The following is a 57,671-nucleotide window of genomic DNA, read 5'->3' as shown; positions in this document are numbered from 1 at the left end:
CGTTCTCCACGGGAAGCAGGCCCGCGACGGCCTTGAGCAGCGTGGACTTGCCGGAGCCGTTGGTGCCGATCAGGCCGATGGCCTCGCCCCGGTAGGCGGTGAAGGACACGGACTTGACGGCGTGCACCTTGCGGACGCCCGTCGCCTTCTCGGTCTGCTTGCGGCGCAGCATGCGGTTGAGGGCGGCGGTGGCGCTGCCGCGTCCCCCGCCGGTGCCGTTGACGCGGTAGACGATGTCGACGCTCTCGGCGATGACGGTGGGGATGCGCTCGGAGCCCGTTCCGGACGCCGCCTCGGCGCCCTGTGGCGGGGCGTCCCGCGTCGCCTGCGTCTGGTGCGTGATGGTGTCAGCCACGGCCGTAGGTCTCCTCTGCCTTCCAGAAGTAGATGAAGCCGCCGACGCCGGCGACGAGCGCCCAGCCCACCGCGAGGGCCCAGACGTGGTGCGGCAGCTGGTGCGCGTGGAAGCTGTCGATCAGCGCGAAGCGCATGAGGTCGATGTAGACGGCCGCCGGGTTGCTCTCCAGCAGGACCATCGCCCAGTGCGGCAGCTTGTTGTTGCTGAGCACCTTGTCGATGCTCCACATGACACCGGAGACGTACATCCAGGTGCGCAGCAGGAACGGCATGAGCTGGGCGATGTCCGGAGTGCGGGCGCCCATCCGGGCCATGACCATCGCGACGCCGGCGTTGAAGGTGAACTGGAGCACCAGCACGGGCACCGCGAGCAGCCACGAGGCGCTGACCGGCACCCCGAAGCACAGCAGGATCACGACGAGCGCGGCCATCGAGAACAGCAGCTGCTGGAGCTGCTGGAGGGCGTACGACACCGGGAGCGCGGCGCGCGGGAAGTGCAGGGCGCGAACCAGGCCGAGGCTGCCGGAGATCGCCCGGGTGCCCGCCATGATCGAGCTCTGCGTGAAGGTCCAGATGAAGACGCCGGTGACCAGGAACGGGATGTAGTCCGGGACGCCGTGCTTGGTGCCGAGCAGGATGCCGAAGATGAAGTAGTAGACCGCCGCGTTCAGCAACGGGGTCATCACCTGCCACACCTGGCCGAGCTTGGCCTGGCTGTACTGCGAGGTGAGCTTGGCGGTGGCGAACGCGGTGATGAAGTGGCGCCGCGCCCACAGCTGGCGGACGTACGCGGGCAGGCTCGGGCGGGCGCCGCTGACGGTGAGGCCGTACCGGGCGGCGGAGGCCGCGGCGTCGTCGGCGGGGGAGGCCGTCGTCGCCGTCGCGGGCGGGGTGTGGAGGACCTGGCTCACATCCGTTGCTTTCGCTCGGGGGTGGGGTGCGTGGGCGTCCTGACCGTTTCGAGGACTGTTCTTTGCCGTTCTCTTACGTCGGGACGGGACCGTATCGTCGCAACGTGAGCGTAGGGCTGTCTACGTCGGAACGCAACCGTTTCGACGTAACGGCCTATGCTGGTCCGTATGACCACGAACGCCGACACAGCCGCGAGTGCCGCCACGCCCGCGCCTGCCGACGGGAAGGCTCCGCGTCGCCGGGCCCCCGCCGGTGCGGCCGTCCTGAGGGAGGATGTGACCGAAGCAATCCGTGCCGCCGTCTTCGAGGAGCTCGCGGCCGTCGGATACGCCCGGATGTCCATCGAGGGCATCGCCCGCCGTGCCGGGGTCGGCAAGACCGCGGTGTACCGGCGCTGGCGCTCCAAGCGCCATCTCGTGCTCGACCTGGTCTCGGCGATCGCCGTCCAGGGGCTGCCCGCCCCCGACACCGGCTCCCTGGAGGGCGACCTCCGCCTGCTCTACGAGGTCACCTCGCGCGCTCTGCGGCACCCGGTCGCCGGCCAGATCATCCCCGACCTCCAGGCCGAGGCGGCCCGCAACCCCGAGATCGCCGACGCCCTCCAGAAGGCGCTGCGGGAGGGTCAGCAGGGCGTCGCGAGCGGCATCGTCGCGGCGGCCACCGCTCGCGGCGAGGTCCGCGAGGGCGCCGACCTCGAACTGGCCCTGGACCTGATGTCCGGCCCCCTGTACTGGCGGGCGGTCGTCGTCCGCGGCCCCAAGCTCCCGAAGCCCTACCTGGCCAACCTGGCCCGCACGACGGCGGCCGCGCTCAAGGCGTTGTGACGTTCGGTTCCGCCGGCGGGGTACGCCTCGCCGCGGTCCCGTCTCGGCGATGTTCAACCGACGTGCTCTTTGGGGCCGTCCGGCGTGCCGACGCCGGGCGGCCCCCGAGCCTCTTCACACGGACGCCGGTCAGCCCCGTTCCGCCCCCGGATGGTGTCGGGTCCAGCCCGTCCAGGCCGAGGTGATCATGTCCTCGACGTCGTAGCGGGCCTTCCAGTCGAGTTCGGTGGCGATGCGGGCGGCGGAGGCGACGACGCGGGCCGGGTCGCCGGGGCGGCGGGGGGTGGTGACCGGGGGGCGGTCGTGGCCGGTGATCGCGTTGATGCGGTCGATCATCTCGCGGACCGAAACGCCCTCGCCACGGCCGATGTTGAGGGTCAGGTCGGCGCCGGGGGAGGCCTGCAGCGCGCGGGCCGCCGCGACGTGGGCCTCGGCCAGGTCGACCACGTGGATGTAGTCGCGGACGCAGGTGCCGTCGGGAGTCGGATAGTCGTCGCCGAAGATGCGCGGCGGCGCGTTCTCCGTCAGCTTCTCGAAGACCATCGGGACGAGGTTGAAGACGCCCACGTCGGCCAGTTCGGGGCTCGCCGCACCGGCCACGTTGAAGTAGCGCAGGGACGCCGTGGACAGGCCGTTGGCGCGGCCCGTCGCGCGGACCAGCCACTCGCCCGCGAGCTTCGTCTCGCCGTACGGGCTCATCGGCACGCACGGCGTCTCCTCCGTCACCAGCTCCACGTCCGGCATGCCGTACACCGCGGCCGAGGACGAGAAGACGAAGGCGGTCACGGACGCGGCGGTCACGGCGTCCAGCAGGACGCGCAGTCCCTCGACGTTCTCCCGGTAGTAGTGCAGGGGCCGGTCCACGGACTCGCCGACCTGCTTCTTCGCCGCCAGGTGGACGACCCCGGTGATCGAGTGCTCCGCGAGTGCCCGGGCCACCAGCTCGCCGTCCAGGGTCGAGCCGACCACCAGCGGGACGTCCGACGGCACCCGCTCGGCGATCCCCGTGGACAGGTCGTCGTAGACCACGGCGCGCTCGCCCGCCTCCCGCAGCGCGCGGACGACGTGCGCCCCGATGTAGCCGGCGCCGCCGGTGATCAGCCAGGTCATGTGGGCCGTCCCCTCGTCAGTGAGCCCGTGGTGCTCCGTCGCGCATCCCCGCGTGTCCGCGCGTATCAGTGAAGCAGGCGGCCGACCCTGCGGCGCAGCACGTCGGTCATTCCTCGCCAACCGGACGCGGTGCGCAGGGCGAGCGCGCCCGCGTGGGTCCGGTACGGCTGCAGGAAGGAGACGCTGCGGACGCCGTGGTGGACGTCCGGGACGGCGCGGCGCCGCAGCAGGCCGGGACCGCCCAGTGCGTGCGCCGTCACCTCCCGGCTCGTGCCGTCGCGGAAGCGGAGGGTCAGCCGCAGGTCCCAGGTGCCCGGCTCCAGCTCGGACAACTCCACCGGTGTCTCCGTCATCCACACGTCGCCGTACCGGTCGGCCAGCAGCCGGCCCTCACCGCGCGGGCCCGCCCGGCCGTCCTCGCGGCGCGTGAACACCACGTCCACCGAGGCCGGCCCGGCCTCGGCCATCCGGCCGTACATCTCGTGCAGGCGCAACCGCAGCCGGGTGCCCCGCGCGCGGACCCGCAGCTCCGCGTCGACGGCGGCCGGCAGCAGATGGGCCGGACGCTCCAGGAAGTGCTCCAGGGTGACCTGCGGGAGGTCGGAGGACCAGACCGGAGTGCCGTCGGAGGCGCGGGCGTACGGGGGGAGCAGCCGGGCCGGGCGGGCGGCCAGTTCCCGCAGGCGGGGCAGGTCGCGCGGTCGGTGCGAGGCCAGCAGCACGCGGGCGAGGAGACGGCCGGGGGCGCTCGGGTTGAGGGTGAGGTCGGCCGCGTCGAACGTCGACAGGTACGCGCGCGTGTGGTCCCACCAGGCGCGGCGGTAGGCGGCGGTGCGCTGTTCCAGCTCGCGGGTGTACATCCGCAGGTCGTGGTCGAGGAACTTGGCGTGCACGGCCCGCGCGAGCCGCTTCTCGCCGGCGTCGAGGAGGATCTCGTAGGCCGCCCGGTTCGCCTCGGTGCGCGCACGCCAGTTGGAGATGTCCGCGCGGTCGAGCGAGATGGACAGGCGCTCGGCGTCGCGCCGGACGTGCCACACGTAGACCGTGTCCGGGATCAGTGCGACGCGTGGCGCGGCGGCCAGCACGCGCGCGGTGAACACGCAGTCCTCGTAGGGGTAGCGGCCGTCGGGGAAGCGGATGCCGTGTTCACGCAGGAAGTCGGTGCGGTACAGCTTGTTGACGCAGAGCGTGTCGTGCGCGAGACGCGGGCGGCGGGACGGGTTGGGGAGCACGGCGGGTCCCGCGTAGAGCGCGCGCTCCCAGGGGACCTCGCGGCCCGACGGCAGCTCGCGTCGCACGCACAGCCCGGCCGCGACCTGGACGCCGTGCGCCTCGGCCGTGCCGAGCAGCGCGTCGACCGCGCCGGCCGGCAGGACGTCGTCGCTGTCGAGGAACATCACGTACGGGGCGGTCGCCGCGTCGATGCCGTCGTTGCGCGGGCTGCCGCAGCCGCCGCTGTTGACGGCCCGGTGGATCACCGTCAGGCGCGGCTCCCCGGCCGCGAGTGTGTCGAGGAGGGCGGCGCTGCCGTCGGTCGAGCAGTCGTCGACGGCGATCACCTCGCGCACGGCGTCGCCCTGGGCGAGGGCGGAGCGCACGGCGTCCGCCACGTGGTCGGCGTCGTCGTAGCCGATGACGACGACGGTGACCTTCGCGCGATGAGGGGTCATGAGTGCGGTCCACGGTCCGGATTCGGATGAGTTGCCGCAATTCTCCTTTAAGGAACCCTCAGTGTCCTGTCCGCGTTCCGGCGGGGACGCGGCGCGGGCCGCGTGTCCGGCGCCGCGGGATGCGGCCCGCCGTGGTCGGGGGCAGTCCTGACCGCCACAGCCGTACGAGTGACAGGCCCGCCGCGGCGGCCAGCAGGCCGTTGCGCAGGAGCATCAGCAGGCAGCCCGTCCAGGTGCTGTGGATCACCTCGCCGTACATCGCCGGGTACACGACCGTGCTGACGGCCGTCGCCGCCACGATCAGCGCGGCGACCGGGCGTTGGGTGGTGTGCCGCGAGGTCAGGCAGACGGCGGCCAGGCCGAGCAGCCACACCATGTACTGGGGGCTGATCACCCGGCTCGTCACCGTGAACAGCAGGACGGCGGCGAGCGCCGCGTCGTACGGCGTGGCCGCCGTCCAGTGCCGGGCCCGCACCCGCCACAACAGCAGGATCCCGAACGCCGCGACGGTCAGTGCGAGCGAGCCGGCCGCGACCGAGCTGACGTACGGGCCCACGAACTCCATGGCGCCGTACTGGTAGCGGGCCGTTCCCGGCCAGCCGGCGTGGCGCGCGAACCCCAGCACCGTGCCGCCGAGCGATTCGATCTGCACGCCCCGGCCACCCTGCTGGCGCAGGAAGTCGAAGGGGTTGCTGAACGCGGCGGCGAGGACGGCGAGCAGTGCGGCGGCCGCGACCGCGGCCGACGTCCAGGCCTCCCGGGTGGTCCGGCCCCGCGGCGTGCCGATCAGCGCCAGCGCGGGCCACACCTTCACCAGGGCGCCCAGTGCGGCGAACACCCCGCCCGCGCGTGGGGAGCGCGACAGTGCCAGCAGGGAGAGCACGGCGAAGGCGGTGACCTGCACGTCGTACCGGGCGAGCGGGATGTGCAGCAGCAGTGGCAGGCCCAGCACCCAGAGCAGGGCGCCGCGCAGGCTGCGGCCGGGCCGCCGTCCCGCGCGCGTGAGCGCGACGGCGATCACCAGGTCGGCCACGAGGGTGAGCGCCACGAACGCCGTGACGTAGGTCAGCCACGGCAGCAGCGCGGGCGCCAGCAGGACGGGACCCGCGCCGGGCGGGTACTGCCACAGCCGGTCGCCCGCCGGGAACGCGCCCTGCGACAGGACGCCGTACCAGCGGAAGTAGAGATCTCCGACCTCGCGGGACACCCCGCCCCGGCCGAGGAGACGGAGGTCGTCGTGGGCGAGGAGCCACAGCATCAGGGCGCGGGTGGCGAGCCAGGCGGCGGCGAGGGCAAGCGGGCGGTGGTTCCTGAGGGCGCTCATCAAGGCCGGATCGTAAGCCGCATGGATGGGCTATTGCGGTCGATACGCCGTCAATACCGGCCAAAGGTTGTTTAATAGCAAAAAATTTGGCCCATGGTGTATGCGTGGGTCAGACGGTCGGCAGTGGGGCGTCCGGAGACAGTGGCCGTTCTCCTGCCCGTGCTCGTGATGCTCGTGATCGGGCTCTGGGGGCTCGACCGCGGCGGCATGTGGCGCGACGAGGCGGTGACCTTCCAGGTCGCCCGGCGCTCGGTGCCCCAGATCTGGCACCTGCTGCACACTGTGGACGCCGTGCACGGCCTGTACTACCTCGGCATGCACGCCGTCCTCGCCCCGTACCCCGGCGAGATCGCCCTGCGCCTGCCCTCCGTGTGCGGCGCCGCCGCGACCGCCGGCCTGGTCGCCGCCCTCGGCGTCCGCCTGTGCCGGCCACGGGTCGGCCTGTGGGCGGGGCTCCTGTACGCCGTCACGCCCATGGCCGGTCACTTCGCCCAGGAAGGCCGTTCCTACGCCCTCGTTGCGGCCGGAGCGGCGGGAGCCACCCTGCTCCTGGTGCGGGCCGTGCCGTCCCCGAGGCGGGGGCCCTGGTGGGCGTACGGCACGACGCTCGCCGTCACCTGCCTGCTGCACGAGATGGCCCTGCTCCTGCTGCTCGCACACGCCTGCACGCTGGCCCTCGCGCGTCCACCCGCGCGGGTGTGGCGACGCTGGCTCACCGCCGCCGCGGGCGTGGCCCTCGTGCTGCTGCCGCTCCTGATCGTCTCGCAGGGACAGTCCGAGCAGGTCTCCTGGCTGTCACGGACCGGGCTCGGCAGCGCGGAGCGTCTGCTCGCGACGTTCACCGGTCCGGCGCGGCTCGTGGTCCTGCCCTATCTCCTGCTCGCCGCCCTCGCGTTCGTGCCCGGCCCGGCCCGCCGCGGCGCGCTCACCCTCCCGGCCGTCGCCCTGCCGCTCGCCGCGGTGCCGCCGCTGGTGCTGCTGACCGTGTCGCGCTGGTGGCCCCTCTACGACGATCGGTACGTCCTGTACGCGCTCGCCGGGGCACCGCTCCTCGCGGCGGCCGGAGCCGAACGGCTCACCGGGCTGCTGCCCAGGCTGCTGCCGCACGCGGTCCTCAGCGGCGTCCTCGGCGTCACCCTCGCCTTCGCCGTCCAGCTCCCGATCCTGCGCCAGGACCGCAGCCCCGACCGGCGCCCCGACAACCTCGCCGCGGTCTCGGCCGTCGCCCACCGCGAACTGCGCCCGGGCGACCCCGTGCTGTTCCTGCCCTCCCTGGCCCGGCGCGCGGCCCTGGCCTATCCGAGGGGGTTCCTGGGGATCCGCGACATCGCGCTGAGTGTTCCGGCGCCGGCCTCGGGCACCCTGTACGGCCGTGAGGCGGGCGCCGCCGAACTGCGCCGCCGGCTGAAGGGGCTCGACCGGGTGTGGCTGGTCGCCGAGCCGTTCGCGACGGTGCCCTCCTGGTATCCGGGCACTCCCACCGAACGCGTCAAACTCGCCGTGGTCGACGAGCAGTTCGTGCCCCGCGAGCAGGTCGTCCGCCGCGGGGTGACGATGCGTCTCTACGTGCGCAGGCCTACGTGGAGCCCGGTGTCTGCGACCGAGCCGCCCGGTCGAGAGCGGCCGTCAGTCGGTCGAGCCGGTCCCGGAGCTCTCGGATCTCCTCCAGGTCCGCCCCGGTAGCCGCCCCGATCCGGCGCGGCACGGACGCCGCGCGTTCCCGCAGGGCGCTGCCCTCCTCGGTGAGGCGCACCTGCACGGACCGCTCGTCGCGCGTGCTGCGCTCCCGCAGCACGAGGCCCGCCGCCTCCAGCCGTTTCAGCAGCGGCGACAGCGTCCCCGAGTCGAGCCGCAGATGTTCGCCGAGCTTCTTCACGGGCAGCTCGCCGTGCTCCCACAGCACCAGCATCACCAGGTACTGCGGGTAGGTGAGCCCGAGGTCCTTCAGGACCACCCGGTACACACCGCCGAAGGCGCGCGAGGCGGCGTTCAGCGAGAAGCAGATCTGCTGGTCGAGGCGGAGGAAGTCCCCGTCGGAGGGGGCCGGGGAGGCCGGCGCGGGTGTCGCGGTCATGGATCCAGGATAGCTCGTGCGAGCCATTAAGTTGTGCACAACTGAATTGCGTGCTCTAATTCTGGTCGTTGGGCCGCCGGACCGGCGGCCCCGCCAAGGAACCGACTTGAGAGGGATGGTCCTCATGGACACGCTCTACACCGCAGTCGCCACCGCCACCCACGGCCGCGACGGCCGTGCCGTGAGCTCGGACGGCAAGCTCGACCTCCAGCTGGCGATCCCGGTGGAGATGGGCGGCAGCGGACAGGGCACCAACCCCGAGCAGCTCTTCGCCGCCGGTTACGCCGCCTGTTTCGCGAGCGCCCTCGGCGTCGTCGGCCGCGCGGCGAAGGTCGACGTCTCCGAGGCCGCGGTGACCGGTGAGGTCGGCATCGGCAAGCAGGGCGAGGGCTTCGGCCTGGCCGTCACGCTCCGCGTCGAGCTGCCCGACACCGTGGACGAGGCCACCGGCCGCAAGCTGGTCGAGCAGGCCCACCAGGTCTGCCCCTACTCCAACGCCACCCGCGGCAACATCCCGGTCGAGCTCGTCATCGAGTAGCCGTCATCCGCGGCGGCGCGTCACCGGGCGGGACGAACCCCGGGACCGGCCGCCGCGCCGGCGGCCCCGCCACCTGCCGTGCCCGTGTCCCCTGCCGGACCGGCCCCCGTGCCGACCCGGGCCAGCACCTCCCCGGTCTCGCGGCTCCACGCCACCACCGTCGCCTCCTCGGGAACCCGCCGCCAGCGCGTCAGCAGCAGCCAGCGGACGTGGTACCGGCGGGCGACGGCGGTGCGTTCGGCCCGTGTCGAGGCCGGGTCGAGATAGGCGTGGACGGCCGCGACCCGCCGGCGCCGCTCACCCTCGTCGAGGGCGGGGTCGGGCCAGGCGGGCGCGGCGAGGTCCGGGCCGTAGCCCGCGATCAGGTGCACGGCGTAGTACCCGTCGGTGATGACCGCCTCGCCCGGTGCGATGTGCCGGGCCGCCCAGTCGTACGTCGGCCAGTGCGGCGGCTGGTCGAAGCCGAGCGGGTCGAGCGCGCGCGGCACGACCGCCCCGGCCTGCACGGTGAGGAACCCGGCCAGCGCGGCGCAGGCCGCCACCCACCCCAGCAGCCGCCGCCCCCGGCCCCACGGCCGCGGCGCCGCCAGCTCCACCCCGAGCGCGAACTGGAGCGGCACCAGCGTGAGCCCCAGGATCCTGCCGTACGTGTAGTGCCCGCTCACCCAGCCGTAGGCGACCACCGCGCAGTCCAGCGCGAACAGCAGCACCAGCGGATCGCGCCACCCGTGCCCCCCGGGCCTGCGGGCGCTCCGGGCCCGCAGCCACAGAGCCGGCAGCCCGGCCAGGGCCAGCCAGAAGTGCCCGGGCATCCCGTCGTACAGCCGCTCGTGCATGGCGTCCACGCTGCGGTCCCCGGTCAGCGCGAGGACGTCGAAGTACGGCCAGGTGTACGCGACGAGGAGTGCCAGCGCGCCCGTCAGCAGCCACCGGCCGACGACGGCCGGACGCGGGCCGCGCCGGGAGCCCGCCACCAACGCCACGGCTCCGAGCGCCGCCGCGATCGCGGTGATCGGGTGGACGAGCAGGATCAGCCCGTACAGCCCGCCGAGCGCCGCGTACCCCCACCAGCTGCTGAGACCGGCCGGGCCCACGAAGCGCACGGCGCCGCCGGTCGTGCCCGCCGCGCGCGTGGCCGTCAACGCCCAGGCCCAGAAGGTCAGTCCGATGGCGAACGTCGACGGATAGCCCAGATTGCCCGTCATCGACATCAGCCCGAGATAGCCGCTCCACCAGGCCCGCTCCGTGCCCCAGAGCAGCACCATCGCGAACAGGCAGAGGACCGGCGCCCACGGCCGGGGCGTCAGCGTCCGCACGAAACGGCCGATGCCGGTCAGCAGCACCAGCAGGTTCACCGGTCCGGACAGCCGCACGACCGCCCAGCCGCCGAGCCCGGTCAGCCGCGCGAACGCGCCCTGCGCCACCGCGTACGGCGAGTAGTACGGGCTTCCCGCGCCCGGCAGGTCCGCCATCGGGTGCAGCGGATGGAGCAGATGCGCCCGCAGGCGCTCGACGACCGCCGCGTGCTGGCCCGCGTCGCAGCACAGCGGGACACGCCAGTAGGCGAGCGTCACCACCAGCCAGAACAGGCCGCCGAACAGCTGGTAAGGCGTCGGACGCCAGGTGCCGCCGCCGCGCAGTGCGGTCGCGCCCCGGACGGCCCCCCGCCGGGCGAGGACATCGGCGCTCATCGGGCGGCAGGGGAGGCGGGCTCAGCGGTTTCCGGCATTTGCCGTATATGCCCGCAGGGGTCGGGCCGCTAGCCCAAGATCACCTCATCGGGCGACCTCGGCGTCCCGCCGCGAGGGCCCCGGCACCGCGCCGGTGAGCGCCCGTACGTCCGGACCGACGACCGCGTCCAGGAGCAGCGGCAGGCCGACCACCGGGAGCAGCCACAGCAGCACGATCAGCCGGTCGCCCCAGATGTTGATGTCCGGATGCCCGGCCTGGTTGAGCACCCCGGTGAACGCCGCCGCCAGCAGGAAGGGCGCGAAGGCGCGGTGCCGGCGCAGCGCCCCCCATCCGGCCGCCGTCACGGCCGCCAGGAACAGCGGCTCCCACAGCTGCCGGCGCAGCCACTCGATCCAGAACGCGGTCTCCAGATGGAAGAACTCCGGCCACGGGCCGGGCCGGTCGGGACGGGCGAAGTGCCCGGTCAGCAGGTCCTGGAGGCTCTCCGACTCGGAGGGGTAGCGCAGCGCCTTCGCGAGCAGCACGGTGCACAGCGCAGCGCACCCCGCGACCACCCCGAGCGTCCGCAGCGGCCCGTCCCACCGGCGCCGGCGCACCAGGCGCAGGGCGCAGACGGCGGCCAGACACAGGCCGAGGAAGAGCGCCTGCGAGTGCTTGACCGTGAAGAGGACGGCCAGTGAGGCGCCGGCCAGCCAGGTCCCGGCCCGCACGCGGCCCTCCAGGATCAGGGCGCAGCCCCACAGGGCCGCCAGGGTCACCGTCAGCATCAGACCCTCGGTCATCGGGCGCATCGCGGTGGTCCCGCACGGCAGGACGTAGAAGAGCGCCTGACCGGTGAGGGCCGCGCCGGCTGAGGTGCGCAGGGTCCGCAGCACGTGGAAGACGAGGACACCCCCGGCCACGGTCACGAGGACGCTCGACGCCCACAGGCCCCACGTCACCCCGAACACCGTGATGAACGGGACCAGCAGCACCGGATAGCCGGGCCGCACCTCGAAGATCCGCATGAAGCGCGGCGGCATGAACGGCACCGTGTGGCCGACGGTCTGCCCGGCCGCGAGGCGCGCGGACACCACCCGCCACTCCGCGCGACGGCACTCCTCGACCACCCGTCGCGTCGGACTGGCGCGGTGGAAGCGCACCACGTCGACGGCCTGGTTGCGGCGCGCGACGGACGCCTTGCTCGCACACGCGTAGTCGATCGTCCGGGCGGCGGCCTCGTGCTTGCTGTCGCCGCTCAGACTCAGCGCGTACGACAGGTAGTTCTTGGAGTCGGGGGTGTCCCGGCCGGTGATGTTGGCGAGCTGGAGCACGGCGAAGACCGCGGCGATCACCACCACCCAGCCGCGCGCCGACCGCGGCCGGCGCAGTGCCCGCGCCCAGGGGCGCGGGGTGCGCGCGGCCGTCGGCGTGCTCACGAGGACGCGAGGACGTCGTGTCCCGCCTGCGCGGGGACCGCGACGGCCGGTGCGGGGGCCTCGGGCCGCTCGCCGAGCATCAGCGTCCGCACCACCCGCTCGGCGGCCCTCCCGTCGTCGAACTCACAGAACCGCGCACGGAATCCGGCCCGCAGTCGCGCCGACTCCGCGTCCCGCCAGGACCCCGACGCGAAAAGCCAGGCCAACTCCCTTTGCGTGCCCGCCACATGACCCGGCGCGTCGGAGGTGATGTCGAAGTAGACGCCCCGGCTCGCCGCGTACGCGCCCCAGTCGTCGGCGAGGAGCACGATCGGCCGGTCGAGGTTGGCGTAGTCGAACATCAGGGCCGAGTAGTCGGTGACCAGCGCGTCGGAGGCGAGCATCAGGTCCTCGACGGACGGCTCGTCCGTCGCGTCGACCAGCACCCCCCGCCGGTGCAGCTCGGCCAGGCCCATCCCGCGCGCCGGACCGTCCGCGAGCGAGGGATGCAGCCGTACGACGAGGGTGTGGTCGTCCCCGAGATCGTCCGCGAACCGGGCGAGGTCGAGCCGGTCGGCGTGCCCGCCGCGCACGTAGTCGCGGCGCGTCGGCGCGTACAGCACCACCCGGTTCCCCGCCGGGATGCCGAGGCGTTCGCGGACCGCCGCCCCGTCCTCGGGGCGGGCCCGCACGAGGACGTCGTTGCGCGGACTGCCGGTCCGTTGCGACGTGAAGTGGCAGGGGTAGGCGCGGTCCCAGACCAGCTCGGAGTGGCGGTTGGCGACCAGGCTGAAGTCCCAGCGGTCGGCGCGGCGCAGCATCTGCGGCACGTCGAAGCCGTGCCGGGCGCCCGGCTTGTGCAGCAGGTCCGCGGCCATGAACTTCAGCGGGGTGCCCTGATGGGTGTGGATGTGGACGCTGCCGGGACGCTTCACCAGGGAGCCCGGCCAGTTGACGTTGTTCACGAAGTACGTGGCCCGCGCGGTCACCCGGCGGTAGCGGGACGAGTCGAGCAGCACGTGCTCGGTGTCCGGCGGCAGCAGCGCCGCCTGCTCCTCGTCGCGGACCACCCACACGCCCCGGATGTGCGGGGCGAGTTCACGCGCCGCCGTGTACACGGCCGCCGGGTCGCCGAGGACTCCGCGGTGCGAGAAGGCCGAGTACACCGCGAGGTTCGGGTCCAGCGGGCGGTGTTCGTGCAGCGAGGACCAGCCGCGCTCGATCCGCACCGTGGCGGCCCTGCGCACCTGCTGTCCGCGCCGGCTCAGCTCCCGTCCCGCCCGCGCGGCCTGCCGCCGCAGCCGATAGCGCGTGAACCCGCCTTCCAGTACCCGTAGTTCGGACGGCACGGGACCGCTCCGGTGCTTACGGAACAGCGCGGCCGTCAACCGGAAGAACTCGGCCTTGTCGCCCTCCGGCAGCCGGTCCGGCTTGGAGAGGATGTCGAGACAGTGCTCGCCCATCTTGTGGTGCAGGTAGGGGCGCCAGCTCGACAGCTCGGGCCGGGCGTCGACGAACGCGAAGACCCGCTCGTACTGGTCGTGGATGTCGAAGTGCTTGCGGCTGGTGGTGGACAGGATGTTGCCCTGGCGGCGCTGCCGGTAGGCGAGGCAGATCCGGTCCAGGGCGGCGATCCGCCGGGCGCTGAGCATCACCGGGAACGTCCACGGGGTGTCCTCGTAGTAGCCGGGCGGGAAGGCGAAGCCGTCCTGCTCGACGAACCCGCGCCGGTAGACCTTGTTCCACACCACCATCAACAGGTCGAGGATCTCGGGGTGTTCGGACGCCGAGAAGGTTCCGGCGCCGGCTTCCGCGAGCACCCGGGCGAGCACGTTCCTGCGGGTGCCGCCCCACCAGTAGGTGCGGGCGTAGTCGAAGACCAGCACGTCCGGGTCCGCGGTCTCCTCCAGCCGGTCGGCGACGGCGCGCAGCGCGCCCGGCGTGAGGGTGTCGTCGCTGTCGAGGAAGAACAGGTAGTCCCCGGTGGCCAGGGGCATGCCCGCGTTGCGGGCACGGCCGAGCCCCACGTTCTCCGGCAGGTGCAGCACCCGCACGCGCGGGTCGCGGTCCGCGTACTCGTCGAGGATCGCTCCGCAGCCGTCCGGGGAGCAGTCGTCGACGGCGATCACCTCGAGGTCCGTGTACGACTGCTCCAGGACCGAGTCGAGACACTCGCGCAGAAAGCCCTGCACCTTGAAGACGGGGACGATGATGCTGAAGCGGGGCACGTCAGCTCCTTACGAGGGTGGACGCGGCGGGAGCCGGGCGGCGTTCGGCGAGCGGCAGGACGGGCGGGATCGCCTCGGGGGGTTCCCCCAGCAGCACCCTGCGGACGACCCGCTCGGCGGCCCGCCCGTCGTCGAACTGGCAGAACCGCTCGCGGAACCGGGCCCGCAGAGCCGTCGCCTCCGGGTCGGCGTACGAGCCGTCGGTGAAGAGCGCGGCCAGCTCGCCCGGGGTGCGCGCGACCCGGCCCGGCGGCTCCTCCATCACGTCGAAGTAGACGCCCCGCGTCTCCCGGTAGACCTCCCAGTCGTCCGCGTACACGACGACCGGACGGTCCAGGTTGGCGTAGTCGAACATGATCGACGAGTAGTCCGTGATCAGCGCGTCCGCGGCCAGGCAGACGTCCTCGGAGGAGCGGTGCCCGGTCACGTCGATGATCCGCCCCGAGCCGCGCCCGCTGCCCTCGTCGTAGAAGTAGTGGGCGCGCAGCAGGACGACGAACTGCTCCCCGACGGCCTCGCAGAAGGCCTCCAGGTCGAGGCGGGACTCGAAGCCGCTGCTGTGGTCGCGGTGGGTGGGGGCGTACAGCAGGGCCGTGCGGCCCTCGGGCACCCCGAGGCGCTCGCGGACCCGGGCCACGTCCTCGGCGGTCGCCGTGCAGTACACGTCGTTGCGTGGATAGCCGTACTCCAGGGCCTCGTAGCCGCCGGGGAAGGCCCGCTCCCACATCTGTGTGGAGTGCCGGTTGGAGGAGAGGTTGTAGTCCCAGCGGTCCACCCGGGACAGCAGCTTGGTGAAGCTGCCCGTCGCGGCCGCCACCACCGGATACGTCGACTGGTCGACGCCCATCTTCTTCAGCGGTGTGCCGTGCTGCGTCTGGACGTGCACGCTGCCGGGCCGTTTGACCACGGCGTCCGCGAAGTTGGCGTTGTTGACCAGGTACTTGGCGCGGGCGAGCACCTCCCAGGAGCGCCGGCTGCCGATCACCGCGTGCTCGACGTCCTTCGGCACCGCGTCCACCGCGTCCGGCTCCACCAGGAACACCGAGCGGATGTGCGGGGCGAGTTCGCGGGCCTTGGCGTGGATCGCGGCCGGGTTGCAGGCGTACCCGCGGCCCCAGTACGCGCAGTACACGGCGAGGTTCTCGTCGAGCGGGCGGCGCAGCTGGGCGGCGTAGAGGGCGCGGGTGCGCAGCCCCTTGGGGCGCGGCACCCGCCGGACCGCCCCGGCCGCGGCCCGGTTGGCACCGCGCAGGGCACGGAACGCGCTGTAGGCGCCCGTCGCGAGCAGCCGGTGCTGCACGCCGAGGCTGCCTCCGGGCACGCGGAGACCGGCCGGGCGATGACGCCGGTAGAGCCGGCCCGCCCGGCGGAAGAAGGCCCGGCGGCGGCGCGCCGGCACCCGGGTGGGATGCGCGGCCGTCTTCAGGACCAGGGTGAAGAGCCCGCCGAACAGCGCCGTGGACCGGGCGGCGGGCACGGTCTGTTCGGCCACCCGGGTCAGCACCCGCTCGACCTGGTCGAGGAGTTCGAAGTGGTGCTCGCCCGGCGCGTTGAGCCGGCTGCCCTGGCGGCGCAGATGGTGGCGTACGCAGACCGTGCGCAGCACGGCCGTCCGCTCGGCCGCCACCGTCACCAGCCCGCCCCAGCCCACGTCGGTGAAATGCCCCTCCGGGAAGGCGAGTTCGCGTTCAACGAGGAAGGCGCGCCGGTAGGCCGCGCTCCAGGCGGGCACGTTCAGGCCGAGGAGTTCGGGGGCGCCGTCGAGCGGCGGTGTGCTCGGCTCGCCCTCCCACCAGTGCACCCGCTGGTGCCCGAAGTAGAGGACGTCCAGGCCCGCCGGCAGGGCCGCGTCCAGCGCGGCGAGCGCACCCCGGGCCAGCTCGTCGTCGCCGTCGAGGAAGAGCAGGTAGGTTCCGGTCGCCGCCGCGATCCCGGCGTTGCGGGCCCCGCTCAGGCCGCCCGAGGGCGGCGAGTGGACGGGCGCCACCCGGGGGTCGCGGGCGGCGTACCCGGCGGCGACCGCCGCGGCCGGTGAGTCCGGCCCGTCGCAGACCGGGATCAGCTCGACGTCGCCGAAGGACTCGGTGAGGACCGAGTCCAGTGCGTGGGACAGTCGCCCGGCGACTCCGAAGGTGGGCACGATGACGCTGAAGCGGGGCATTCTGATCTTTCTCTCAAGGGGCGCCGAACGGGGGTTTCATCGCCCGGGGCGCCCGGTCGGCCGCCAGGTGGTGGGCCGGGTGGGCGTGGGCCGCGACGGGCTGGAGGGCACGCGGACTCCGGTTCAGTGCTGCTCGGTCAGGGGGAGGGCACCGCCCGGCGCCGGGACGGCGGAGAGGGGCGCGGCGTGAGCGACCTCCGGTGGGGCGGAGCCCACGGTGCGGGGAGGCGCCGCGACGGCCGAGGGGACCGGGTGCCGCTCCGCGAACGGGATGAACGGCGGCAGCCCCGCCGTCTCCCCGAGCACCACCCGCCGAACCACCCGCTCGGCGGCGCGCCCGTCGTCGTACGGGCAGAACCGCTCGCGGAACGCGGCCCGCAGCTGCGAGGAGCGCGAGCCCCGCCAGTGGCCGGTCGCGAAGATGTCGATCAGTTCGTCCTCGCTGCGGGCGACCGCGCCCGGCGGGAACGCGCGCAGGTCGAAGTAGGTGCCGCGGGCCGCCTCGTACGCCTCCCAGTCGTCGGCGTGCACGACGATCGGCCGGTCCAGGCCCGCGTAGTCGAACATCAGGGACGAGTAGTCGGTGACCAGCGCGTCCGAGGCGAGACACAGCGGCTCCACGCTCGGGTGGTCCGACACGTCGATGAGCCGGCCGCCCGCGGCGTCGGTGAGCGGCGCCCCGTAGCGGTGGTGGGCGCGGGTGAGGATCACGAACCGCGGCCCCAGCTGCCGCAGCACCCGCTCCAGGTCCAGGGTGCGGTGCTGGCCGCTCCGGTAGTCGCGGTACGTCGGCGCGTACAGCAGGGCGACCGCACCCTCGGGGATGCCGAGTGACGCGCGCAGCCGGGCGACATCGGCCGAAGTCGCCTGCTGGAACACGTCGTTGCGCGGCATCCCGTACTCCAGCGTGTCGTACGAGGAGGGGAAGGCCCGCTCCCAGACCAGCGTGGAGTGGCGGTTGGCCGACAGGCAGTAGTCCCACGTGTCGACGCCGCGCAGCAGCTCGGCGAAGTCCGTGCCGCGCGCGGCGGCCGGTCGGTCCTGGAGGTCGAGGCCCATGTGCTTGAGCGGTGTCCCGTGCTGCGTCTGGATCATGACCTGGCCGGGCCGCTTCACCAGCCGCCGGTCGAAGTCGACGTTGTTCACGAGGTACTTGGAGCGCGCGAGCGCCGTCCAGTAGCCGGCGGTCCCGGGGCGCAGCCGGCCGGTGGCCGCCGGGATCGTGTGATGGTGTTCGAGGTCGGCGATCCACGTGGTGCGGACGTGCGGCGCGTACGTGCGGAACGCCGACTCCAGGGCGCCCGGATTGCAGCCGTGTCCGCGGCCCCCGTAGCTGGAGAACACCGCGCGGTCGGCGCGCAGCGGCAGTCGGAGCTGCACGCGGTAGTGGAGCCGGAGCGCCGCGGTCCGCGCCGAGCGCCGCAGTGCGCCGGTCAGCCGCACGGCGCTCTTCCGGATCCGCGACAGGAGAGACAGCAGCCGGTACGTGCGGTGCGTGCCGAACCTGACCAGCGCGTGCCGCAGCGGCAGACGGAACCCGGCGGGGGAGCCCGGCACCCGGTAACGCCGGTAGTGGGCACGGGCCTTGCGCAGGAACTCGGCACGCGCGCCGCGCGGCAGCCGGTCCCGCTTCACGAACACCGTGGAGAAGTGGTCGATCATGCGGCGGAACAGCAGTGGGCGCCACCGCTCCAGTTCCGGGTGCGCGGTGACGTGCGCGAACACCCGGTCGTACTGGCCGAAGACGTCGAAGTGCTTGCGGCTGCTGGTGCCGAGGATGCTGCCGTGCCGCCGCTGGCGGTAGTGCACGCACACCCGGTCGAGCGTGGCGATCGACTCCGCCGACATCATCGCCGGATAGGTCCAGGGTGTGTCCTCGTAGTACCCGGGCGGGAAGGTGAGGCCCTCGCGGTCGACGAACTCCCGGCGGTACGCCTTGTTCCAGACCACCATCAGCAGCCGGAGCAGCCCGGGCCGCTCGTCGAGCCGGAAGGGTGCCGGGCCCTCCTCGGTCAGCTCCGCCGCGAGCTGGTTCCGTCGGACCTCGCCCGACCAGTAGGTGCGCGCGTAGTCGTAGACCAGCACGTCCGGTTCGGCGGTCTCCTTCAGCCGGTCGGCGATCGCGTGCAGTGCGTCCGGGGTGAGGGTGTCGTCGCTGTCCAGGAAGATCAGGTAGTCGCCGGTGGCGCGTTCGATCCCGGCGTTGCGGGCGCGGCCGAGTCCCACGTTCTCGGGCAGGTGCACCGGCAGGACGCGGGCGTCGCGGGCCGCGAACTCGTCGATGATCGCCCCGCACGCGTCGGGCGAACAGTCGTCCACCGCGATGAGTTCGAGATCCGGATACGACTGTTCGAGCACCGATTCGAGGCACTCGTGCAGGTACGCCTGAACCTTGAACGCGGGGACGATGACACTGAACCGGGGCACGGGACATCCATGGGTCGGCGCGGGCATACCTGCCCGGGAACGGCCGAAGGGGTGACTTGGTTACGCCAGATGTGGCATACGGGGGATGTCCGGTGAACGGCGAGGGGCGAGCCGGTGTCCGGCCCGCCCCTCAATTGCTCGTGCGGAGTGCTTATTTGACCGCGCCGGCCATCACGCCGGACACGAACTGCCGCTGGAACGCGAAGAACACGGCGAGCGGGATCACCATCGAGATGAAGGCGCCCGGCGCCAGCACGTCGATGTTGTTGCCGAACTGGCGTACCTGCGTCTGGAGCGCGACCGTGATCGGCTGGCTGCCCGAGTCGGAGAACACCAGGGCGACCAGCATGTCGTTCCACACCCACAGGAACTGGAAGATCCCCAGCGAGGCGATGGCGGGCCCGCCGAGCGGCATCACGACCCGTGCGAACAGGCGCAGTTCGCCCGCGCCGTCCAGCCGGGCGGCCTCCAGCAGTTCCCGGGGTATCTCCGCGAAGAAGTTCCGCAGCAGGAACACCGCGAACGGCAGCCCGTACCCGACGTGGAAGAGGACCACGCCGATGATCGAGCCGAAGATGCCGATCTTCCCGAAGAGTTCGGCGATCGGGATCAGCGCCACCTGCACGGGCACCACCAGCAGTCCGACCACGCCGAGGAACCACCAGTCGCGGCCGGGGAACTCCATCCAGGCGAAGGCGTAGCCCGCGAGCGAGCCGATCACCACGACGAGCAGGGTCGCGGGCACCGTGATCAGCACGGTGTTGAGCAGCGAGTTGGTGATGTCGCTGTTCTCCAGGAGCTTCTGGTAGCTGTCCACGGTGAGCTGCGAGGGCGCGCTGAACACCTTCCACCAGCCGCTCGCGCTCATGTCCTCCGGCTTGCGCAGCGAGGACAGCAGCAGCCCGAGCGTGGGCACCAGCCAGAACAGACCGACCAGGAGCAGGAAGACGCGCAGGACACCGCTGCTGACGGCGCCCGCGATCCGTGAACCGAGCGATCGCCGGGCCGTCTTCGCCTCGGCTGCGGGCGCTGTCTTCGTGAGACTTCCGGCATGGGCCGTCATCGCCGCACCTCCCGCCTGAGCCTGCGGACATTGAAGAGCATCACCGGGATCACGAGGAGCAGCAGGAACACGGCGATGGCGCTCGCGATGCCCGGCTGGTCCTCCGCGAAGCCCTTGCGGTACAGCTCCAGGGCCAGCACGTTGGCGTCGTCCTGGGAGGAGCCCGGAGCGATGATGAACACCAGGTCGAACACCTTCAGGACGTTGATCATCAGCGTGACGGCGACCACCGCGAGGACCGGGGCGAGCAGCGGCACCGTGACCCGGCGGAACACCTGCCACTCGTTCGCCCCGTCGACCCGGGCCGCCTCCAGGAGCTCACGCGGCATGCCCGCGAGTCCCGCCGCGATCAGCACCATCGCGAAGCCCGCCCACATCCAGATGTACGAGCCGATGATGGCGGGCGTGACCAGCGACGGGCCGAGCCAGTCGAGGCCGTTGTACGGCTCCTTGAAGTTGTCCGCCGGGAGCCGCAGCAGTGCCCCGTCGGCCTTGCCCGAGAGCGTGAACGTGCCGTCGTCGCCGACCTTCGTCGAGTCGACGACCTTGCCGTCCTTGACCGCCTCGATCCGCATCCCGGGGTAGCCCAGCTCGCTCGGGTCGACCTGGCCGAGCTTGCCCACGCCCTTGCCGCGGGTGAAGTCCTGCCAGGCGGTGCCGGTGACCTTGCCGGGGTCCGTGGCCGCCTGCACCGCCTTCGCGGCACTGTCCGGCATCTGGTCCGGGGCGACGCCCACCAGTGGCAGGGAGACGGACTGCCCTGCCCGCACGGCGTCGCGGGTGACGAAGCCGCCCTTGTCGGCCTTCAGGGGCGACTCCCGGCCGAGGTGGGCCTTCGGGAACGCCGACGACGAGGTGAAGGTGTCGTGCACCCCGACCCACACCGCGTTCGCGATGCCCTTGTCCGGGTCCTGGTCGTACACCAGCCGGAAGATGATGCCGGAGGCGAGCATCGAGATCGCCATCGGCATGAAGACGACCAGCTTGAACGCCGTTCCCCAGCTCACCCGTTCGGTGAGCACCGCGAAGATCAGGCCCAGCGCGGTCGCGACCGTCGGGGCGAACACCACCCAGATGATGTTGTTCTTCAGCGCGGTACGGATGCCGTCGTCGCTGAACAGTGCCTTGTAGTTGTCGATCCCGGCGAACCCGTCGCCGGACTGGTCGTAGAAGCTCCGCACGACCGAGTACCCGATCGGGTAGACCACGAGCGCGCCGAGCAGCACCAGGGCGGGCAGCAGGAACAGCGCTGCCACGGTCCTGCGGGTGCCGGTCACGCTCTTGCGCTTACGGGCCGGGGGCACCGGTGCGGTGCCCCCGGCCGTTGCCGACGTCATCGCCGGATCAGCCCTTGTAGGCCGCTGCGGCGTCGGATTCGAGCTTCTTCTGGGCGCCCGCGACGTCCTTCGGGTTCTTCAGGAAGTCCTGCAGGTCCTTCCACTCGCCCTTGCCGGGCGTACCGCCGAACGACTGCGGCGCCTGGTCGGACATGTCGAAGCGGAAGTCGTCGCCGGCCGCGATCAGCGCCTTGGCCATCTTCTGCTGGACCGCGTTGGGGTAGGCGGACAGCGCCACGCTCTTGTTGGGCGACAGATAGCCGCCGAGCTTCGCCTGGATGGTCGCCGCGTCGGGCGAGGCCAGGAAGGTGACCAGTGCCTGGGCCGCCTTGGAGTCCTTCAGGACGACGGCGGCGTCACCACCGCTGACCACCGGCGGCTTGTCACCGACCGCCGGGAAGGGGAACACCTTCGCGTCCGTGCCGATCTTCGCCTTGGTCTCCGCGATGTTGACGGCCACGAAGTCACCCTCGAAGACCATGCCCGCCTTCGGCTGGTCGCCACCGGTGAACGTCTGCGTCACCGACGCCGGGAACTCCGTCTGGAGCGCGCCGTCCGGGCCGCCCGCGATGAGGTTCTTGTCGCCCCAGATCTGGGCGAGCGTGGTCAGCGCGTCCTTCACGGACGGGTCCGTCCACTTGATCTTGTGCTGGGCGAGCTGGTCGTACTTCTCCGGGCCCGCCTGGGAGAGATAGATGTTCTCGAACCAGTCGGTGAGTGTCCAGCCGTCCGCGCCGCCCACCGACACGGGCGTGACACCGGAGTCGTAGACGGTCTGCGCGGTGGTCAGGAAGTCCTTCCAGGTCTTGGGCTCCTTGGCCCCCGCGTTCTCGAAGACCTTCGCGTTGTACCAGACCAGCGACTTGTTGGCGGCCTTGTAGTAGACGCCGTACTGCTTGCCGTCGACCTTGCCGAGGTCCTGCCAGCCCTGGGCGTAGTTCTTCGCCAACTGCGCCTGGGCGTCGGGGCCGATGGGCTTGGCCCACTTCTTGTCGACGGCCTGCTTGATGGCGCCGACCTGAGGGAGCATCGCGACGTCCGGCGGCGCGCCACCGGCGATCTTCGAGCCCAGGAAGTTGATGATCGGGTCCTGCGCGGGTACGAACGTGACCTTCGCGCCCGTGCGCTTCTCGAACTCCGCCAGCACCTTCTTGAAATTGGCCTGTTCGGCGCCGGTCCAGACGGCGGCGACCTCCAGGGTGTCGCCGTCGAGCTTGGGCAGGGTCACGGAGCCGGTGTCGCTGCTCGCGGTGGCCTTGCCGCCGTGGTCTCCCTTGTCCTTGCCGTCGCCGCCGCACGCGGTGAGCGTGAGCGCCCCCGCGACGAGCGCGGCAGCGGCGGCCTGCGCGGTCCTGCGTGAGCGGTGCGTGGCGTGATCGATCGGCCTGCGTGTACGAAGAGTGCTGCGCATCAGTGCCCCGTTCTCCGTTCTGCGTTCCTCGTTGAACGTCCGAACAGCTGTCCCGTGCGCTCCGGTCTACGCCTGGTCGCTCAAGGGCGGCAAGAGCGCCGGTGCTGTCAAGGGAGCGATCGTGATTGGGTCGTGACGTCGGGCACACCGGCGCGAGACCCGAACAGACCTCGCGAACAGGGAGCTTGGGGGCGTGTTCCCGAGGCGCCGGGCGCCCCGTTCCGGATCGGCCGGGGGCCGGACCGATCCAGCCGGTACCGCTAGAGCAGCGACGGCACCTCGACGGCGGAGACGGAACGCGCCGCGCGCTCCAGCGCGCTGGCGAGCAGGGCCAGGTCCGTCGGACCGTTCCCCAGCTCGCGGACCGGGCGGCGAGTCGGCGGGTCGCCCATGCGATGCCACTCCAGGGGGACGACCGTGGGGCGCAGTGTCGCCGTGCGGGGGATGCGACCGGTGACCCGGCCACCCTGGAAGGGGGTCTCCCGGCCGTCCGGGCGCAGCAGACGGCCCCGCCCGGGGGCGGGTTCCTCCGGTCCCGGCGACGGCGCTTCGAGGGTGACGCGCAACGCGGCGGAACGCGCCAGTTCCGACCCGGCCGTACGGCCGTCCACAGCGGACGCCGCCACGAGGTGCACCCCGAGACGGTCGCCCTCGCGGGCCACGGCCTCCAGTGCCCGCACGACCGAACCGGCCGCCGGGCGCCCCGGGGACCCCAACGGCGGTGACAGCAGGGCGTCCAGGTCGTCGACGACCACGACCAGGCGGGCCAGCGGGGGGCCCGGCTCGGCCTGTCGGCGGGCCGCGGCGGGCCGCAGCCGCAGCGTCGAGCTGGACGGCGTGTCGAGGTCGGCGGCGCCGGTGGACGGGCTTTTGCCCGCCGACGGGCCGGGCGCGCGCTGGGCGACCAGCCGGCCGGACACCGCCTGTCCGGTGTGCCACTCGCCGAAGCCGAGCCGTCCGAGCAACTCGGAGCGCCGCTTCAGCTCGGCGCTCAGAGACTGCGCGAACTCCCGCATGCGCACAGGATCGTTGGCCGTCAGGTGGGTGGTGACGTGCGGCAGGTCGGTGCAGACCTGGAGTCCTTCACCGGCGCTCCCGGAGCCGTGTCCGCCCGTGCCGTCACGGCCCTCCATCAGGACGATGCCGAGCCGGTCGGGTCGCTCGGCGGCGGCGAGGGACGCGGCGACCGAGCGCAGCAGCTCCGTACGGCCGCTGCCCGGCGGGCCTTCGATCAGCAGGTGCGGGCCCTCGACGTGGAGGTCGACGGCGACGGGGCCGCGCGGGCCCGCGCCGAGGACGGCCCGGGCGCGTCCGCCGAGCGCCTCCGTGTCGTCCGCGGCGTCCGCCCAACGGGCCATCAGTGAGGCGGGGGTGGCGCGTGCGAGGCCCAACTCGTCCAGCAGTCGCGCCGTTTGGGGCAGGGGGGCGGACACGCGCGTGTGCCGGTCGCCCTGAGCGGCGTCCGTCCGCAGCGGTGCGAGCGCCCGCGCGAACCGCTCGGCCCAGGCGAGCGACACGGCGTCCACCGCGGCGACGGTGCCGTGACCGACGGGACCGCGCGCCGGTTGTCCTCCGGCGCCGGGGGAGGTGCGGCCCGGATGGGGCGAGGAGGTGCCGGAGGGGCGGGCGCCGGCCCCGGATCCGCGTCCGGCTCCCGGGTGCGGGATGCCCAGGTGCGTCGATCCGTCGTGCCGTGACGAGGCGGCCGACGGCCCGGCGTGCGCGGGACCGGAACGCGGTGACGACGCCGACGGTCCGATGCGCTCCGCCGCACCGCGGGACCGGTCGCCGGGCGCCGCCCCGGTCCGCGGAGTCCCGCCGGGGGCGGACTCGCCGGTGCCGCCCGGCGTCACGCGCAGCAGCCGCAGTGCCGTGGCCACGTCCCCGCTGAGCAGGGCGACCGCCCCGCACGCACGGAACGCCGGCGCGACGGCGCAGGCCGCCTCGTACGTCTCCGTCACCGGGGACGCGGGTGACGCGGCCGCCGTCTCGGCGAGACACACCACGTGGATTCCGGCCCGTGGGCCTTCGTGCGTGAGGCGCAGCACGGCCTCCCGGACGTCAGCGCCGCCGGGGTCGCCGTCCACGACGACCACCGTGTACGGACCGTCGAAGCCGCTCTCGGAGTCCTGTCCGGACCCGGTGTGCGGGCCGCTCTCCGCGCGGGCCCAGGACGGCCGGTGCGTCGCACCACGCGCCGTGTCGCCGGTGCCGGGTCCGTCGTGTGCGCCGATCTCGTGCCGCTCCGGGCGCCGGGCGGCCGGGACGGAGACGCCCTCGCCGCCGGGGCGGGTGCCCCGCCGGGCCGGCCCGCCGTCCGTCTCCGCGAGGTGGTCCTCCAGGCGGCGCAGAAGTTCGTCGGTGCGCGCCGCCGCCTGTTCACGGTCGTACGCGAGGAGGAGACGGCAGTCCTGCCCGTGGGTGGGACGCAGATGGGGGAGCCAGCCGAGCCAGGACCACTCGGCGCTGCGCTCCTGCACCGGGCGGGCCCGGTCGGCGCTGATGAGGACGATCTCCAGCGCGTCGGGGGAGTGCAGCGCGGCGAGCTGGGCGACGACCGCCCGGGCCAGCCCCGCCAGCCGCGCCCGCGGTCCGGCCAGGCCCAGGGAACCGACCTCGCGGAGTCCCGTGGTCACCGGCACGGCGGGCAGCGCGCCCGAGCCGCCGGGCGTCGTCCGGTCGGCCGTGCCGAGCCGCACGGTCAGGGCCTCCGGGTGACCGGGGCCGCGCTCCCAGAGCCGGGGGCCCGGGCCGAGGGCGGTGAGCAGCAGTGCCGCCGGGTCGGGCCAGCTCTCCGGCGAGCGGTGCGCGGCGGTCGGCAGGTCCCGCACCACGAGTGCTCCGTCGTCGTACGTCTCGGGCGTCGTCCCCTCCGCTTCGCCGCGGCTTCCGGTCAGCCGCCGGGCCCAGGCGCCGAGACCGCCGCGCCTGCGCATCCCCGCGGGCAGGTCCGTGCCGCGCATCGGCGTGCCTTTGCGGGTCCCCGGGATGCCCGGTCCGGGGCCGAAGGTGTCCTCCGGCTCTTCGGACCATTCCCCGGCGGTTCCCGCGTGGCCGTCGCTTCCACCCGGGCGTCGCGCACCGCCGCGCGGGCCGCTCTCGATCCGGGGTGCCCGGCCCTGCTCCGGCACGACAGGCGGTGCCGACCGCCCGTACTCCCGGGGTCCGGGGACCCCTTCGGCGGAGGCCCCCCACTCGGAGGTGCCGTAGGCGTGGTGGGTCTCGTCCGCGGGAGGGAGGGAGCCCCCTTGAAAGAGGGAGGCGCTCTCCCCGCGCGCGTGGGGGACCGCTCCGTGCGGCTGCCGGTCGTCCGGGGCGGCGCTCGGTGAGGAGGCGGACGCGGGGCCCGGTCCGTGCGGGTCGCCGTCCGGGGCGTCGCGGGGCGCGCCCACCGACACCCGGACGTGCCCTTCGCCGTCCGGCGCGGTCGCCACCGTGCCCGGGCCCCCGGGCGGGGCGAGGCGCAGGGCGGACTCGCCGACGCGCAGCAGGGCGCCCTCGGTGAAGCGGACGGGACGCTCGCCCACGCGGGTGCCGTCCAGTGTCGTGCCGTTCGTCGAGCCGGTGTCGGCGACCGAGACGCGGCCGTCCGGGGTGACCGTGACGGCGCAGTGCAGGCGCGAGACGTCCGGGTCGTCCAGGGGCACGTCCGCCCGGCCGGAGCGGCCCACGTGGATCTGGCCGCCGTGCAGCAGGTGGACCCCGCCCGCGTCCGGCCCCGCGACCACGTGGAGCTGGGTCGAGACGTCGTCCAGGTCGGGACCGGGTTCGGCGGGTGAGCCCAGACAGAGCACGGCGCCGTCCGTCAGCGGTGGCTCACCGAGGGTGCAGCGCTGGGCGTCGAGTCGCTCCGCGCCCGCGTAGAGCACGATCTGGCCGCCCCCGGGCTCGCGGCCCCGCTCGCCCTGCCCGGTGCCCCCGACCGCCGAGGCCAGCCCCGACGCGACCGCGGCCAGCGCCGTCCCGGCGGGCGCGGTCACCAGCACATCGCAGGCCGCGGCTCGCCCCCGCGGCTCCGAGGGCGGGCCCAACGGGTCTACGACGGTCAGCCGGATCTGCATCGCCGTCAGGGGTCCCTTCCGCGCAGGCGCCCGCGACGAGGACGAGGCTGTGCTGCGGTCCCCCACCGCAGAATTCCCCCACCGCACACGGGCACGTCGGCCAGTAGCTGGAGGCATCCTCGCACCTGCCACCGACAACACGCCCGCCCCCCACCCGTAAGTGATCTTGATTGGTCGGCTCTGCCCGTAAAAGTGCCTGACCGGTACCCGGCGGGTGTCCGCTTGAGATCGGTCACGCCCGCCTTCCGGCAACCAAGCGACCGGACCGAGCGTCTTTCCATCGAACATGCACGGGTCGCCGCACGTATGCGCTTATGCGGACCACAGGTGCGCGGGGGACCTATGGCCAAGCACACGACGACGACAGCCCGGTGCCCGGGAAGGCGGCACTACAGTGGGTCGGAAACCTGTACCACGGTGACCACGGTGGACGGACCAGGCAAGCAAGCAACAGGGAGCGCATGACGTGCGGCCGGTAGGGAGCAAGTACCTCCTTGAGGAGCCGCTGGGACGCGGCGCCACAGGCACGGTCTGGCGCGCCCGCCAGCGGGAGACCGCGGGCGCCGAGGCGGCCGTCGCGGGCCAGCCCGGCGAGACCGTGGCGATCAAGGTCCTGAAGGAGGAGCTCGCCAGCGACGCCGACATCGTGATGCGGTTCCTGCGCGAGCGGTCGGTGCTGCTGCGCCTGACCCACCCGAACATCGTGCGCGTACGGGACCTCGTCGTCGAGGGTGACCTGCTCGCGCTGGTCATGGACCTGATCGACGGGCCCGACCTGCACCGCTACCTGCGCGAGAACGGGCCGTTCTCGCCCGTCGCCGCCTCGCTGCTGACCGCCCAGGTCGCCGACGCGCTCGCCGCCAGTCATGCCGACGGCGTCGTGCACCGCGACCTGAAGCCCGCGAACGTCCTGCTCAAGCAGGACGCCGGCGGCATGCACCCGATGCTCACCGACTTCGGCATCGCCCGCCTCGCCGACTCCCCGGGCCTGACCCGCACCCACGAGTTCGTCGGCACGCCCGCGTACGTCGCGCCGGAGTCCGCCGAAGGACGCCCGCAGACGTCCGCCGTCGACATCTACGGCGCCGGCATCCTGATGTACGAGCTGGTCACCGGCCGCCCGCCGTTCTCCGGTGGGTCCGCCCTCGAAGTGCTGCACCAGCACCTCAGCGCCGAACCGCGCCGCCCCTCGACCGTCCCGGACCCCCTGTGGACGGTCATCGAGCGCTGCCTGCGCAAGAACCCGGACGAGCGGCCCAGCGCCGAGAACCTCGCGCGCGCACTGCGCGCCGTCGCCGCGGGCGTCGGCGTGCACGCGACCCCCGCGGCGATCGCCGCCGCGGACGGCGTGGGCGTCCTCCTCGCCCCCGACCCGTCCCCGGCGACCGTCCCCGAGATGCCCGGCGCGGCCGACCCCACGCAGGTGCTCCCGCACAACGCGGGCTCCTACGACCCGTACGGCGCCACCAGTGTGCTGCCGCACACCTCCGGCGACGCCGACCCCACCTCCGTCCTGCCGACCCGCGGCGCGGCCGACCCGACCGCCGTGCTCCCGCCCGTACCGCCGCACCAGCCGGGCGGTCAGGGCGAGGACCCGCACCCCTGGCAGAACCAGCTGCGCGCGGCCCGCGACCGCAACGAACCGACGCAGGTCCAGTACCTCGACCCGAACGAGGACCCGCTGCGCCGCCGTCCGCAGCGCCAGGTGGCCCGGCCGCAGCAGCAGCCCCAGCAACAACCCCAGCAGCAGCGACAGCAGCGCGGCCGGCAGCCGCAGCAGGGCTACGGCTACCCGCAGCAGCAGGACCCGCAGCAGTACGCGCCGCGCCAGCAGCAGCAACAGCCGCAGCGCTACGCCCCGGCACCCCAGCAGCAGCCCCAGCCGCAGCGCTACGCCGAGCCGCAGCGTCCGCAGCAGCCCGCTCCGCGCCCGTCGCGCGAGCCCCGTCAGCGCGGCGCCAACCCCATGAAGATCCCGGGGCTCGGCTGCCTGAAGGGCTGTCTGTTCACCATCGTCATCCTGTTCGTGGCCGGCTGGCTGGTGTGGGAGTTCAGCCCCCTCCAGGGCTGGATCGGCAGCACGAAGGGCTACTGGGCCCAGCTCAGCGACTGGTTCGACACGGTCAGCGGCTGGGTCGGCGACCTCGGCGGAAACAGCCCCCCGAGCAACTGACCCTGTGGATTTGTCGATATCTGACGGGTGATTTCCGCCTCGGGAGTGAAGGTTGGCTCCTCGGACGCGTACTTTTAGCGACAACACGCGTCTGTAGGAGCAGTCTTGGCACGCAAGATCGGCAGCCGGTACACCGCGAACCAGATCCTGGGGCGGGGGAGCGCCGGCACGGTGTGGCTGGGCGAGGGACCCGAGGGTCCCGTCGCCATCAAGCTGCTGCGCGAGGACCTCGCGTCCGACCAGGAGCTCGTGGGGCGCTTCGTTCAGGAGCGCACCGCACTGCTCGGTCTCGACCACCCCCACGTGGTGGCGGTCCGTGACCTGGTCGTCGACGGCACCGACCTCGCCCTCGTCATGGACCTCGTCCGCGGCACCGACCTGCGCACCCGGCTCGACCGCGAGCGCAGGCTCGCCCCCGCGGCTGCCGTCGCGATCGTCGCCGACGTCGCCGACGGACTGGCCGCCGCGCACGCCGCCGGCGTCGTCCACCGCGACGTGAAGCCGGAGAACATCCTGCTCGACATGCAGGGCCCTCTCGGCCCCGGCGGCTCCCACCCCGCCCTCCTCACCGACTTCGGTGTGGCCAAGCTCATCGACTCCCCGCGCCGCACCCGGGCCACGAAGATCATCGGCACCCCGGACTATCTGGCCCCCGAGATCATCGAGGGACTGCCGCCGCGCGCCGCCGTCGACATCTACGCCCTGGCCACCGTGCTGTACGAGCTGCTCGCCGGGTTCACGCCCTTCGGCGGCGGCCACACCGGCGCCGTGCTGCGCCGCCACGTCACGGAGACCGTCGTCCCGCTCCCCGGCATCCCGGACGAGCTGTGGCAGCTCATCGTGCAGTGCCTCGCCAAGGCGCCCGCGTCCCGGCTGCGCGCCTCCGAGCTGGGAGCCCGGCTCCGGGAGCAGTTGCCGCTGCTGTCCGGGATGCCGCCGCTGGACGTGGACTCGCCGGACTCGGAGGACGAGGAGGCGCACGACGAGCGCCAGGAGAGCGACGAGAGCGCGGAGCCGTCCGAGCCCGCCGCCGAGCGGGTGCGGCGCGGGGCCGTGCCGCTCGTACCGGGGGCCGCGCCCGACTCGAACCGCGACACCCACACCTCGATGCGGGTACCGGCGCCCGACGAGCTGGCCGGCGGGGCCCGCGGCACCGCGCGGGCACCCCGGGCCGCCGGTGCGCCCCGGCCCGGGTCCGCACGCCACCGTGCCTCCGCGCGGCGGCGGCGGATCACGCTGGGCGCGGCGGCGGTCGCGCTCGTCGCCGCGGTGGGGGTCGGCACCTGGCTCGCCACCTCCGGCGACGACCCGGGCGCGAACCCCCAGGACACCAAGAACTCGGCCCCGTCGTCCCCGTGAACCGGGAGTGAGGCGTCCCGGACAGGCTGCTTCCGCGTCCGGCGCCGGAAAGGGTGCGGCCCGTCCGGCGCTTGTGGACGAGGCCGTTCGGGCCGAGGCGGGGGGTCCGGGGACGGGCAGCCCCCGGGGACGGGTCGGGCAGGGGCGCGGGGGGCGAAGGAAGATCCCCGGCGGTCACCGCGGTGCGGGCCCCCGGGGACGAGGGCGGGCACGGTTGTCGTAGCCGTTACGCTGGAGGCGTGGCAGTCGTCGATGTATCCGAAGAGCTCAAGTCCCTCTCCTCGACCATGGAGTCGATCGAGGCCGTCCTGGACCTCGACAAGCTGAGGGCAGATGTCGCCGTGCTCGAGGAGCAGGCGGCCGCGCCGTCCCTGTGGGACGACCCCGACGAGGCGCAGAAGATCACCAGCAAGCTGAGTCACCTCCAGGCGGAGGTCAGGAAGGCCGAAGCGCTCCGCGGGCGCATCGACGATCTGAGTGTGCTCTTCGAGATGGCCGAGGAGGAGAACGACCCGGACACCCGCGCCGAGGCCGAGACCGAGCTCACGGCCGTCAAGAAGGCGCTGGACGAGATGGAGGTCCGCACCCTCCTGTCCGGCGAGTACGACTCCCGCGAGGCCGTCGTCACCATCCGCGCCGAGGCCGGCGGCGTCGACGCCTCCGACTTCGCCGAGAAGCTCCAGCGCATGTACCTGCGCTGGGCCGAGCGCCACGGCTACAAGACGGAGCTCTACGAGACGTCGTACGCGGAGGAGGCGGGCATCAAGTCCACCACCTTCGCCGTCCACGTCCCGTACGCGTACGGGACGCTCTCCGTGGAGCAGGGCACCCACCGTCTCGTGCGCATCTCCCCCTTCGACAACCAGGGGCGCCGCCAGACCTCCTTCGCCGGTGTCGAGATCCTGCCCGTCGTCGAGCAGACCGACCACATCGAGATCGACGAGTCGGAGCTGCGCATCGACGTGTACCGCTCGTCCGGTCCTGGCGGCCAGGGCGTCAACACCACGGACTCCGCGGTGCGCCTGACCCACCTCGCCACCGGCATCGTCGTCTCCTGCCAGAACGAGCGGTCGCAGATCCAGAACAAGGCCTCGGCCATGAACGTCCTGCAGGCCAAGCTGCTGGAGCGGCGTCGCCGGGAGGAGCAGGCCAAGATGGACGCCCTCAAGGGCGACGGCGGCAACTCCTGGGGCAACCAGATGCGTTCGTACGTCCTGCACCCGTACCAGATGGTCAAGGACCTGCGCACCGAGTTCGAAGTCGGCAACCCCGAGGCCGTGTTCAGTGGCGAGATCGACGGCTTCCTGGAGGCCGGAATTCGCTGGCGCAAGCAGCAGGAGAAGTAACCCGCGCGAACGGCCGCGGCCCGGACGGGATTTCCCGTTCCTGCCGCGGCCGCTTTGTCGACAAGGCAACTGCCATCCACTGGACGGCAGTTGCCTTTGTTGTGGGGGTTGTCTGGGTTTTACGTCACAGTCACATGTCCTCACGACAGGCAAAAGACGTTGTTCCGGACATCGCGTACGCAACGACCTTGACGTTGCTGTGAAAACTGGGAAGGGTGACGCGTGGCATGCGTATCTCTGGGGCGCATGTGAACCGGGGGGCTGAGAGAAGCCACCTGTGACGCCGTGGCCCCGGGCGCTGCTCCACTCACGATCAGCTACTGGGGGTAGCAGGCAGATGACCAAGAAGACGCGGATCCGCGTGGCGCGGATAGCCGCCGGTGCGGTGATTGCCGCCGGTGCTTCGCTCAGCGCTGCGGGTGCCGCTTCGGCGCTCGACCTCAATGTCGGCATCGGCGCGACCACGGCCGACGACCCGACGCCCACTCCGACCGACACGGGTATCCCGACCGGCGAGCCCACCGAGCCGACTGATGAGCCCACGGTGCCCACCGAGGAGCCGACTCAGCCCACGGAGGAGCCCACCGAGCCCACCGAGGAGCCGACCGAGCCCACGGAGGAGCCCACCGAGCCCACCGAGGAGCCGACCTCCGGCACCTCCGCGCCCTCGGACGACAACACCGGCGGCACCGGCGGCAACGAAGCCGACCCCAACGGCGGCTCCTCCGCCCAGGACGAGGGCTCCTCCGCCCTCACCGACACCGGCTCCGACACCGCGCCGCAGGGCAAGAACGACGGCGAGCTGGCCGAGACCGGTGCGGGTCAGACCACGTTCCTGCTGATCGGCGCCGCCACGATGATCGCCGGCGGCATCGGCTTCCGGATGCTCCCGCGTCTCGCGGGCGGCCGCGGCACCACCGCAGCCTGACGCACACGCGCACCACGAAGGGCCCGGAGCGGCACGCTCCGGGCCCTTCGTCATGTCAGGGGCAGGTCATCGCCCTCGGGCCCGGATCGGCCGCGAGAGGCTCACACCGTCTGGTGGGCCACCAGCGCCAGCGCGGCGACCAGCACCGCGAGCAGGGCGATCAGCGCCATGGGGTTCATGCCCGCGAAGGGGCTCTCCTGCTGGAGCCGCTCACGGTTCGCGCGGCACACGCGGCAGCGGCCCTCGCTGACAGGCCCCGCACAGTTAGCGCACACCAATCGGTCGTACGTCATGCGCCGGCCCTCCTTGCGCTGTCTCCGCGCCGCACCGACTCCTGCGTACGCGTCGCTCTCTTAACGCTGCGGGGAACGCAACCGTTCCCCTTCCACTGTGCCAGGTTCCGCGGATTTCGGCGCGGCTCGCCTTATCCTGCCCCGCCGAGAAGCCCGCCAGCCGCTCGGATCCAGGAAAGAACCGGGGAGAATCGGACCTCAGATCCGTGACAAAACGCGCAAGCCGCGCGCAACCCCGTACGCCGACTGCGCTCGCACACCCGGTTCGCGTATGGTCACGCTCACCTACCCCCGGCGACCCGTGGTGCATCCGTGATCCGATTCGACAACGTCTCCAAGGTCTACCCCAAGCAGACCCGCCCCGCCCTCAGGGATGTCTCCCTGGAGGTCGAGCGCGGAGAATTCGTGTTCCTCGTGGGCTCCTCCGGCTCCGGAAAGTCCACCTTCCTGCGACTGGTCCTCCGCGAGGAGCGGTGCAGCCACGGTCAGGTGCACGTCCTGGGCAAGGACCTCGCGCGCATCTCCAACTGGAAGGTGCCGCAGATGCGCCGCCAGCTGGGGACCGTGTTCCAGGACTTCCGTCTCCTGCCCAACAAGACGGTCGCCGAGAACGTGGCCTTCGCCCAGGAGGTCATCGGCAAGTCCCGCGGCGAGATCCGCAAGTCCGTGCCCCAGGTGCTCGACCTCGTCGGCCTGGGCGGCAAGGAGGACCGGATGCCCGGCGAGCTCTCCGGTGGTGAGCAGCAGCGCGTGGCCATCGCGAGAGCCTTCGTGAACCGGCCCAAGCTCCTCATCGCGGACGAGCCGACCGGAAACCTCGACCCGCAGACCTCCGTCGGCATCATGAAGCTGCTCGACCGGATCAACCGGACGGGCACCACCGTGGTGATGGCGACCCACGACCAGAACATCGTGGACCAGATGCGCAAGCGCGTCATCGAGCTGGAGCAGGGCCGACTCGTCCGCGACCAGGCACGCGGCGTCTACGGCTACCAGCACTGATCATCGACCACGGAAAGGTCTGAGGAAGACGCCATGCGCGCGCAGTTCGTTCTGTCGGAGATCGGTGTCGGTCTCCGCCGCAACCTGACCATGACCTTCGCGGTCGTCGTCTCGGTCGCCCTCTCGCTCGCCCTGTTCGGCGGGTCGCTCCTGATGAGCGACCAGGTGAACACCATGAAGGGCTACTGGTACGACAAGGTCAACGTCTCGATCTTCCTCTGCAACAAGAGCGACGCCGAGTCCGACCCCAACTGCGCCAAGGGCGCGGTGACCGCCGACCAGAAGAAGCAGATCCTCGCCGACCTGGACAAGATGACCGTCGTCCAGAAGGTCGCGTACGAGTCCTCGGACCAGGCGTACAAGCACTACAAGGAGCAGTTCGGCGACTCCCCGCTGGCCAGCAGCCTCACGCCGGACCAGATGCAGGAGTCGTACCGGATCAAGCTGCAGGACCCGGAGAAGTACCAGGTCATCGCCACCGCCTTCGACGGCCGGGACGGCGTGCAGTCCGTGCAGGACCAGAAGGGCATCCTGGACAACCTCTTCGGGCTCCTCAACGGCATGAACTGGGCCGCGCGCGCGGTGATGGCGATGATGCTCGTCGTCGCGCTGATGCTGATCGTCAACACCGTCCGCGTCTCGGCGTTCAGCCGGCGCCGTGAGACCGGCATCATGCGCCTCGTCGGCGCCTCCGGCTTCTACATCCAGGCGCCGTTCATCGCGGAGGCCGCGGTCGCCGGGCTCATCGGCGGCGGTGTCGCGTGCGGCTTCCTGCTGATCGCCCGGTACTTCATCATCGACCACGGCCTCGCCCTGTCCGAGAAGCTGAACCTGATCAACTTCATCGGCTGGGACGCGGTGTTGACCAAGCTGCCGCTCATCCTCGCGACGAGCCTGCTGATGCCGGCGCTGGCCGCGTTCTTCGCGTTGCGCAAGTACCTGAAGGTGTGACACATGCCAAGAGGGCCGTACCGTCAACCGGCGGTGCGGCCCTTCGCGTTGTCCTAGACTCACCGGCATGTCAGGCCGTGACCCGTTCTGCGAGCCCCGCCGCATGTGCCGCGGGGCGGCCCTGACGTTGGTGTTCGCGAGCGTCCTCGTCGCCGGTGCGGCGACCGGATCCTTCTCCGACACCCCGCCGAAGGCCGCGGCCGACGCGCCCCGCCCGACACCGGCACGCCACCAGGAGACCGTCACCCGGGCCGCCGCCGAGGCGATGGCCGACGGCAAGTCCCCCATGGAGGCCGCGGAACGCGCCGTCAGCCGCAGCGGCGACCGCTGGAGCGCGGTCTACTCCCAGGGCGAGTACGAGGAGTTCGAGGAAGCGCTCGACGGCCGGTACACCGGCGTCGGCCTCTGGGCCCGCCGTGAGCGGGACGGACGGATCGAGGTCACCCGGGTCGCGTCCGGCTCGCCCGCCGCCGCGGCCGGCATCCACGAGGGCGACCTGCTGCGCTCCGTCGACGGCACCCGCGTGGACGGCCGGCCCGTCACCGAGGTCGTCGCGTTACTGCGCGGCGAGGCGGACGACGCCGACGCCGGCACCGAGGTCGCCCTCGGCCTGGAGCGCGGCTCGCACAACTGGAGCCGCACCCTGCGCCGGGCCAGGCTCTCCACGGACTCCGTGACCGTCGACCGGCTCCCCGACGACGCCACCGTGATCAAGGTCGCCGCCTTCACCAAGGGCGTGGGCCACGCCGTACGCACCGCCGTCGACCGGGCGCCCCGGGGCGGCGGGATCGTCCTCGACCTGCGCGGCAACTCCGGCGGCCTGGTCACCGAGGCCGTCACCGCCGCCTCCGCCTTCCTCGACGGGGGCCTCGTCGCCACGTACGACGTGAACGGCGCCCAGCGTGCCCTGCACGCCGACTCCGGCGGCGACACCGCCCGGCCCCTCGTCACCCTCGTCGACGGCGGCACGATGAGCGCCGCCGAGCTGCTCACCGGGGCACTGCAGGACCGCGGGCGCGCCGTGGTCGTCGGTTCCAGGACCTTCGGGAAGGGCTCGGTCCAGATGCCGAGCCGGCTGCCCGACGGCTCCGTCGCCGAGCTGACCGTCGGCCACTACCGCACCCCGGCCGGCCGCTCCCTCGACGGCCGGGGCATCACGCCCGACCTGGAGGCGGACAAGGAGTCCCTGAAGCGGGCCGAGACCGTTCTGAGCGGTCTGGGCGACCCTTCGTGACCCGCCGGACCCCGTCCCGGTAATCGGCTTTCCCCCGAGCCCCCCTGTAGTGCGAAAATGGCCAGCACTATGAGCAAGGGAATGTACGTACCGAAGGAGTCCCAGCCCAAGCAGGGAGGCCAGGCCTCCGGCAAGGCCAAGGACGGCAAGCGCAAGATCGTCGCGCAGAACAAGAAGGCGCGGCACGACTACGCGATCGTCGACACCTACGAGGCCGGGCTCGTCCTGACCGGCACCGAGGTGAAGTCGCTGCGGCAGGGGCGGGCCTCGCTGACGGACGGCTTCGTCCAGATCGACGGGAACGAGGCGTGGCTGCACAACGCCCACATCCCGGAGTACAGCCAGGGCACCTGGACCAACCACACCGTGCGCCGCAAGCGCAAGCTCCTCCTGCACCGCGAGGAGATCGACAAGCTGGAGGCGAAGACCCAGGAGACGGGTCACACGATCGTTCCGCTCGCCCTGTACTTCAAGGACGGCCGGGCGAAGGCGGAGATCGCGCTCGCCCGCGGCAAGAAGGAGTACGACAAGCGGCAGACCCTGCGTGAGAAGCAGGACCGCCGTGAGTCGGACCGTGTGATCGCGGCGGCCAAACGGAAGCAGCGCGGCGCGTGAGAGCGGCCCGGCGGGAATAGGCTGGCACCGTCGTGCGTTGGTCACGTACGATGGCAACGCACCCCACAGCGGGTGTGGGTTCCTCTTCGGAGGGCCGGGCGTCACAGGATGGTCGGTTAAGGCGGCCACCGCGGACGCATTGAAAAATCAACATGGGGATGATCGGTTTCGACAGCGGCTGTTGAAGCAGGGGAAGCGTGTCGAGGAAGCGGCAATGATCTCGTTAACCATATGTCGCAAAAAATAATCGCCAATTCCAAGAGCGATTCCCAGTCCTTCGCCCTCGCTGCCTAATAAGCAGTGAGTGAAGGACCCTTAATGGGTGTCAGCCCGGGAGTGTTCCCGACCCGGATCCTGGCATAATCTAGGGGACTAAACCATCGAGCCCGGTCACGGGGTTCGCTGGGAAATCAAACAGTGACTGAGCCCGTCGGCGACTTGTTCGCGTGATCGCCGGGGCTGAGAAAATCACAGCGAACTGCGCACGGAGAAGCCCTGATTTTGCACCGTTGGACGCGGGTTCGATTCCCGCCATCTCCACTCATCCCATGTGGGCACAGGCCCCGCGGCTTACGAGCTGCGGGGCCTGAGTCATGTCCGGGAACGGCGCGGCGCGGTCTCTCCCTCCTTCGGCCCCCGCGCCCCCCGGGGCCTTCACTGCCGCTCGCCGCAGAGGGCCCCCAGGGTGCTCAAGGCCGAGCCGATGTGCCGTCAGGCTCGTTCCGCACAACGGCAGTTGCTCGATGGCGGTCAAGATTTGCTGATGCATCGAACAACTCCAGCCTCTCACTTCACAGAGAGTGCACAGATTGAGTACAGTTCGATCGCACTCTCGGCAGAAGGCCCTGGTCCGCGTGGCTCCGTCCCGCGCCTCCGGGCCGTGACCGAGGTGGCCGCGCGCCGGGTGGAGACGACCAACTCCGCTTCCGCGCAAGCCAATCAGCGACCGGGGGGACACCGTCGCTACGGGGAGGGGTACATCGCCATGCCGCGACTGCTGACGCGTCTGTACGCACACGCACCTGCGCATCCACGCCGTACGGAGTCCTGACCGCCTCCACGGCACTTCACCTCTTCGGCCGGGCCCCGGCCTGCACTCTTCACGAAGAACGGATGTTCTCTTGCGTTCCAGACCATGGTTCCGCGCGCCCTCTCGGCGAAAATCCGGGCCATTCAACCGGCTTGTTCCGCCCGTCGTGGCACTCGCCGTCCTCGTCGGGGTCGCCTCCGTGCCGGATCTGCCGACGCATCGCGACGGCGGCTCCAGCCCGGTGGCCGACAGCTACGACGGCTTCGACGCCAAGGGCGCCGAGCAGCTCCGCCAGGACCAGTGCCTGCTGAGTGAGGCGTTGCGCAGGGGCGGGCCCTCGATGTACGCGACGGCACAGGACGGGCTCAACCAGACCCCGGAGAAGCTGCACACGGCGGCCAACCGCGAATACTGGAACGACACCCCTCTGTCGACGACGTTCGAGAAGGACAGGACCGCGGCCGACGCCGAAGGCACCGCCCTCTACGAGCACATCCGGGACTGGAAGATCTCGGGCCTGCCCACGCCCGGGGGCTTCACGTCGGTCGCCGACTTCGAGGACCCGCCCGGCCTGCCCGGCGACAGCCGCGACAACTTCTTCGGCCAGACCGGCCTGTCCCAGTGGATCTGGGAACAGTTCTGGAAGTCCGAGGGCGACTTCTACGAGGATCCGACCCCGAAGGCGGACGACGCCACGCTCAAGGCCGTCAAGGACCTGGGCACTCCGCTCTACGGCAACAGCCCGGACCCGGGCATGCCCCCTCAGCAGTGGCAGCAGGCGTCTGCCGAGCACCAGGCGTGGGACGACCTGGTGAACTGGTCCATGGAGCCGACCGGTGCCGACAACGCCCGGGTGTTCCTGTCCTCCGGCGGCTTCCCGCGCACCGCGCCCGAGCCGGACAGCGTCGAGTACCGCATCGCCGTCGAGGACCTGAAGTCGCGGTTCGCCTCCTGCGCCTGGCGCACCCCCGCCGACCCGAGCAAGGTCCTCGGCCGGGAGGTCGCCGCCGCGTCCGCGGAGTGGCAGCAGGAGATCTCCGCCCAGAGCACCCAGCGCAACCAGATCCTCGGCGCCAACCGTGACGCCACCAAGGCCCTCGCGGCCGGCTCGAAGTCGCTGGGCGAGATGCTGGGCCAGTCGTGGATGGCCGATCACCTGACCCGCTGGCAGGACTACTGGTCCGCGGGCGGTCCCGGCTGGATCGGCACCAGCCCGATGGTCGTGCACGCGCACGGCGCCGCCGACAAGTGCCTCGAGGTCGGAGGCGGCAAGAAGGACAACGGAACACCGGCGCAGATCTACACGTGCAACGGCTCCGCGGGCCAGAAGTGGGAGATCCGCGGCAACGCGTTCGTCAACGTCAACTCCGGCAAGTGCCTGGACGTCAAGGGCAACGGAACCGCGAACGGCACCGTGGTCCAGATCCTGACGTGCAACAACGGCGCCGGCCAGAAGTGGCAGTACAACACCCACGCCACATCCCGCCTGTACAACCCGGGCACGGGCAACTGCCTCGACCTCGCGACCTACGACAACAGCCGTGACGCGCGTATGTGGGACTGCAAGGGCACCGACCCGCAGAAGTTCGACATCGCGCCGTCCGGTCACAACGGCACCGACGATCTGGACTACCCGACCAAGGCCCAGTTCGACAAGGTGAAGAAGCAGATCACCGACGCGCAGGCCGCGGCCAAGAAGCAGCTCGATCTGCTCAAGGGACAGGCGACCACGGCGCAGAAGGCCGCCACCGACACGGACACCGCCACGAAGGCCGCCTACGCGATCGCCGACACGGCCGGTGCCCCGCGCGGACGCGGTCTGCTGGTGGGACAGCAGAAGGCCCAGGTGACGAAGGCATCGGCGGCCGCCCTCACCGCTCTGTCCACGGCCGGTGACACCGCGTACGCGGCCACCCGGGCCGCGGCCGGCGACAGCGCGACCATCGCCGCCCGTGCGCTGACGCAGGCCGCCCAGTCGAAGGCCGCCTTCCGCACCGCCGCCGCACAGGAGGCCAACGCCCAGTCGAAGGCCGCCGCCGACGCCGCGGCCGTACAGGCACAGACCGCGAAGACCGCCCGCGACACCGCGAAGGCCAAGCTGGTCGAGACGCAGAAGGCCGAGGCGGACGCGAAGTCGGCCGCCGCCACCGCGCACGCCAAGCGCCTCGCGGCGGAGGCCGAAGAGGCCACGGCCAAGGCGGAGAAGGAGACCGCCGCCCTCAAGCAGGTCGAGGCCGCCCAGCACAGGTCCAACGCCGAGGGCTACGCGAAGACCGCGACCGACGCCAAGGGCCGGGCGGAGACGGCCGAGTCCACCGCCCGCACCAAGCGTCAGGACGCCGAGAGCGCACGGGACGGGGCGAAGGACAAGCGCGACGACGCCTGGGACGCCGAGAGCAAGGCCAACGCCGCCCGCGCCAAGGCCGACGCCAAGGACGCCTACGCCGAGGCCCACGACTCCGCGGACGACGCGGTCGAGTCACGGGCGGCGGCCGACGACGCCGACAAGGCAGCCGACGACGCCGAGACGGCAGCGGGTTCGGCCCGTTCCGAGGCGAACGCGGCGACCAAGGCGGCGGCCGACGCCGACGCCGCGGCGACGCGAGCCGAGGCCGCGGCCAAGCGGGCCCGTTCGGACTCCGACGACGCCCAGGCGGCCAAGCTGAAGGCGGACGCCGCCGTGCGCACCGCGACCAGTGCGGCAGCGGACGCGATCAAGGCGTCCCAGGACGCGGCGAGCGCGGCGCGGACCGCCGTGAAGCTGGCCGACGACGCCGAGAAGGACGCCGCCGACGCCAAGAAGCAGGCCGACGCGTCGAAGGGCGAGGCCGTCAAGGCCGTCAAGGGCGCGGTGGACGCGGCCGGTCACGCGTACACGACCGCGCAGGCCGCGGACGACGCCGGCGCCTCGGCGCAACAGGTGGCCGCCCCCGCCAACGACGCGATCCAGCTCGGCTCGCCCTATGTGAACACCGACTTCGCCGCCGGTCTCGTCGTGCTGACGGGCCAGTCGTCGAAGAGCATCGCCGAGCAGCAGCAGGCGGTCGCCGACGCGCACGCCGTCAACGCGCAGAAGAACGCCGAGCAGGCCGCCAGTCTCGCGAACGCGGCGACCGGTGACGCGAAGGCCGCGTACACCATCGCCGCCGAGGCGGCAGGACACGCCGCGGACGCCCGTAAGTCGGCGAAGGAGGCACTGGGTTACGCGGCCGACGCCGCGAAGTACGCGTCGGACGCCCAGTCGTCCCTGGCCCGCACCATCGAATACGACGGTCAGGCCACCAAGGACGCCGCCGCGGCCGACAAGGCCGCCGGGAGCGCCGAGGGCTACGCCACCGACGCCCGTTCCTCCGCCGACCAGGCGGCCCTGGACGCCGACGCCGCTCGCACCGCCGCCTCCGAGGCCGAGCAGGCGGCCAAGGACGCCCGCGCGGCGGCCACCCGCGCCGACGCCGAGGCCACCGCGGCCGAGGAAGCGGCCAAGGACGCCCAGAAATACGCCGACTCGGCCCAGGAGGCCGCGGACCAGGCGGAACGAGAGGAAGCGAACAAGCAGGTCCAGACGGGTGCCGGAACCGGCGTCGGCGGTGTCTTCTGGGTCATCGACAAGATGACGGAGGCGGCACCGGGCAAGCAGCTCAATGCGTGCGACTACACGTTGCAGGGCTGCACGGTGACGTACGAACTGCGTCTCGACGTCACGGTCAGCTACTACTTCTGCGAGAACCCGGAGGTTCCCGCCACCAAGTCCGGTTGCCCGGCGGAGGACACGGCTTTCCTCAAGACGGTCGTCCTCAAGAACCAGAAGAAGGAGTGGACCCACCACTTCACCGCCGGTGACATCACCCGGCTCGGCTGGCAGGCACTGTTCGGCGACACGCTGGGCGCGGTCCTGTACGAGGTCGTGCTGGGCGACGCCGTCCGCTGCTACCACGGCGACGGAGCCGGCTGCGCCTGGTTCGCGTCCAACTTCATCCCGGGCAAGGCCTTCGAGAAGGCCGCCGAGCTCCTCCGCGGGATCGACGCCGCGATGAAGACCGGGATCGGGGTCTCGGACGCGCTCAAGGCGCTGAAGGCCCTGGACGGTGTGGACCCGCGCACGCTCGCCCAGATCGAGCGGAGCGTGAAGATCTACGAAGACGCCCTCACGGCGTGCAACGTCAACAGCTTCCCCGGCGGGACCGAGGTGATACTGGCAGACGGCAGCCACAAGGCGATCCGGGACGTTCGGTTCGGCGACCTGCTCCTGGCCACCGACCTCACCACGGGCCGGTCGCTGGGGGAGCCGGTCACCCGCACCTTCTCCCACGTCGCCGACGTGCTGCTGACCGTTTCTCTCACGGACGGCGGTCGGCTGGCGAGCACACCGGGACACAAGTTCTACGTCACGGGACGCGGCTGGATCCTTGCCTCCGGCCTGCGTGCTGGTGACAGGCTGCGCAGTGTCGGTGGAGGCGCCCGGACGGTGGCCGCGGTGCGCGACCGGAAGGACGCGAGGCCGCAGACCGTGTACGACCTGACCGTGTCCGGTCTGCACACGTTCTACGCGGTGGCGGGTACGTCTCCGGTCCTCGTCCACAACTGCAACAACCTCGTGAACGACGAGCGGCTGTACGCCGGCCTGGCGCACACCCTCGCCGAACATGTGCACCCGAACCAGGAGGCGGCAGAGGCACTGGCGGCCAGCAAGACGCTCAAGTACGGGAGGGACACGCCGAACAGCGTGTTCATCGACGAGCAGACGGCCCAGCAGGTCGTCGACTACGCGATCGCGGGCAAGGCGAACAAGATCCGCAAGTGGCTCGCGAATCCGAACACGAACGAGCTGGAATGGACGGGCACCTTCGGGGCGAGGAACTCTCTCGGTACGGAGTACCACGCCGGTGGGAGGGCGCCCACGGCCACGGGCAACGCGTACTACATCAAACTCGTGCGATCGCCGAACAAGCACAAGTTGGGCTACTACGTGCAGACCTGCTATCCGAAGTGAGGAAGGAGCCAGAGATGTCGCGCTTCACCGAGTTCGATTTCGGGGTCTCGTGGGTGATGGGATTCTTCCATCAGGACTGGATCTACGAGGGCGACTCGGCTGCCGAGATCGTCACGAACCATCTCCCGGACGGAGCCGACGCGTACGCCCTGGCGGTCCGTCGCGACGCGGAGAAGCTCCTCGCCGGCCTTCCCTCGGACACGCTCGAGGTGCTGTGGACCGCAGGGACTCAGTACCTGCCCGGCTTTGTGGGGGTCGCGGGATCAGAGTGGACGCGGACGGTCATCGACGTATGTGACGCCTGGCTGTCCGCCAGAGCGGACGTTCACCCGCTCGTCGGGGCCGACACGGAGGACGGCCTGTCCCAGCGGGACGTCGTCATCGCCGAGATCGAGGGTGTGGCCTTCCTGACCGTCGAGGTGCGCGAGGCACTCGTCGACTGCGCTCGTGACTGCACTCCGGACCTGGCGTTCCGGGTGCTGCTCCGGGCCATCGTGAACGTCCCCGACGCGGCTTTGTCCGCTGACCAGTACAAGAGGATGGAGAGCATCGGGGCGGCTCTCCACTACGGCGAGTTCGTGCTGGACAACGTCGAGTTCATGGTGGAGACGCCCTGACCGAGAAAGCGGGCCCGCACTCACCGAGTGCGGGCCCTTTCTCACGCCGTGGCCCGTACCGCCGTACTCCCCCGCTCCACCAGCCGAGGCGTCAGCAGGGTCGCGTCCGCGACCGGGGTGCCCGCCAGTTTCCGCATCAGCAGTTCCACCGCGCGCGAGCCGACCTCGGCCGACGGGATGGCGATGGACGTCACCGGGACGTGGAGGCCCTCGGCGAGCTCGTCCGGACAGATCGCGGTGACCGACAGGTCGGCCGGGACGCGCAGGCCGAGGTGTTCGAAGGCGTCGACCAGGGGCTCCAGTACGGGCTCGTTGTGGACGACCACGCCCGTCAAGCCCGGCTGTTCCCGCAGGAGTTGCTCGGCCATCCGGCGTGCCGCGGCGGGGGAGGCCTCGCAGGGGTGGACGGACGACACCAGCCCGGCCCGGTCGGCGGCGGCCGTGAAGCCCTCCACCACCCGCTGCGCGAACGCCGTTCCCCGCACGTACACCTCCGGCGGCGAGCCGACCAGGGCGACGACCCGGTGCCCCAGTTCGGCCAGTCGTTCCACGCACAGCTCGCCGGCGGCCCTGAAGTCCAGGTCGATGCAGGTGAGGCCCTCCGCCGCGGCGGGGAAGCCGATGAGCACCGACGGCCGGTCCAGAGCCCGCAGCAACGCCAGCCGGGGATCGTGCAGTTGGACGTCCATCACGATCAGCGCGTCCACCAGCGCCGTGTCCGCGACCCGGCGCAGTCCGTCCTCGCCCTCCTCCTGCGTGAGCAGCAGTACGTCGTGGTCGTGCCGCCGGGCCTCCGTCACCACCGACACCGCGAACTGCATCACGACCGGCACATGGATGCCCGCCCGCAGCGGCACCACCAGGGCCAGCACGTTCGACCGGCTGCTGGCGAGGGCCCGGGCACCGGCGTGCGGCCGGTAGCCGAGCCTGCTGATGCTCTCCTCGACGCGGCGCCGGGTCTCCTCGGAGATCGGCCGCTTGCCGCTGAGCGCGTAGGAGACGGTGCTGGGGGAGACCCCGGCGTGCCGCGCCACATCGGTGATCTTGACCATCAGACGGACTCCACCTCCAGGGACAGGAAACCCGTGCCGGCGGCGGCCCGCACCTCGCGTCCGTCCACGGCCAGCCCCCAGGCCGCCGCCGGATCCGAACAGGACGCGCGCAGGGTGTTCCCCTCGCGGACGACGGTGAAGGTCACCGAGCCGACCGGCACGGTCACCCGCGCGCCCCGCTCCAGCCCGTACGCGCGCAGGGTGACCCCGTCGGCGTGGTCGTAGTCGGGCCGGTCCTCCACCGACCCCACCGGGATCACCGCGCCAGGCCGCACGAGCAGCGGAACGCTCAGGAAGTCGTGCCGCTCGCGCACCCAGCGCGGCCCGGTCACGGTGGGCCCGCCGAGGAAGGGTGTCCAGACCCCCTCGGGCACGTAGTACGAGACGTCGCCCTCGTCGCTGAAGACGGGCGCGACCAGCAGGTCGGAGCCGAGCATGTACTGCCGCTCCAGATGCGCGCACCCCGGATCGTCCGGGAACTCCAGCACCATCGCCCGCATCATCGGCACCCCCTCAGTGTGGGCGGTGCGGGCGGCCTCGTACAGATACGGCATGAGGCGGAGCTTGAGCCGGGTGAACAGCCGCAGCACGTCCACGGCCTCCTCGTCGAAGAGCCACGGCACCCGGTACGACGACGAACCGTGCAGGCGGCTGTGCGAGGACAGCAGCCCGAACGCGATCCACCGCTTGAACAGGGCGGGCGACGGCGTTCCCTCGAAGCCGCCGATGTCGTGGCTCCAGAACCCGAACCCCGACATGCCGAGACTGAGCCCGCCCCGCAGCGACTCGGCCATCGACGCGTACGTCGCCTCGCAGTCGCCGCCCCAGTGCACCGGGAACTGCTGGCTCCCCGCGGTCGCCGACCGCGCGAAGACGACGGCCTCGTGTTCCCCCCGGTGTTTGCGGAGCACGTCGAACACGGTCCGGTTGTAGAGGTACGTGTAGTAGTTGTGCATCCGCTCCGGGTCGGCGCCGTCGGCGTAGGCCACGTCGACCGGGACGCGTTCGCCGAAGTCGGTCTTGAAGCAGTCGACGCCCTGGGCGAGCAGCGCCTCCAGCTTCGAGGCGTACCACTGGCGGGCGTTCGCGCTGGTGAAGTCGACCAGTGCCATGCCCGGCTGCCACAGGTCCCACTGCCAGACGCTCCCGTCGGGCCTGCGGAGCAGGTGCCCGAGTTCGCGGCCCTCCGCGAACAGCGGTGAGCGCTGCGCGATGTAGGGGTTGATCCACACGCTGATCCGCAGCCCCTTGTCCTTCAGCCGCGCCAGCATCGCCTCCGGGTCGGGGAACACCCGCGGGTCCCACCGGAAGTCGCACCAGTTGAACTCGCGCATCCAGAAGCAGTCGAAGTGGAAGACGGACAGCGGCAGTTCACGCTCCCGCATGCCGTCGATGAAGGAGGTGACGGTGGCCTCGTCGTAGGAGGTGGTGAACGACGTCGACAGCCACAGCCCGAACGACCAGGGCGGCGGGAGCGCCGGCCGGCCGGTCAGCTCCGTGTACCGGCGCAGGATGTCCTTCGGGGTCGGGCCGTGGATGACGTAGTACGTCAACTGCTGGGTCTCGGCGCTGAACTGGACCCGGGAGACCGCCTCGGAACCGACCTCGAAGGAGACCCGGCCCGGGTGGTCCACGAAGACGCCGTAGCCCGCGTCCGTCAGATAGAACGGCACGTTCTTGTAGGCCTGTTCGGTGGCCGTGCCGCCGTCCGCGTTCCACATGTCCACGACCTGGCCGTTCTTGGCGAGCGGGCCGAACCGCTCGCCGAGGCCGAAGACCTGGGTGCCGACACCGAGGTTCAGCTGCTCGCGCAGATAGTGGGCGCCGTCCGCGTCCCGCATGATGCCCATGCCCTTGGGGCCGCTGCTGGTGAGCGTGCGGCCGTTCGCGCGGAAGTCGATGTGCCAGGGCGTGGTGCGGTCCACCCGGACGGACAGCGCGCCCGCGGTGAGCGTCGCGTGCGTGTCGTCGTACTCCACCAGGGGCTCGAACTCACCGGTCCGCAGCTCGAAATGCGGTCCCCGGGACCGCTCCCCCTGGAAGTGGGTGAACGTGACGCCGATGACGTCGGGCATCGGCGCGTGCGCGCTGATCGTCACGACCGGTCCCTTCAGCAGGTCGCCGCGGTGCCGGATGGGCTGCGTGGGCGCGTGGATCTCCAGGCCGCCCGGTCCCGCGGTCACGTCGAGGACCTCGACCGGGTGGGCGGCGGTGACACCGTCGCGCAGCAGCCAGTAGCCGTCCGTGAACTTCACTGTCGTACCCCTTACTTGACTGCGCCGACGGCGATACCGCGGGTCAGGGTCCGCTGGAAGAGCAGGAAGAAGACGATGGCGGGCAGGACGCCCAGCAGGGCGGCCGCGTTCGTCATCGTGGCGTCCATCAGACGCTGCCCCTGGAGGACACCGAGAGCCACCGACACCGTCTGGTTGTCGTTCGAGATCAGCATGACCAGCGGCAGCAGGAACTCGTTCCACGTCCAGATGAAGAAGAAGACGAGGAGCACACCGATCGTCGGCCGGCTGACCGGGACCACGATCCGCCACAGCACCTGCCACCGGTTCGCCCCGTCGATCCGGGCGGCCTCGATGATCTCGCGCGGGAACCGTCCGAGGACCGAGGAGAGCAGATACGTGCCGAACGCCGCCTGGATCACCGTGAAGACGATGATCACGCTGAGCCGGGTGTCGTAGAGGCCGGCCTGCTTGCTCAGGTAGTAGACCGGGTAGACCAGCGCCTCCTGCGGCAGCGTGTTCGCGAGGACGAAGAACGCGAGCACCCAGGTGCGGCCCCTGATCCGGCCGATGCCGATCGCGTACGCGTTCAGGACGGACAGCACGGCCGCCCCGGCCGCCACCGAGCCGGAGATCAGCACCGAGTTGAGGAGCTTGCGCCCGAAGTCGACGCGTTCCCAGAAGTCCTTCAGACCGTCGAGGTAGAGGCCGTGCGGGAGGCTGAGCGGGCCGTGTTCGGCGTACTCCGCCGGCGACTTGACCGCGTTGAGCGCGACGACGACGAAGGGCAGGACCATGAACAGGGCACCGACGACGAGCGCCAGCAGTACCGGGTACCTGCGCAGCGCGGTCATCCGCCGCCCCCTTCCTCGGCGTTCTCGGCGCGCGACTGGAACCCCAGCGCGACCAGCGCGAGGGCGAGGATGACCACGGTCAGGACGGTGGAGATCGCGGCGCCGTAGCCGACCTGGGTCTTCTCGAAGAAGGTCGTGAACGAGAAGTACGACGGCACGTCGGTGGCGCCGCCCGGGCCGCCCTTGGTCAGCACGTACACCGCCCCGAACACCTTGAGCGCCGCGATCGTGCACCACAGCAGCACGACGGAGATCTCCGGACGGATCTGCGGCAGCGTGATGTGCCAGAACCGCCGCCACCAGCCCGCGCCGTCCAACTCGGCGGCCTCGTACAACTGCGGGTCCACGCGCTGCAGGCCCGCCATGAAGACGACGAGCGGGAAGCCGATCTGCACCCACACCATCACGCCCATGACGCTGTACAGCGCGATGTCCGGATCGCCCAGCCAGTCCTGCTGCCAGGACCCGAGGCCGACCGCCTTCAACAGGTCGTTGAGCGAGCCGTCCTCGGGCGCGAGGATCCAGCTCCACACGATGCCGGCGACGGCGATCGGCAGAACCTGCGGCAGATAGAAACAGGCGCGCAGCACGGAGGCGGTCCGCGGCCCGAAGTGCTTGCCGACGAAGTCGAACAGGGCGGCGGCCAGCACGAGTCCGAGCGCGGTCGGCACGACGGCCATCGCGACGACCATGAACAGGCTGTGCCGGAACGACGCCCAGAACTCCGCGTCGCCCAGCAGCTCCCGGTAGTTGGCGAGCCCGGTGAAGTGCGGGGTGCCCACCCCCTGCCAGTCGGTGAAGCTCACCCCTGTGTTCATCAGGAACGGCGCGACGACCACCACGAGGAACCCGGCGAACCCCGGGACCAGGAAGAGGGCGTAGGAGGAGCCCGGGCGGCGCGGGCGCGACGCTCCACCGCGCCGCCCGCGCGCCACCCGCACACTCCGTTCGACGGTGGCGGTCATGTCTTCGGTACGCCCTTGTCGTACGCCTTCTGCAACGCCGACAGGTAGTCGTCCGGCTTCTCGCTCCCGGTGATCAGCTTCTGCGTCTCCGAGACGAGGACGTCGTAGAAGCCGGCGACGGGCCAGTCCGGATAGAAGGCGAGACCGTCCTTGCCGGAGAGGGAGTTGAAGTCGGCGATCAGCGTCTTGGCCCGCGGATCGGTCACGGCTGCCGGGTCGGCGGCCACCGGGACACCGCCCTGGTTGCCCAGCAGGTTCTGGATCTTCTTCGACAGGGTGATGTCGATGAAGTCGTAGGCGAGTTCCTTGTTCTTGGCGCCCTTGGGGACGACCCACAGGTTGCCGCCGGAGCCGAGGGTGAGATTGCTCCCGGGCCACAGGAACGTGCCCCAGTCGAACTTGTTCTCCGCCTTGAAGCGGCCGTACCACCAGCTTCCGCTGAACAGGATCGGGCTCTTGCCCTGGATGAAGGAGACTCCCGCGTCCTCGGCCTTGAGGCCGGTGGACTTCTTTCCGATGTACCCCTTCTTCACCCAGTCGGCGAAGGTCCCGGCCGCGTAGGTCCAGGCCGCGTCGTGGAAGTCGGTGCGGCCCTTGTACAGCTCGTAGCTGTCGACCCAGGAACGGTCGGCCCGGCTCAGGGCCAGTTGGTACAGGTACTGCTGGGCCACGTACTCGGCGCCGGCGTTGGCGAGCGGAGTGATGCCCTTCTTGACGAAGGTGTCCATCGCCGAGGTGAGTTCGTCGAGCGAGGTGGGCTGCGCGATCCCGTACTTCTTGAAGAGGTCCTTGTTGTAGAAGACCATCGTGTACTCGGCATAGTCGGGCACGCCGTACCACTTGCCCGAGCCCATCACGCCGTTGGCGTCGTACCGGCTGATGGTCCGCACCCCGCCGGTGATCTTCTTGTCCCAGCCGCGCCGGGTCACCTCGGGGGTGAGGTCGGTGAGGAGTCCCTGCTTCGACAGCAGGCCCGCGGTCGCGTTGCCCTTGTTGTACTCCATCAGGTCCGGCGCGTCGTTCGAGTTGAGGACCATCGGCGCCGTCTTCTGGATCTGCTCGAAGCCCTTCTCCTCGAACTTCACCTTCACGCCCGGGTGTTGCGCCTCGAACTCCTTGATGGCCTCCTTCCAGGCCACCCCCATCGCACTGTCCGGCCCTTCGTAGTGCCACAGCCGCAGCGTCCGGCTGTCCGACGAGCCGCTGTCCGAGCTGCCGCAGGACGTGGCCAGCAGGGCGCCCGTCAGGGCCACGGCGGCCAAGGCTGCACGCCTTCGTTTCGTCAACATCCACTGCCTCCAGGGGAGTTGGATGGGTATCGGGAGCGTCACGCGGCGATTGTCGAACCGTTTCGATGCGTGACGTCGAAGCGCTTCGACGAGGGAAGGTAGGGGGGCGGGGAGGGCCCGTCAATGGGCTGCGTCGGAATTGGCGCAGGGGTTCGACGGGTCGGACGACGGGGCGCCCGCGGCACGGTCTCCGGCGCCCGGGCCCCGGTGCTCCAGCCGCGGTCCCCGCTCCGGCAGGGCGAGGCCCGGGCCCGCGCCCCGGCTCCGCCGTACGGCACCCGGCCGCGCACCCAGCGCGGCGACCGCGAACGCGACCGTCGCCGCCAGGACCGGCACCCCGTACCCCGCCTCGGGGGACACGTGCTCCACCATCCAGCCGCCGGCCGCCGATCCGGTGGCTATGCCGCCCAGCAGACCGGTCACCGCCAGGGTCATGCCCTCGTTCAACCGCCCCTCGGGCGTGCGCCGCTGGACCAGCGTCATTCCGGTCACCATCGTCGGAGCGGTCGCCATGCCCGCCACCAGCAAGGCACCCGCGAGCAGCGGCAGCGAACCCGTCAGCACGGCGGCGAGCAGCGGCAGCGTCAGCAGCACGGCCATGGCGGCGACACACCGCGGGAAGCGCCGTTCGGCGAGCGACTGCGGATCGGCCCCGCCCTGTCGCACGGCGCCGTACAGCAGTCCCGCCACGCACGACCCCGCCGCCTGCAGCGCGAGCACCGCACCCGCCGCGGACCGGTGCCCCCGCGCGTCCGCGAACGCGATCGTCACCACCTCCATCGCGCCGAACACCGCGCCCGTCGCGAGGAAGGCGAGCAGCAGCGGAGGCATCCCGGGCGCGCGCACGGGCGACCGGGACACGCTCCGGTGCCCGAGCGGCGGCTCCGTCGACCTCTGGGCCGCGAACAGCAGGACACCCGTCATCAGCAGCACGGATCCCACCAGCATGCCCGCCTCCGGGAACAGCGTCCCGGACAGGAGGGCCGCGAGCACCGGGCCGAGCATGAAGCACAGCTCGTCCGCGGCCTGTTCGAAGGAGTTGGCCGTGTGCAGCGCCGCCGGGTCGTCCTTGAGGAGGTGGGCCCAGCGTGCCCGGGACATGCCACCGGTGTTGGGGGTGGTGGCGGTACCGGCGTACGCGGCGAACAGCGTCCAGTCCGGGGCGCCGAACCGCACGCACAGCACGAGCCCGACCCCGCCGAGCAGCGCGACGGCCGTCGCGGGCACCGCCACCCGGGCCTGCCCGTGCCGGTCCACCAGGCGCGCGGTCCACGGGGCGACGACCGCCGTCGCCGCCAGACCGGTCGCGGTGACGGCACCCGCGAGCGCGTACGAGCCCCGCGCACTCGCGATCATGACCACGGCGCTCACGCTGAACATGCCCATGGGCAGCCGCGCGACGAGGTTGCCGAGGGTGAAGGCACGGGTGCCCGGGCGTGCGAACAGACGGCGGTAGGGAGTGAGGGGTGACATGCGGCAACCCTCGCCCGGCATCGCGCGAGCGGTCCAACACCTGTTCCGTGGCCATTGACGCACCTGGGTTGTAGGTTCGCCTGATGCCTGGTCGAAGCCCGTTCGGACCCCTGCCCGGACCCCTTCACGGACCTTTTCCCGGCCACCTGGACCCTCGTCTGCTGCGTGCTTTCGTCGCCGTCGCCGAGGAACTGCACTTCACCCGGGCCGCCGCCCGGATGTACGTCGCCCAGCAGGCACTGAGCCGGGACATCCGCCGACTGGAGCGGGAGCTGGGGACCGAGCTGTTCGTCCGGACGACCCGGCAGGTCGCGCCGACGGTCGACGCCGAGCGGCTGCTGCCGTACGCGCGCCGCGTCCTCGAGGCGCACGACGCCCTGCTCGCCGCCTTCGCGCGGCCCGGCGGCGCCGAGCGCCCGCTCCTCGTCGACGTCAACACCCCCGGCCTGATCGCCGGCCGCATCCTGGAACGGGCCCGCGAACTCGCCCCCGGCAGTGAACTGATGGCCCGCTACGAGAGCGGGCTCACCGGCGCCGCCACGGAACTGCTCGCCGGACGCCTGGACGCCTCGTTCGGCCGGTTCGCCGGACTCGACCCGGCCGTGCGGGCCCGGCTGGAGCAGCAGTTCGTACGGTACGAGCCCATGGCCGTGGTCCTGCCGGAGGACCACCGGCTCGCGGAACTGGACGCGGTGCCCCTGGCGGCGCTCGCCGGCGAGACCGTGTACGCGGGGGCGGGCAACCCCCGGACGCGCGAGTGGACCGACCTGGCGCGTCACCTGTTCGAGGGGCGGGGGATCGACCTCGCGTCACCCGCGCCGGTGGCCGTCGGGCCCGAGGAGTTCCAGCGGGTGATGGCGAAGACGCGTACCCCCGTCCTCGCCGTGGTGGACTTCCCCGCCCTGGCCGGAACCGTGCTCAGACCGCTGGTCGACCCCGTCCCCCTGTCACCCGTGTCTCTGGTGTGGCGCAAGGGACTCGCGCACCCCGGGATCGACGCTCTCAGGCGTGCTGCCTCCGAACTTGCGGGCGAGGAAGCATGGCTTATGAGTCACCTGGAAGGGTGGGTTCCCGCCGGGGAATCACTCATCCTGATGACCCATGCATGAGACGTAACCCCACGAGTCCCTCACGGCGCTACATTTTTTCCTCCGGGCGCAGTGTGATATTTGGGGGCGCTTTGACCGGGTGGGGGCCCGGTCGGGACGACGAAGTGATGTAGGCCCGGAGTCGTCGCGCACCCCGTGAACAGTCCCGTGGGGGGAAGCACGTGCGCGTGGAGAACTGGCGAGAAGACGCTCAACCGAATCGACGATCCGTCGATCAGCGGGACGGGCGGACAGCCGAACCGTCCCCGGGCCCAGGAGCCGCGGATCCGGTCGTCTGGCCGGAGGCCGGCGGCAGAACGGCATCGTGGCCGAGCAGGGGAGTTGGCATCAGTCCTGAGCGTGGGGAACGCGCCGACAGCGCCGTCAGCGGCTTCGGCGGACGTTCCGAACGAACCCCGGAGCGGGACGCGCCGCCGCTCCATGGCCGCGCGTCCGACGGCGGCCTTCTCTCGGGTGCCGCGGGAGACACCGGTCTCCTGTCCGGCCGTTCGCCCGACAGCGAACCGCTGTCCGCAGGTGCCGACACCGAGGTGGGACCGCCGGCCGGGCGTTCCCGGACGGGACGGTCGGGCCGTTCGCGCTTCGGCTTCGGCGGTTCGGGGGACGGCGGAGCGTCGTCCCGCGGCCGGCGCGCCAAGGGCCGGCCCTTCTTCGCCGATCCGCCGGCCGCCGACGCCGCCGGATCGGAGCCGCCGACCGAGGTGCTCACCGGACCCGTGACGACACCCGAGGCGAACCCCGAATCCGCGTCGGCGGGCGCGCGTCCGCTGCCGCCGTCCTGGGAGCAGCCCGACGTCCCCGGACACAACCACGACCCGCACGAGGTCACCGTCCAACTCGACGGAACGGGGCGGCGGCTGGACGACCGGCTGGTCAAGCAGACCGACGGCGGCGCGGCGGGCCAGGAGTCGGACGGCCCGGTCTTCGTCGACGAGTCCGGCCGCCGCAGCCGCCGCTACCGACGGCTCGGCATCTTCGTCGCCGCGGCCTGCGCGGTCTACGCCGTCGTCATCGTCGCCACCCTCCTGTCCGGGAACTCGAACGCGCCCTGGCTGCCGGTGCCGGGCCAGAAGAAGGACCAGCCCGCGGGCAAGGTCGACACCTCGCCGCTGCCCTCCCGGGCGGTCGATCCGTCCGCCCCGCAGGACGCGGCCGCGCCCGGCACGGTGGCGACGGCCGTGGACGGCACGACGCCCTCGCCCGGAAAGACCCCGAAGGCCAAGGCCTCCGACAAGTCCAAGGCCCCGGGAGCGTCGGGCGAGCCGAAGCCCAGCGCGTCGACGACGAAGAAGCCGAAGCCCGGCGTCACCTCGAAGGACCCGGACCCCAAGCCGTCGAACCCGGTCGTCGACCCGCCCGCCGAACCGACCCCGACGACCACCCCGCCCACGACACCCCCGGCCACGGAGCCGCCGGCCACCGGCGGCGGTGACGCGGGCGGAGGAACCGGCGCCCAGCCGGCGGGCTTCACCCCTTCGGCATCCGCCCCGAGCGACACGAGCTCGTCGGCGTCCGCCGCTCCGAGCGGCGTGTAGTCACCCGGGACCCGCCGTGCCGTTCCGCACACCGTCCACCGGCACCCGCGGTGGGGAACGGTCCAGGGGGCAGGCGCGGGTGTCCGCCCCGGTGGCACGCGGTCGACCGGTATCAGCCCTGCCGGGCGGCTGCGGTTCGCGGGCCTTCGCCCACCGGGCCGCACGCGGTCGACCGGCCCTCGCCCCCCCCCGGCGCGTTGCCGTGCACCGGCGGTCGGCATCGAGCCGCAGGCGGCTCAACGGCACCTGTTCGTTCACCGAACCTCAGACGGTTCACCGGCACTCGTCCTTCGGGGCCGCACATGGTCGTACCCCGGCACCCGCCGTACCGGGTCGCACGCGGTGGCACCTCGACCGGTACGGCCAGGGCCGCGGCCACGGCTGTGGACGTCCCCGTCGACGGCGCGCCGAGCCGCACGCGGTCCCTCGGGACCGGCCGCCTCGCCGGATCGCGTCCGGTCCGGGCGGCCGGGCGTACCGCGTTCCCCGTCCACCTCACTCGTCACTCGTTCCCGGAGAACCTTCTCTGATGGCTTCCCGTACCAGCCGTCACGGTCCGGCGCCCAAGGCGCCGGGTCATGGCACACGCACCACCCCGAAACGTCACCGCGACGCCCGGCGCCGGCGACTGCCGATGCGCTTCCTGCTGCCGATGTTCATCCTGCTCGCGATGATGGCGATGCTGATGCTGCGCGGCTACGTGCACAGCGAGATCCTCGCCGACCACCGCATCCAGCCCGAGGCCGCCACGGACAAGGTGCCGGAGAAGATCCTCGACGGCGGCCCCGTCATCGACACCCGCGGCGGCCGCACGACCAGCCTCGGCATCCCCGACCACCGTCTCGTCCTCACCTTCGACGACGGCCCCGACCCGACCTGGACGCCCAAGGTCCTCGACGTCCTCAAGGCGCACCACGCCCACGCGGTCTTCTTCGTCACCGGCACCATGGCCTCGCGCTACCCGGACCTCGTCGAACGCATGGTGCGGGAGGGCCACGAGGTGGGCCTGCACACCTTCAACCACCCCGACCTGTCGTACCAGTCGAAGAGTCGCATCGACTGGGAGCTGTCGCAGAGCCAGCTCGCCCTGGAGGGCGCCGCCGGCATCCGAACCTCCCTGTTCCGGCCGCCGTACTCCTCCTTCGCCAACGCCATGGACGACCGGTCCTGGCCCGTGACGAAGTACATCGGCACCCGCGGCTACATCACCGTCGTCAACAACACCGACAGTGAGGACTGGCAGAAGCCCGGCGTCGCCGAGATCGTCCGCCGGGCCACGCCCAAGGGCGGCAAGGGCGCCATCGTCCTGATGCACGACTCCGGCGGCGACCGCCACCAGACCGTGCAGGCCCTGGACAGCTTCATCCCCGAACTCCAGCAGAGCGGCTACGACTTCGAGAACCTCACCGAGGCACTCGACGCGCCGAGCGCGCACACCCCGGTCACCGGCCTCGACCTGTGGAAGGGCCGGGCCTGGATCTTCCTCGTCCAGGCCGCGGAGAGGACCACCGACGTCCTGGTGGTCGGCATCGCCGTCATCGGGGTGCTCGTGTTCACCCGGTTCGGCCTGATGCTGCTGCTCTCCGCCACGCACGCGCGCAAGGTCCGCCGAGCGGGCTTCCGTTGGGGCCGCACCCCGATCACCGAACCGGTGTCGGTGCTGGTGCCCGCCTACAACGAGGCCAAGTGCATCGAGAACACCGTCCACTCCCTGATGGCGAGCGAACACCCCATCGAGATCCTCGTCATCGACGACGGATCGAGCGACGGCACCGCCCGCATCGTCGAGGACCTGGACCTGCCCAACGTACGCGTCGTGCGCCAGCTCAACGCGGGCAAGCCCGCGGCCCTCAACAGGGGCCTGGCGAACGCCAGTCACGACATCATCGTGATGATGGACGGCGACACCGTCTTCGAACCGCCGACCGTCCGCGAACTCGTCCAGCCCTTCGCCGACCCGCGCGTCGGCGCGGTCGCCGGCAACGCCAAGGTCGGCAACCGCGATTCCCTCATCGGCGCCTGGCAGCACATCGAGTACGTGATGGGCTTCAACCTCGACCGCCGCATGTACGACCTGCTGCGCTGCATGCCGACCATCCCCGGCGCCGTAGGAGCCTTCCGCCGTACGGCACTTGAACGCGTCGGCGGAATGAGCGACGACACGCTCGCCGAGGACACCGACATCACGATGGCCCTGCACCGCGACGGCTGGCGGGTCGTCTACGCGGAGAACGCGCGCGCCTGGACCGAGGCCCCGGAGTCCGTCCAGCAACTGTGGTCCCAGCGCTACCGCTGGTGCTACGGCACCATGCAGGCCATCTGGAAGCACCGCCGGGCCCTCATCGAACGGGGCCCTTCGGGCCGCTTCGGCCGGGTCGGGCTGCCCCTGGTGTCCCTCTTCATGGTGCTGGCCCCACTGCTGGCACCCTTGATCGACATCTTCCTGCTGTACGGCGTCGTCTTCGGCCCGACGCAGAAGACGGTCCTCGCCTGGCTCGGAGTCCTCACCATCCAGGCGGTGTGCGCGGCATACGCCTTCCGCCTGGACAAGGAACGCATGACCCACCTGATCTCGCTCCCCCTCCAGCAGGTCCTGTACCGGCAGTTGATGTACGTCGTCCTGCTCCAGTCCTGGGTCACCGCCCTCACCGGCGGCCGGCTGCGCTGGCAGAAACTGCGCCGCACGGGCGTGGTGGGGGCACCGGGATCGGCCCCGCGCCAGCGGGAGCCGCAGGACGGGAACGAACGGAGGCCGGTCGGATGACCACGCACGAGTACCCGGTGGGGTCCACGCCGCCGCTGGGATCGCCGAGGGTGGGGGTTCCGCGGCAGCCGGAGGGAGCGGGAACGCATCCCGGGCCGCGACCCGGGGCAGCCCCCGGGCCGGGACCTGATCCGCGGCCCGGGCCACACGATGAAAGGGTGCCGCAGCCGGGCCGCGGCGCGACGCACCGGCGTAAGGGGCAGCCCTCCGCCGATCAACCGGCCACGGAACAACCCCAGGCCGCCCCCCGCCGCCCGGGCCGCGACCGCTATCTGGACCTGCTCCGCTCCATCGCCCTGGTCCGCGTGGTCGTCTACCACCTCTTCGGGTGGGCGTGGCTGTCGGTCCTGTTCCCCTCCATGGGCGTGATGTTCGCGCTGGCGGGCTCGCTGATGGCACGGTCGCTGAGCCGGCCGGCATGGAGCGTGATCCGGGGACGCGTCCGACGGCTGCTGCCCCCGCTGTGGGCCTTCAGCGCGGTGGCGCTGGCGTTGATGTTCGCGGGCGGCTGGAACCCCGCGCACGACCCTGACACCGGCGGCGGCGCGTGGGGCGTCATCGACGTGCTCAACTACATCGTCCCGGTGGGAGCCCCGCCCTATCCCTCGCACATCGGCTCCGAGTCCGGCCTGCTGGAGGCCACTTGGGCGGAACAGGGCGCGGGCCCGCTGTGGTACCTGCGGGCCTACCTGTGGTTCGTCGTGGCGTCACCGGTCCTACTGTGGGCTTTCCGCCGCGTTCCGTGGGCGACCCTGCTGGCGCCGCTCGCGCTGACGGCGGTCGTCGGCACGGGCCTGGTCACCATCCCCGGCGAAACGGGCAACGCCGTCACCGACTTCGCCGTCTACGGCGGCTGCTGGATCCTCGGCATCGCCCACCACGAGGGCAAGCTGGCCGAGGTTCCGCGCTACGTCGCGATCTCCGGCTCGGCCCTGGTGATGGCCTTCGCGCTGTGGTGGGCATCGGGCCATCTGGGCCCCGAGGGCTGGGACATGAACGACATCCCGTTGGCCGACGCGCTGTGGTCCTTCGGGTTCGTGGTGATCCTGCTCCAGTACAGCCCGTCCTGGAAGGAACTGCCGGGCCGCCTGGCCAGGTGGGACAAGCTGGTGACGCTGTCCAACAACCGCGCGGTCACGATCTACCTCTGGCACAACATGCTCATCATGGCGACGGTCCCGATCATCGATCAGATGTACGCCCTCCCCTTCATGGACAGCGAACGCGCCGCCGCCGCACTCGACGAGACGTACACGCTCTGGATGTTCGTCC

The 57,671-nt window shown here is 71.8% G+C and carries 39 protein-coding genes and 1 other RNA gene (2 of these 40 running past the window's edge); 18 read left to right on the top strand and 22 right to left on the bottom strand.

Annotated elements, in window-relative coordinates; translation table 11 throughout:
• Positions 1 to 265, bottom strand: the 5' portion of a protein-coding gene (locus tag ACIRQH_RS23225) for an ABC transporter ATP-binding protein (RefSeq protein WP_358815115.1). The gene continues 497 nt to the left of window position 1, outside the view; the window shows 265 of its 762 coding nt (coding positions 1-265); its start codon is at positions 263 to 265; the stop codon falls past the left edge of the window.
• An 82-nt stretch (positions 266 to 347) separates the two neighbouring features.
• Positions 348 to 1,268 carry an ABC transporter permease gene (locus tag ACIRQH_RS23220; protein ID WP_358815082.1) on the bottom strand — a complete coding sequence of 307 codons (921 nt, stop codon included), beginning with the start codon at positions 1,266 to 1,268 and terminating at the stop codon, positions 348 to 350.
• Positions 1,269 to 1,436: 168 nt separating this feature from the next.
• On the opposite strand from ACIRQH_RS23220, the gene ACIRQH_RS23215 reads away from it, so the two are divergent.
• Positions 1,437 to 2,093 carry a TetR/AcrR family transcriptional regulator gene (locus ACIRQH_RS23215; RefSeq protein ID WP_388866419.1) on the top strand — a complete coding sequence of 219 codons (657 nt, stop codon included), beginning with the start codon at positions 1,437 to 1,439 and terminating at the stop codon, positions 2,091 to 2,093.
• Positions 2,094 to 2,222: 129 nt separating this feature from the next.
• Here the strand turns inward: ACIRQH_RS23215 and galE are convergent, their stop codons facing one another.
• The 3 genes from galE to ACIRQH_RS23200 form a co-directional block, all read right to left on the bottom strand.
• Positions 2,223 to 3,203 carry a UDP-glucose 4-epimerase GalE gene (galE, locus tag ACIRQH_RS23210; protein WP_388931342.1) on the bottom strand — a complete coding sequence of 327 codons (981 nt, stop codon included), beginning with the start codon at positions 3,201 to 3,203 and terminating at the stop codon, positions 2,223 to 2,225.
• A gap of 65 nt (positions 3,204 to 3,268) precedes the next feature.
• Positions 3,269 to 4,873 (bottom strand): glycosyltransferase family 2 protein, encoded by a 1,605-nt coding sequence (locus ACIRQH_RS23205; protein WP_388866416.1) that lies wholly within the window; start codon positions 4,871 to 4,873, stop codon positions 3,269 to 3,271.
• A 58-nt stretch (positions 4,874 to 4,931) separates the two neighbouring features.
• A complete protein-coding gene (locus tag ACIRQH_RS23200) occupies positions 4,932 to 6,197 on the bottom strand; it encodes a glycosyltransferase 87 family protein (RefSeq protein ID WP_404226916.1) in 1,266 nt (421 codons plus the stop codon).
• Between the two features lie 141 nt (positions 6,198 to 6,338).
• Between ACIRQH_RS23200 and ACIRQH_RS23195 the strand changes: the two genes are divergently transcribed.
• Positions 6,339 to 7,880, top strand: coding sequence for a hypothetical protein (locus tag ACIRQH_RS23195; RefSeq protein ID WP_404226915.1), 1,542 nt, complete (start codon positions 6,339 to 6,341; stop codon positions 7,878 to 7,880).
• Here ACIRQH_RS23195 and ACIRQH_RS23190 read toward each other — a convergent pair.
• Positions 7,774 to 8,271 (bottom strand): MarR family winged helix-turn-helix transcriptional regulator, encoded by a 498-nt coding sequence (locus ACIRQH_RS23190; protein WP_388866408.1) that lies wholly within the window; start codon positions 8,269 to 8,271, stop codon positions 7,774 to 7,776. The genes ACIRQH_RS23195 and ACIRQH_RS23190 overlap by 107 nt on opposite strands.
• A 124-nt stretch (positions 8,272 to 8,395) precedes the next feature.
• Between ACIRQH_RS23190 and ACIRQH_RS23185 the strand changes: the two genes are divergently transcribed.
• The gene (locus tag ACIRQH_RS23185; protein WP_081221601.1) at positions 8,396 to 8,809 is read left to right on the top strand and encodes an organic hydroperoxide resistance protein; all 414 of its coding nucleotides are present in this window, start codon (positions 8,396 to 8,398) and stop codon (positions 8,807 to 8,809) included.
• Positions 8,810 to 8,829: 20 nt separating this feature from the next.
• Here the strand turns inward: ACIRQH_RS23185 and ACIRQH_RS23180 are convergent, their stop codons facing one another.
• The 9 genes from ACIRQH_RS23180 to ACIRQH_RS23140 form a co-directional block, all read right to left on the bottom strand.
• On the bottom strand, positions 8,830 to 10,500 hold the full coding sequence (locus tag ACIRQH_RS23180) for a hypothetical protein (RefSeq protein WP_404226914.1): 1,671 nt from the start codon (positions 10,498 to 10,500) through the stop codon (positions 8,830 to 8,832).
• A gap of 84 nt (positions 10,501 to 10,584) precedes the next feature.
• On the bottom strand, positions 10,585 to 11,841 hold the full coding sequence (locus ACIRQH_RS23175) for a hypothetical protein (protein WP_404226929.1): 1,257 nt from the start codon (positions 11,839 to 11,841) through the stop codon (positions 10,585 to 10,587).
• Between the two features lie 74 nt (positions 11,842 to 11,915).
• Positions 11,916 to 14,126, bottom strand: coding sequence for a CDP-glycerol glycerophosphotransferase family protein (locus ACIRQH_RS23170; protein WP_404226913.1), 2,211 nt, complete (start codon positions 14,124 to 14,126; stop codon positions 11,916 to 11,918).
• 1 nt (position 14,127) lies between these two features.
• A complete protein-coding gene (locus ACIRQH_RS23165) occupies positions 14,128 to 16,287 on the bottom strand; it encodes a CDP-glycerol glycerophosphotransferase family protein (protein WP_388931331.1) in 2,160 nt (719 codons plus the stop codon).
• Positions 16,288 to 16,410: 123 nt separating this feature from the next.
• Complete coding sequence (locus tag ACIRQH_RS23160) at positions 16,411 to 18,714, bottom strand: CDP-glycerol glycerophosphotransferase family protein (RefSeq protein WP_404226912.1); 2,304 nt, start codon at positions 18,712 to 18,714, stop codon at positions 16,411 to 16,413.
• A gap of 151 nt (positions 18,715 to 18,865) precedes the next feature.
• Entirely contained in the window at positions 18,866 to 19,777 is a 912-nt protein-coding gene (locus ACIRQH_RS23155) for a carbohydrate ABC transporter permease (RefSeq protein WP_358815070.1), read from the bottom strand.
• Positions 19,774 to 21,114 carry a sugar ABC transporter permease gene (locus tag ACIRQH_RS23150; RefSeq protein ID WP_358815069.1) on the bottom strand — a complete coding sequence of 447 codons (1,341 nt, stop codon included), beginning with the start codon at positions 21,112 to 21,114 and terminating at the stop codon, positions 19,774 to 19,776. Before ACIRQH_RS23150 ends, ACIRQH_RS23155 begins: the two co-directional genes overlap by 4 nt.
• Before the next feature lie 7 nt (positions 21,115 to 21,121).
• Positions 21,122 to 22,525, bottom strand: a complete 1,404-nt coding sequence (locus ACIRQH_RS23145; RefSeq protein WP_388866387.1) for an ABC transporter substrate-binding protein — start codon at positions 22,523 to 22,525, stop codon at positions 21,122 to 21,124.
• 260 nt (positions 22,526 to 22,785) lie between these two features.
• The gene (locus ACIRQH_RS23140) at positions 22,786 to 26,586 is read right to left on the bottom strand and encodes an FHA domain-containing protein (RefSeq protein ID WP_404226911.1); all 3,801 of its coding nucleotides are present in this window, start codon (positions 26,584 to 26,586) and stop codon (positions 22,786 to 22,788) included.
• A gap of 466 nt (positions 26,587 to 27,052) precedes the next feature.
• Here ACIRQH_RS23140 and ACIRQH_RS23135 point away from each other — a divergent pair, with 466 nt between their 5' ends.
• The 4 genes from ACIRQH_RS23135 (at position 27,053) to ACIRQH_RS23120 (ending at position 32,392) form a co-directional block, all read left to right on the top strand.
• The gene (locus ACIRQH_RS23135; RefSeq protein WP_404226910.1) at positions 27,053 to 28,759 is read left to right on the top strand and encodes a serine/threonine-protein kinase; all 1,707 of its coding nucleotides are present in this window, start codon (positions 27,053 to 27,055) and stop codon (positions 28,757 to 28,759) included.
• Between the two features lie 105 nt (positions 28,760 to 28,864).
• Entirely contained in the window at positions 28,865 to 30,118 is a 1,254-nt protein-coding gene (locus ACIRQH_RS23130; protein WP_358815065.1) for a serine/threonine-protein kinase, read from the top strand.
• A gap of 239 nt (positions 30,119 to 30,357) precedes the next feature.
• Positions 30,358 to 31,464 (top strand): peptide chain release factor 2, encoded by a 1,107-nt coding sequence (prfB, locus tag ACIRQH_RS23125; RefSeq protein WP_358815064.1) that lies wholly within the window; start codon positions 30,358 to 30,360, stop codon positions 31,462 to 31,464.
• A 337-nt stretch (positions 31,465 to 31,801) separates the two neighbouring features.
• Complete coding sequence (locus ACIRQH_RS23120; RefSeq protein WP_404226909.1) at positions 31,802 to 32,392, top strand: hypothetical protein; 591 nt, start codon at positions 31,802 to 31,804, stop codon at positions 32,390 to 32,392.
• 101 nt (positions 32,393 to 32,493) lie between these two features.
• Here the strand turns inward: ACIRQH_RS23120 and ACIRQH_RS23115 are convergent, their stop codons facing one another.
• Positions 32,494 to 32,685, bottom strand: a complete 192-nt coding sequence (locus tag ACIRQH_RS23115; RefSeq protein WP_081217590.1) for a hypothetical protein — start codon at positions 32,683 to 32,685, stop codon at positions 32,494 to 32,496.
• Between the two features lie 312 nt (positions 32,686 to 32,997).
• On the opposite strand from ACIRQH_RS23115, the gene ftsE reads away from it, so the two are divergent.
• From ftsE to ACIRQH_RS23080, 7 genes are all read left to right on the top strand, one after another.
• Positions 32,998 to 33,687 (top strand): cell division ATP-binding protein FtsE, encoded by a 690-nt coding sequence (gene ftsE / locus ACIRQH_RS23110; protein ID WP_164374975.1) that lies wholly within the window; start codon positions 32,998 to 33,000, stop codon positions 33,685 to 33,687.
• 33 nt (positions 33,688 to 33,720) lie between these two features.
• Positions 33,721 to 34,638, top strand: coding sequence for a permease-like cell division protein FtsX (gene ftsX, locus ACIRQH_RS23105; RefSeq protein WP_164374974.1), 918 nt, complete (start codon positions 33,721 to 33,723; stop codon positions 34,636 to 34,638).
• Between the two features lie 67 nt (positions 34,639 to 34,705).
• On the top strand, positions 34,706 to 35,872 hold the full coding sequence (locus ACIRQH_RS23100; RefSeq protein ID WP_404226908.1) for a S41 family peptidase: 1,167 nt from the start codon (positions 34,706 to 34,708) through the stop codon (positions 35,870 to 35,872).
• An 81-nt stretch (positions 35,873 to 35,953) separates the two neighbouring features.
• Positions 35,954 to 36,487: an SsrA-binding protein SmpB gene (gene smpB, locus ACIRQH_RS23095; RefSeq protein ID WP_358815113.1), complete on the top strand. Its 534-nt coding sequence runs from the start codon at positions 35,954 to 35,956 to the stop codon at positions 36,485 to 36,487.
• Between the two features lie 154 nt (positions 36,488 to 36,641).
• Positions 36,642 to 37,030: a transfer-messenger RNA gene (ssrA, locus tag ACIRQH_RS23090) on the top strand.
• 653 nt (positions 37,031 to 37,683) lie between these two features.
• Entirely contained in the window at positions 37,684 to 42,507 is a 4,824-nt protein-coding gene (locus ACIRQH_RS23085) for a ricin-type beta-trefoil lectin domain protein (RefSeq protein WP_404226907.1), read from the top strand.
• Positions 42,508 to 42,521: 14 nt separating this feature from the next.
• Positions 42,522 to 43,124 carry a contact-dependent growth inhibition system immunity protein gene (locus tag ACIRQH_RS23080; RefSeq protein WP_388866369.1) on the top strand — a complete coding sequence of 201 codons (603 nt, stop codon included), beginning with the start codon at positions 42,522 to 42,524 and terminating at the stop codon, positions 43,122 to 43,124.
• A 41-nt stretch (positions 43,125 to 43,165) separates the two neighbouring features.
• Here ACIRQH_RS23080 and ACIRQH_RS23075 read toward each other — a convergent pair whose 3' ends face one another.
• The 6 genes from ACIRQH_RS23075 to ACIRQH_RS23050 form a co-directional block, all read right to left on the bottom strand.
• Positions 43,166 to 44,176 carry a LacI family DNA-binding transcriptional regulator gene (locus ACIRQH_RS23075; RefSeq protein ID WP_358815058.1) on the bottom strand — a complete coding sequence of 337 codons (1,011 nt, stop codon included), beginning with the start codon at positions 44,174 to 44,176 and terminating at the stop codon, positions 43,166 to 43,168.
• Positions 44,176 to 46,431, bottom strand: coding sequence for an alpha-xylosidase (gene yicI / locus ACIRQH_RS23070; RefSeq protein WP_404226906.1), 2,256 nt, complete (start codon positions 46,429 to 46,431; stop codon positions 44,176 to 44,178). Before yicI ends, ACIRQH_RS23075 begins: the two co-directional genes overlap by 1 nt.
• A gap of 11 nt (positions 46,432 to 46,442) precedes the next feature.
• Positions 46,443 to 47,264: a carbohydrate ABC transporter permease gene (locus ACIRQH_RS23065; protein ID WP_267050975.1), complete on the bottom strand. Its 822-nt coding sequence runs from the start codon at positions 47,262 to 47,264 to the stop codon at positions 46,443 to 46,445.
• Positions 47,261 to 48,229 (bottom strand): sugar ABC transporter permease, encoded by a 969-nt coding sequence (locus ACIRQH_RS23060; RefSeq protein WP_358815055.1) that lies wholly within the window; start codon positions 48,227 to 48,229, stop codon positions 47,261 to 47,263. The genes ACIRQH_RS23065 and ACIRQH_RS23060 overlap by 4 nt, the downstream gene beginning before the upstream one ends.
• Entirely contained in the window at positions 48,226 to 49,518 is a 1,293-nt protein-coding gene (locus tag ACIRQH_RS23055; protein WP_404226905.1) for an extracellular solute-binding protein, read from the bottom strand. The genes ACIRQH_RS23060 and ACIRQH_RS23055 overlap by 4 nt, the downstream gene beginning before the upstream one ends.
• 120 nt (positions 49,519 to 49,638) lie before the next feature.
• The gene (locus tag ACIRQH_RS23050; protein ID WP_404226904.1) at positions 49,639 to 50,991 is read right to left on the bottom strand and encodes an MFS transporter; all 1,353 of its coding nucleotides are present in this window, start codon (positions 50,989 to 50,991) and stop codon (positions 49,639 to 49,641) included.
• An 83-nt stretch (positions 50,992 to 51,074) separates the two neighbouring features.
• Here ACIRQH_RS23050 and ACIRQH_RS23045 point away from each other — a divergent pair, with 83 nt between their 5' ends.
• The 4 genes from ACIRQH_RS23045 to ACIRQH_RS23030 all read left to right on the top strand — a co-directional run.
• Entirely contained in the window at positions 51,075 to 52,100 is a 1,026-nt protein-coding gene (locus tag ACIRQH_RS23045) for a LysR family transcriptional regulator (RefSeq protein ID WP_404226903.1), read from the top strand.
• A 530-nt stretch (positions 52,101 to 52,630) separates the two neighbouring features.
• Positions 52,631 to 53,635, top strand: a complete 1,005-nt coding sequence (locus ACIRQH_RS23040) for a hypothetical protein (RefSeq protein WP_404226902.1) — start codon at positions 52,631 to 52,633, stop codon at positions 53,633 to 53,635.
• 529 nt (positions 53,636 to 54,164) lie between these two features.
• A complete protein-coding gene (locus tag ACIRQH_RS23035) occupies positions 54,165 to 56,399 on the top strand; it encodes a glycosyltransferase (protein ID WP_404226901.1) in 2,235 nt (744 codons plus the stop codon).
• On the top strand, positions 56,396 to 57,671 hold the 5' portion of the coding sequence (locus ACIRQH_RS23030; RefSeq protein WP_404226900.1) for an acyltransferase family protein. 131 nt of this gene lie beyond the right edge of the window; the window shows 1,276 of its 1,407 coding nt (coding positions 1-1,276); the start codon lies at positions 56,396 to 56,398; its stop codon lies beyond the right edge, outside the window. The genes ACIRQH_RS23035 and ACIRQH_RS23030 overlap by 4 nt, the downstream gene beginning before the upstream one ends.

The organism is Streptomyces sp. NPDC102279 (assembly GCF_044766365.1).
Taxonomy (GTDB): domain Bacteria; phylum Actinomycetota; class Actinomycetes; order Streptomycetales; family Streptomycetaceae; genus Streptomyces.
Note: the sequence above shows the minus strand (reverse complement) of the source record. Positions and strands in the feature narration are given on the sequence as shown.

Coding starts and splice junctions, on each gene's coding strand:
- ACIRQH_RS23215 (WP_388866419.1), top strand. CDS start 1,437: ATGACCACGAACGCCGACACAGCCGCGAGTGCCGCCACGCCCGCGCCT.
- galE (WP_388931342.1), bottom strand. CDS start 3,203: ATGACCTGGCTGATCACCGGCGGCGCCGGCTACATCGGGGCGCACGTC.
- ACIRQH_RS23205 (WP_388866416.1), bottom strand. CDS start 4,873: ATGACCCCTCATCGCGCGAAGGTCACCGTCGTCGTCATCGGCTACGAC.
- ACIRQH_RS23200 (WP_404226916.1), bottom strand. CDS start 6,197: ATGAGCGCCCTCAGGAACCACCGCCCGCTTGCCCTCGCCGCCGCCTGG.
- ACIRQH_RS23190 (WP_388866408.1), bottom strand. CDS start 8,271: ATGACCGCGACACCCGCGCCGGCCTCCCCGGCCCCCTCCGACGGGGAC.
- ACIRQH_RS23185 (WP_081221601.1), top strand. CDS start 8,396: ATGGACACGCTCTACACCGCAGTCGCCACCGCCACCCACGGCCGCGAC.
- ACIRQH_RS23180 (WP_404226914.1), bottom strand. CDS start 10,500: ATGAGCGCCGATGTCCTCGCCCGGCGGGGGGCCGTCCGGGGCGCGACC.
- ACIRQH_RS23165 (WP_388931331.1), bottom strand. CDS start 16,287: ATGCCCCGCTTCAGCGTCATCGTGCCCACCTTCGGAGTCGCCGGGCGA.
- ACIRQH_RS23155 (WP_358815070.1), bottom strand. CDS start 19,777: ATGACGGCCCATGCCGGAAGTCTCACGAAGACAGCGCCCGCAGCCGAG.
- ACIRQH_RS23150 (WP_358815069.1), bottom strand. CDS start 21,114: ATGACGTCGGCAACGGCCGGGGGCACCGCACCGGTGCCCCCGGCCCGT.
- ACIRQH_RS23145 (WP_388866387.1), bottom strand. CDS start 22,525: ATGCGCAGCACTCTTCGTACACGCAGGCCGATCGATCACGCCACGCAC.
- ACIRQH_RS23140 (WP_404226911.1), bottom strand. CDS start 26,586: ATGCAGATCCGGCTGACCGTCGTAGACCCGTTGGGCCCGCCCTCGGAG.
- ACIRQH_RS23120 (WP_404226909.1), top strand. CDS start 31,802: ATGACCAAGAAGACGCGGATCCGCGTGGCGCGGATAGCCGCCGGTGCG.
- ACIRQH_RS23115 (WP_081217590.1), bottom strand. CDS start 32,685: ATGACGTACGACCGATTGGTGTGCGCTAACTGTGCGGGGCCTGTCAGC.
- ftsX (WP_164374974.1), top strand. CDS start 33,721: ATGCGCGCGCAGTTCGTTCTGTCGGAGATCGGTGTCGGTCTCCGCCGC.
- ACIRQH_RS23100 (WP_404226908.1), top strand. CDS start 34,706: ATGTCAGGCCGTGACCCGTTCTGCGAGCCCCGCCGCATGTGCCGCGGG.
- smpB (WP_358815113.1), top strand. CDS start 35,954: ATGTACGTACCGAAGGAGTCCCAGCCCAAGCAGGGAGGCCAGGCCTCC.
- ACIRQH_RS23080 (WP_388866369.1), top strand. CDS start 42,522: ATGTCGCGCTTCACCGAGTTCGATTTCGGGGTCTCGTGGGTGATGGGA.
- ACIRQH_RS23075 (WP_358815058.1), bottom strand. CDS start 44,176: ATGGTCAAGATCACCGATGTGGCGCGGCACGCCGGGGTCTCCCCCAGC.
- ACIRQH_RS23065 (WP_267050975.1), bottom strand. CDS start 47,264: ATGACCGCGCTGCGCAGGTACCCGGTACTGCTGGCGCTCGTCGTCGGT.
- ACIRQH_RS23060 (WP_358815055.1), bottom strand. CDS start 48,229: ATGACCGCCACCGTCGAACGGAGTGTGCGGGTGGCGCGCGGGCGGCGC.
- ACIRQH_RS23055 (WP_404226905.1), bottom strand. CDS start 49,518: ATGTTGACGAAACGAAGGCGTGCAGCCTTGGCCGCCGTGGCCCTGACG.
- ACIRQH_RS23050 (WP_404226904.1), bottom strand. CDS start 50,991: ATGTCACCCCTCACTCCCTACCGCCGTCTGTTCGCACGCCCGGGCACC.
- ACIRQH_RS23045 (WP_404226903.1), top strand. CDS start 51,075: ATGCCTGGTCGAAGCCCGTTCGGACCCCTGCCCGGACCCCTTCACGGA.
- ACIRQH_RS23035 (WP_404226901.1), top strand. CDS start 54,165: ATGGCTTCCCGTACCAGCCGTCACGGTCCGGCGCCCAAGGCGCCGGGT.